The organism is Sphingomonas sp. (assembly GCF_004799495.1).
GTDB lineage: Bacteria > Pseudomonadota > Alphaproteobacteria > Sphingomonadales > Sphingomonadaceae > Sphingomonas.
The window spans coordinates 57,253-111,635 of sequence record NZ_SSMY01000014.1; the positions used below are offsets into that span (position 1 = coordinate 57,253).

59 protein-coding genes and 1 tRNA gene (2 of these 60 only partly in view) are annotated in these 54,383 nt (G+C 66.7%); 23 read left to right on the top strand and 37 right to left on the bottom strand.

The genetic code is table 11. The features are described from left to right. Both E7773_RS15105 and E7773_RS15110 read left to right on the top strand, forming a co-directional pair. Nucleotides 1-5: the 3' end of a hypothetical protein gene (locus E7773_RS15105; protein WP_293992942.1), read on the top strand. Its footprint begins 343 nt before the window's first position; 5 of the gene's 348 nt are visible here — the last part of the coding sequence; its start codon lies off the left edge, out of view; its stop codon occupies nt 3-5. A 108-nt stretch (nt 6-113) separates the two neighbouring features. Then, nucleotides 114-1,583: a TM0106 family RecB-like putative nuclease gene (locus E7773_RS15110; RefSeq protein ID WP_293992945.1), complete on the top strand. Its 1,470-nt coding sequence runs from the start codon at nt 114-116 to the stop codon at nt 1,581-1,583. Between the two features lie 68 nt (nt 1,584-1,651). Here E7773_RS15110 and E7773_RS15115 read toward each other — a convergent pair whose 3' ends face one another. The 5 genes from E7773_RS15115 to E7773_RS15135 form a co-directional block, all read right to left on the bottom strand. After that, nucleotides 1,652-1,834, bottom strand: coding sequence for a hypothetical protein (locus tag E7773_RS15115; protein WP_293992947.1), 183 nt, complete (start codon nt 1,832-1,834; stop codon nt 1,652-1,654). A gap of 84 nt (nt 1,835-1,918) precedes the next feature. Then, nucleotides 1,919-3,022: a serine hydrolase domain-containing protein gene (locus tag E7773_RS15120; RefSeq protein WP_293992950.1), complete on the bottom strand. Its 1,104-nt coding sequence runs from the start codon at nt 3,020-3,022 to the stop codon at nt 1,919-1,921. Between the two features lie 12 nt (nt 3,023-3,034). After that, complete coding sequence (locus E7773_RS15125) at nt 3,035-3,655, bottom strand: TetR/AcrR family transcriptional regulator (protein WP_293992953.1); 621 nt, start codon at nt 3,653-3,655, stop codon at nt 3,035-3,037. 51 nt (nt 3,656-3,706) lie between these two features. Continuing rightward, a complete protein-coding gene (locus E7773_RS15130; RefSeq protein WP_293992955.1) occupies nt 3,707-4,273 on the bottom strand; it encodes an SRPBCC domain-containing protein in 567 nt (188 codons plus the stop codon). Between the two features lie 24 nt (nt 4,274-4,297). After that, nucleotides 4,298-5,407 (bottom strand): hypothetical protein, encoded by a 1,110-nt coding sequence (locus E7773_RS15135; RefSeq protein WP_293992958.1) that lies wholly within the window; start codon nt 5,405-5,407, stop codon nt 4,298-4,300. 83 nt (nt 5,408-5,490) lie between these two features. Here E7773_RS15135 and E7773_RS15140 point away from each other — a divergent pair, with 83 nt between their 5' ends. The 5 genes from E7773_RS15140 to E7773_RS15160 all read left to right on the top strand — a co-directional run bounded on the left by E7773_RS15140 (nt 5,491) and on the right by E7773_RS15160 (nt 7,729). Further along, a complete protein-coding gene (locus E7773_RS15140) occupies nt 5,491-6,150 on the top strand; it encodes an SRPBCC domain-containing protein (RefSeq protein WP_293992960.1) in 660 nt (219 codons plus the stop codon). Next, nucleotides 6,150-6,485 carry a hypothetical protein gene (locus E7773_RS15145; RefSeq protein WP_293992963.1) on the top strand — a complete coding sequence of 112 codons (336 nt, stop codon included), beginning with the start codon at nt 6,150-6,152 and terminating at the stop codon, nt 6,483-6,485. Before E7773_RS15140 ends, E7773_RS15145 begins: the two co-directional genes overlap by 1 nt. An 88-nt stretch (nt 6,486-6,573) precedes the next feature. Beyond that, nucleotides 6,574-7,080 carry a hypothetical protein gene (locus tag E7773_RS15150; protein WP_293992965.1) on the top strand — a complete coding sequence of 169 codons (507 nt, stop codon included), beginning with the start codon at nt 6,574-6,576 and terminating at the stop codon, nt 7,078-7,080. Beyond that, a complete protein-coding gene (locus E7773_RS15155) occupies nt 7,073-7,504 on the top strand; it encodes a YciI family protein (RefSeq protein ID WP_293992967.1) in 432 nt (143 codons plus the stop codon). The genes E7773_RS15150 and E7773_RS15155 overlap by 8 nt, the downstream gene beginning before the upstream one ends. Before the next feature lie 33 nt (nt 7,505-7,537). Further along, nucleotides 7,538-7,729: a KOW motif-containing protein gene (locus tag E7773_RS15160; protein WP_293992969.1), complete on the top strand. Its 192-nt coding sequence runs from the start codon at nt 7,538-7,540 to the stop codon at nt 7,727-7,729. Between the two features lie 51 nt (nt 7,730-7,780). Here E7773_RS15160 and E7773_RS15165 read toward each other — a convergent pair whose 3' ends face one another. Next, entirely contained in the window at nt 7,781-9,520 is a 1,740-nt protein-coding gene (locus E7773_RS15165) for an ATP-binding protein (RefSeq protein ID WP_293992972.1), read from the bottom strand. A 101-nt stretch (nt 9,521-9,621) separates the two neighbouring features. Then, complete coding sequence (locus tag E7773_RS15170; protein ID WP_293992974.1) at nt 9,622-10,089, bottom strand: hypothetical protein; 468 nt, start codon at nt 10,087-10,089, stop codon at nt 9,622-9,624. 231 nt (nt 10,090-10,320) lie between these two features. Here E7773_RS15170 and E7773_RS15175 point away from each other — a divergent pair, with 231 nt between their 5' ends. Beyond that, entirely contained in the window at nt 10,321-11,592 is a 1,272-nt protein-coding gene (locus E7773_RS15175; RefSeq protein ID WP_293992976.1) for a hypothetical protein, read from the top strand. 85 nt (nt 11,593-11,677) lie between these two features. Here E7773_RS15175 and E7773_RS15180 read toward each other — a convergent pair whose 3' ends face one another. Genes E7773_RS15180 through E7773_RS15190 form a run of 3 tightly spaced genes read right to left on the bottom strand, consistent with a single transcriptional unit; the run spans nt 11,678 to nt 14,419 of the window. After that, nucleotides 11,678-12,724, bottom strand: a complete 1,047-nt coding sequence (locus E7773_RS15180; protein ID WP_293992979.1) for a CBASS cGAMP-activated phospholipase — start codon at nt 12,722-12,724, stop codon at nt 11,678-11,680. Next, nucleotides 12,693-13,178, bottom strand: a complete 486-nt coding sequence (locus E7773_RS15185; RefSeq protein WP_293992981.1) for a hypothetical protein — start codon at nt 13,176-13,178, stop codon at nt 12,693-12,695. Before E7773_RS15185 ends, E7773_RS15180 begins: the two co-directional genes overlap by 32 nt. Continuing rightward, complete coding sequence (locus tag E7773_RS15190; RefSeq protein ID WP_293992984.1) at nt 13,175-14,419, bottom strand: nucleotidyltransferase; 1,245 nt, start codon at nt 14,417-14,419, stop codon at nt 13,175-13,177. The genes E7773_RS15185 and E7773_RS15190 overlap by 4 nt, the downstream gene beginning before the upstream one ends. A 149-nt stretch (nt 14,420-14,568) precedes the next feature. Here E7773_RS15190 and E7773_RS15195 point away from each other — a divergent pair, with 149 nt between their 5' ends. Beyond that, the gene (locus tag E7773_RS15195; protein ID WP_293992987.1) at nt 14,569-15,585 is read left to right on the top strand and encodes a hypothetical protein; all 1,017 of its coding nucleotides are present in this window, start codon (nt 14,569-14,571) and stop codon (nt 15,583-15,585) included. 245 nt (nt 15,586-15,830) lie between these two features. On the opposite strand, the gene E7773_RS15200 is transcribed toward E7773_RS15195, so the two are convergent. Continuing rightward, nucleotides 15,831-15,905 (bottom strand) — tRNA-Thr (locus tag E7773_RS15200). Nucleotides 15,906-16,149: 244 nt separating this feature from the next. Here E7773_RS15200 and E7773_RS15205 point away from each other — a divergent pair. Continuing rightward, complete coding sequence (locus E7773_RS15205; RefSeq protein ID WP_293992990.1) at nt 16,150-17,172, top strand: glycosyltransferase family 2 protein; 1,023 nt, start codon at nt 16,150-16,152, stop codon at nt 17,170-17,172. Nucleotides 17,173-17,175: 3 nt separating this feature from the next. Here the strand turns inward: E7773_RS15205 and E7773_RS15210 are convergent, their stop codons facing one another. Beyond that, nucleotides 17,176-17,907: a class I SAM-dependent methyltransferase gene (locus E7773_RS15210; RefSeq protein ID WP_293992993.1), complete on the bottom strand. Its 732-nt coding sequence runs from the start codon at nt 17,905-17,907 to the stop codon at nt 17,176-17,178. Further along, nucleotides 17,907-18,335: a GtrA family protein gene (locus tag E7773_RS15215; protein ID WP_293992995.1), complete on the bottom strand. Its 429-nt coding sequence runs from the start codon at nt 18,333-18,335 to the stop codon at nt 17,907-17,909. Before E7773_RS15215 ends, E7773_RS15210 begins: the two co-directional genes overlap by 1 nt. Nucleotides 18,336-18,450: 115 nt before the next feature. Here E7773_RS15215 and E7773_RS15220 point away from each other — a divergent pair, with 115 nt between their 5' ends. Then, a complete protein-coding gene (locus E7773_RS15220) occupies nt 18,451-20,193 on the top strand; it encodes an AcrB/AcrD/AcrF family protein (protein ID WP_293993139.1) in 1,743 nt (580 codons plus the stop codon). A gap of 130 nt (nt 20,194-20,323) precedes the next feature. Here E7773_RS15220 and E7773_RS15225 read toward each other — a convergent pair whose 3' ends face one another. The 7 genes from E7773_RS15225 to E7773_RS15255 form a co-directional block, all read right to left on the bottom strand. Continuing rightward, on the bottom strand, nt 20,324-20,950 hold the full coding sequence (locus tag E7773_RS15225; RefSeq protein ID WP_293992998.1) for a MarC family protein: 627 nt from the start codon (nt 20,948-20,950) through the stop codon (nt 20,324-20,326). Further along, nucleotides 20,947-21,651: a hypothetical protein gene (locus E7773_RS15230; protein ID WP_293993000.1), complete on the bottom strand. Its 705-nt coding sequence runs from the start codon at nt 21,649-21,651 to the stop codon at nt 20,947-20,949. The genes E7773_RS15225 and E7773_RS15230 overlap by 4 nt, the downstream gene beginning before the upstream one ends. Then, nucleotides 21,648-22,544, bottom strand: a complete 897-nt coding sequence (gene folD / locus E7773_RS15235; protein WP_293993003.1) for a bifunctional methylenetetrahydrofolate dehydrogenase/methenyltetrahydrofolate cyclohydrolase FolD — start codon at nt 22,542-22,544, stop codon at nt 21,648-21,650. Before folD ends, E7773_RS15230 begins: the two co-directional genes overlap by 4 nt. Nucleotides 22,545-22,586: 42 nt before the next feature. Further along, nucleotides 22,587-22,892: a YggT family protein gene (locus E7773_RS15240; RefSeq protein WP_293993005.1), complete on the bottom strand. Its 306-nt coding sequence runs from the start codon at nt 22,890-22,892 to the stop codon at nt 22,587-22,589. A 44-nt stretch (nt 22,893-22,936) separates the two neighbouring features. Next, entirely contained in the window at nt 22,937-23,836 is a 900-nt protein-coding gene (gene argB / locus E7773_RS15245; RefSeq protein WP_293993008.1) for an acetylglutamate kinase, read from the bottom strand. A gap of 10 nt (nt 23,837-23,846) precedes the next feature. Then, the gene (locus E7773_RS15250) at nt 23,847-24,500 is read right to left on the bottom strand and encodes a queuosine precursor transporter (protein WP_293993010.1); all 654 of its coding nucleotides are present in this window, start codon (nt 24,498-24,500) and stop codon (nt 23,847-23,849) included. A gap of 156 nt (nt 24,501-24,656) precedes the next feature. Next, nucleotides 24,657-25,073, bottom strand: coding sequence for a hypothetical protein (locus E7773_RS15255; protein ID WP_293993013.1), 417 nt, complete (start codon nt 25,071-25,073; stop codon nt 24,657-24,659). A gap of 167 nt (nt 25,074-25,240) precedes the next feature. Between E7773_RS15255 and E7773_RS15260 the strand changes: the two genes are divergently transcribed. After that, entirely contained in the window at nt 25,241-26,533 is a 1,293-nt protein-coding gene (locus tag E7773_RS15260; protein ID WP_293993015.1) for a NupC/NupG family nucleoside CNT transporter, read from the top strand. On the opposite strand, the gene E7773_RS15265 is transcribed toward E7773_RS15260, so the two are convergent. The 7 genes from E7773_RS15265 to gluQRS all read right to left on the bottom strand — a co-directional run bounded on the left by E7773_RS15265 (nt 26,530) and on the right by gluQRS (nt 31,773). Next, complete coding sequence (locus E7773_RS15265) at nt 26,530-26,769, bottom strand: permease (protein WP_293993018.1); 240 nt, start codon at nt 26,767-26,769, stop codon at nt 26,530-26,532. The genes E7773_RS15260 and E7773_RS15265 overlap by 4 nt on opposite strands. Then, on the bottom strand, nt 26,766-27,635 hold the full coding sequence (locus E7773_RS15270) for a 3-hydroxybutyryl-CoA dehydrogenase (protein ID WP_293993021.1): 870 nt from the start codon (nt 27,633-27,635) through the stop codon (nt 26,766-26,768). The genes E7773_RS15265 and E7773_RS15270 overlap by 4 nt, the downstream gene beginning before the upstream one ends. Nucleotides 27,636-27,687: 52 nt before the next feature. Beyond that, nucleotides 27,688-28,677 (bottom strand): L-histidine N(alpha)-methyltransferase, encoded by a 990-nt coding sequence (gene egtD / locus E7773_RS15275; protein WP_293993024.1) that lies wholly within the window; start codon nt 28,675-28,677, stop codon nt 27,688-27,690. After that, the gene (egtB, locus tag E7773_RS15280; RefSeq protein WP_293993027.1) at nt 28,677-29,936 is read right to left on the bottom strand and encodes an ergothioneine biosynthesis protein EgtB; all 1,260 of its coding nucleotides are present in this window, start codon (nt 29,934-29,936) and stop codon (nt 28,677-28,679) included. The genes egtD and egtB overlap by 1 nt, the downstream gene beginning before the upstream one ends. Nucleotides 29,937-29,999: 63 nt before the next feature. Then, nucleotides 30,000-30,545: a cob(I)yrinic acid a,c-diamide adenosyltransferase gene (locus tag E7773_RS15285; protein ID WP_293993030.1), complete on the bottom strand. Its 546-nt coding sequence runs from the start codon at nt 30,543-30,545 to the stop codon at nt 30,000-30,002. Nucleotides 30,546-30,666: 121 nt separating this feature from the next. Beyond that, the gene (locus E7773_RS15290; protein ID WP_293993033.1) at nt 30,667-30,897 is read right to left on the bottom strand and encodes a twin transmembrane helix small protein; all 231 of its coding nucleotides are present in this window, start codon (nt 30,895-30,897) and stop codon (nt 30,667-30,669) included. A gap of 9 nt (nt 30,898-30,906) precedes the next feature. Further along, nucleotides 30,907-31,773 carry a tRNA glutamyl-Q(34) synthetase GluQRS gene (gluQRS, locus tag E7773_RS15295; protein ID WP_293993036.1) on the bottom strand — a complete coding sequence of 289 codons (867 nt, stop codon included), beginning with the start codon at nt 31,771-31,773 and terminating at the stop codon, nt 30,907-30,909. Between the two features lie 96 nt (nt 31,774-31,869). Between gluQRS and E7773_RS15300 the strand changes: the two genes are divergently transcribed. From E7773_RS15300 to E7773_RS15315, 4 genes are all read left to right on the top strand, one after another. Then, complete coding sequence (locus E7773_RS15300; RefSeq protein ID WP_293993038.1) at nt 31,870-32,436, top strand: HNH endonuclease; 567 nt, start codon at nt 31,870-31,872, stop codon at nt 32,434-32,436. 35 nt (nt 32,437-32,471) lie between these two features. Then, nucleotides 32,472-35,141: a phosphoenolpyruvate carboxylase gene (gene ppc / locus E7773_RS15305; protein WP_293993041.1), complete on the top strand. Its 2,670-nt coding sequence runs from the start codon at nt 32,472-32,474 to the stop codon at nt 35,139-35,141. Between the two features lie 351 nt (nt 35,142-35,492). Then, on the top strand, nt 35,493-35,753 hold the full coding sequence (locus tag E7773_RS15310; protein ID WP_293993044.1) for a BrnA antitoxin family protein: 261 nt from the start codon (nt 35,493-35,495) through the stop codon (nt 35,751-35,753). Between the two features lie 73 nt (nt 35,754-35,826). Then, nucleotides 35,827-36,780, top strand: coding sequence for a cell wall hydrolase (locus E7773_RS15315; RefSeq protein ID WP_293993046.1), 954 nt, complete (start codon nt 35,827-35,829; stop codon nt 36,778-36,780). Here the strand turns inward: E7773_RS15315 and E7773_RS15320 are convergent. Continuing rightward, a complete protein-coding gene (locus E7773_RS15320; protein ID WP_293993049.1) occupies nt 36,777-37,262 on the bottom strand; it encodes a methylated-DNA--[protein]-cysteine S-methyltransferase in 486 nt (161 codons plus the stop codon). The genes E7773_RS15315 and E7773_RS15320 overlap by 4 nt on opposite strands. Before the next feature lie 77 nt (nt 37,263-37,339). Further along, entirely contained in the window at nt 37,340-37,915 is a 576-nt protein-coding gene (locus E7773_RS15325) for a cytochrome b (protein WP_293993051.1), read from the bottom strand. 60 nt (nt 37,916-37,975) lie between these two features. Here E7773_RS15325 and E7773_RS15330 point away from each other — a divergent pair, with 60 nt between their 5' ends. Further along, a complete protein-coding gene (locus E7773_RS15330) occupies nt 37,976-39,463 on the top strand; it encodes a glycosyltransferase (protein WP_293993053.1) in 1,488 nt (495 codons plus the stop codon). A gap of 24 nt (nt 39,464-39,487) precedes the next feature. Here the strand turns inward: E7773_RS15330 and E7773_RS15335 are convergent, their stop codons facing one another. Genes E7773_RS15335 through E7773_RS15345 form a run of 3 tightly spaced genes read right to left on the bottom strand, consistent with a single transcriptional unit; the run spans nt 39,488 to nt 42,175 of the window. After that, nucleotides 39,488-39,880, bottom strand: a complete 393-nt coding sequence (locus tag E7773_RS15335; RefSeq protein WP_293993055.1) for an acyl-CoA thioesterase — start codon at nt 39,878-39,880, stop codon at nt 39,488-39,490. A 4-nt stretch (nt 39,881-39,884) separates the two neighbouring features. Next, nucleotides 39,885-40,115, bottom strand: a complete 231-nt coding sequence (locus E7773_RS15340) for a hypothetical protein (protein ID WP_293993057.1) — start codon at nt 40,113-40,115, stop codon at nt 39,885-39,887. Continuing rightward, nucleotides 40,115-42,175 carry a S9 family peptidase gene (locus E7773_RS15345; RefSeq protein ID WP_293993060.1) on the bottom strand — a complete coding sequence of 687 codons (2,061 nt, stop codon included), beginning with the start codon at nt 42,173-42,175 and terminating at the stop codon, nt 40,115-40,117. The genes E7773_RS15340 and E7773_RS15345 overlap by 1 nt, the downstream gene beginning before the upstream one ends. 125 nt (nt 42,176-42,300) lie before the next feature. Here E7773_RS15345 and E7773_RS15350 point away from each other — a divergent pair, with 125 nt between their 5' ends. Both E7773_RS15350 and E7773_RS15355 read left to right on the top strand, forming a co-directional pair. After that, the gene (locus E7773_RS15350; RefSeq protein ID WP_293993063.1) at nt 42,301-43,662 is read left to right on the top strand and encodes an MFS transporter; all 1,362 of its coding nucleotides are present in this window, start codon (nt 42,301-42,303) and stop codon (nt 43,660-43,662) included. Nucleotides 43,663-43,706: 44 nt separating this feature from the next. Continuing rightward, nucleotides 43,707-45,506 (top strand): aminopeptidase P family protein, encoded by a 1,800-nt coding sequence (locus tag E7773_RS15355; RefSeq protein ID WP_293993065.1) that lies wholly within the window; start codon nt 43,707-43,709, stop codon nt 45,504-45,506. Between the two features lie 140 nt (nt 45,507-45,646). Here the strand turns inward: E7773_RS15355 and E7773_RS15360 are convergent, their stop codons facing one another. Continuing rightward, on the bottom strand, nt 45,647-47,734 hold the full coding sequence (locus E7773_RS15360) for a bifunctional (p)ppGpp synthetase/guanosine-3',5'-bis(diphosphate) 3'-pyrophosphohydrolase (RefSeq protein WP_293993068.1): 2,088 nt from the start codon (nt 47,732-47,734) through the stop codon (nt 45,647-45,649). A gap of 80 nt (nt 47,735-47,814) precedes the next feature. Beyond that, nucleotides 47,815-48,135: a hypothetical protein gene (locus tag E7773_RS15365; RefSeq protein WP_293993071.1), complete on the bottom strand. Its 321-nt coding sequence runs from the start codon at nt 48,133-48,135 to the stop codon at nt 47,815-47,817. A gap of 151 nt (nt 48,136-48,286) precedes the next feature. Here E7773_RS15365 and E7773_RS15370 point away from each other — a divergent pair, with 151 nt between their 5' ends. Further along, nucleotides 48,287-48,781 (top strand): helix-turn-helix domain-containing protein, encoded by a 495-nt coding sequence (locus E7773_RS15370; RefSeq protein ID WP_293993073.1) that lies wholly within the window; start codon nt 48,287-48,289, stop codon nt 48,779-48,781. A gap of 86 nt (nt 48,782-48,867) precedes the next feature. Here E7773_RS15370 and E7773_RS15375 read toward each other — a convergent pair whose 3' ends face one another. The 3 genes from E7773_RS15375 to E7773_RS15385 are packed head-to-tail and all read right to left on the bottom strand — an operon-like array spanning nt 48,868 to nt 51,279. Continuing rightward, nucleotides 48,868-49,293 (bottom strand): thioesterase family protein, encoded by a 426-nt coding sequence (locus tag E7773_RS15375; protein ID WP_293993075.1) that lies wholly within the window; start codon nt 49,291-49,293, stop codon nt 48,868-48,870. After that, nucleotides 49,293-50,063 (bottom strand): sulfite exporter TauE/SafE family protein, encoded by a 771-nt coding sequence (locus tag E7773_RS15380; protein WP_293993077.1) that lies wholly within the window; start codon nt 50,061-50,063, stop codon nt 49,293-49,295. Before E7773_RS15380 ends, E7773_RS15375 begins: the two co-directional genes overlap by 1 nt. A 7-nt stretch (nt 50,064-50,070) precedes the next feature. Next, nucleotides 50,071-51,279 carry an LL-diaminopimelate aminotransferase gene (locus E7773_RS15385; RefSeq protein WP_293993079.1) on the bottom strand — a complete coding sequence of 403 codons (1,209 nt, stop codon included), beginning with the start codon at nt 51,277-51,279 and terminating at the stop codon, nt 50,071-50,073. Nucleotides 51,280-51,371: 92 nt separating this feature from the next. Here E7773_RS15385 and phaC point away from each other — a divergent pair, with 92 nt between their 5' ends. The 3 genes from phaC to E7773_RS15400 form a co-directional block, all read left to right on the top strand. Beyond that, nucleotides 51,372-52,952: a class I poly(R)-hydroxyalkanoic acid synthase gene (gene phaC, locus E7773_RS15390; RefSeq protein WP_293993081.1), complete on the top strand. Its 1,581-nt coding sequence runs from the start codon at nt 51,372-51,374 to the stop codon at nt 52,950-52,952. A 102-nt stretch (nt 52,953-53,054) separates the two neighbouring features. Further along, nucleotides 53,055-53,720: a phasin family protein gene (locus E7773_RS15395; RefSeq protein WP_293993083.1), complete on the top strand. Its 666-nt coding sequence runs from the start codon at nt 53,055-53,057 to the stop codon at nt 53,718-53,720. A 350-nt stretch (nt 53,721-54,070) separates the two neighbouring features. Beyond that, nucleotides 54,071-54,383: the 5' portion of a TonB-dependent receptor plug domain-containing protein gene (locus tag E7773_RS15400; RefSeq protein ID WP_293993085.1), read on the top strand. It continues 1,670 nt past the right edge of the window; 313 of the gene's 1,983 nt are visible here — the first part of the coding sequence; its start codon is at nt 54,071-54,073; the stop codon falls past the right edge of the window.

The following is a 54,383-nucleotide window of genomic DNA, read 5'->3' on the forward strand; positions in this document are numbered from 1 at the left end:
ACTAGCCGTTCGGCGACCGGTTCGACGCACCGGCGACATGTTCCTCCGCGACGCTGCAACCTCTTGCCCGCCTGCGCCCCTATGGCGGCGAAAGCTCAAGGGATGCGGGTGGAATGCAGATCACGGCCAGCCAGCTCTACGACCACGTTTCCTGTCCCCGCCGGGTCACGCTCGACGCCTTCGGGGATCAGGGTGAGCGCGACGCGGTCAGCCCTTTCGTGCGCATGCTGTGGGAACGGGGATCGGCGTTCGAGGGCGATGTCTTCTCGCGGCTGCCCGGCGGCACCGCGCTGCTCGGCGATCGCGAGGGCGACCGGCAAGCCGCGACGCTCGCGGCGATGGACGCGGGTGTCCCGATGATCCAGGGCGGTCGGATCGCGGTCGATGACCTGCTCGGCGATCCCGACCTGCTGATCAGGGTCGGCGACGCCTACATGCCCGCGGACGTCAAGTCCGGGAGGGGCGAGGACGGGGACGGCGACGGTGCCAAGCTCAAGCCCCATTATGCGGTCCAGGTCTCCCTCTACGTCGACATACTGGAGCGGATGGGCCGTTCCGCCGGGCGCTTCGCGGAGATCTGGGACGTTCGCGGCGAGCGGGTCAGATACGAGCTCGGCGAGGCGCGCGGGAGCCGCGACCCGCAGACCTGGTGGGACTTCTACAGCCGCCGTCTGGGCGAGGTCCGCGCGGCGCTGGCCGGCGACGTCGAGACGCGGGGCGCGCTGGCCGCGTCCTGCGGTCTCTGCCACTGGCACTCGGTGTGCCGCCGCGAACTCGAGGCGGCCGACGACCTGACCTTGATCCCGTCGCTGGGGCGGGCGCTGCGCGACAGGATGATGCCGGTGGTAAGTTCCGTCGGCGCGTTCGCGACCTGCGATCCAGACGCCCTGGTCCAAGGGAAGCGCACGGCGTTTCCGGGCCTGGGTCCCGAGCGGTTGCGGCTGTTCCAGGCGAGGGCCCGCCTGCTCTCAGACCCCGACGCCCGACCCTACCTGCGGGCGCCGGTCGAGCTGCCGGTCAGTCCGCTCGAGGTGTTCTTCGACATCGAGGCCGATCCGATGCGAGACCTGGTCTACCTCCATGGGTTCGTCGAGCGCCGCGACCATGATCCGGCTACGGACCGGTTCACCGGGATATTCGCCGAGGGGGCCACCGCCGAGGACGAACGCCGCGCCTTCGCCGAGGCCATGGCGTTCCTCGCGGCGCGACCCGAGGCCGTCGTCTACTACTACTCGAAATACGAGCGGACGATGTATCGCAAGCTGCAGTCCCGCTACCCCGATGTGTGCGGGCCCGATGAGGTGGAGGCGCTCTTCACGTATCCCAGGTCGGTCGATCTCTATTTCGACGTGGTCACGAAGGCCACGGAGTGGCCGACGCGCAACCACTCGATCAAGACGCTCGCCAAGTATCTCGGGTTCGCGTGGCGTGACACCGATCCGTCGGGGGCCGCGTCGATCGAGTGGTATCACCGCTGGGTCGAGACCGGCGACACCGCGGTGCGTCAGCGCATCGTGGACTACAACGAGGACGACTGCCGCGCGACCATCGTGCTCCTCGACGGCATCCGGGCACTCGCCTGATGCCACGCGTGGCGGCATTCCCAGGCCAGGCAGGTGCCTCGGTGCCAGCACGCCGAGCTACGGAACCGCTAGTCGCCGTTGCATACGTCGCATAGGGCCGCCTCTTCGGTCACGGTCCCTTCATTGACGCCGAACGCATTGCCGCAATGAAGGCAGACGTGCCGCGGCGGGCCCTCCGCATCGATGGTCGCCGCGGACCCGCGACGGCGCGCTGCATGCCAGGCGGCTCTCTCTTCTTCGGTGAAGCTCATCGTTCGCTCCGGATCTCGTCGAGGGCGAACGTGGCCCCGACGGGTTAAGAATGCCCTACGGACGGCCCGCCGAGGCGAATTCGTTCAACGGCCCTGCGGCACCTTCGACGCACCGACGGGAAGGGCGAGGAGTCGGGCTCCCACTTGTTCCCTTCCCTCGGTCCACAGGTCGACGTTCGTGGCGAACGCGGTGGCCGCCATCTCCCGGGGATGGATGAGCAGGAAGGAAGAGCCGCCGACGCTGCTGCCCCCGTGCCAGACCGCAGCCCCGCCGTCCGAGATGCGCCAGCCGAGGCCGTAACCGGTCGGCCTGCCGTCGCTGGTCCGCCCCTCGGTCCACATCAGCGCGACGGTTGCTGGACGCAGAAGCCGCCCCGCCATCAGCGCCTGGGCGAACCGGGCCAGGTCGCGGGGCGTCGAGCGGAGGGCTCCGGCCGCGACCCGATCGCTGAGGTCTACCGTTGGGCTGACCTTGAAGCCGGTTCCGTCCCGGCCGTAGGGCGTCGCGGCCCGCGAAGAGGGCTCGGTGAACCCGGTATCCGTCATCCGAGCGGGGCGCAGGATCTCGCGGCTGACATAGTCTTGGAACCGCATCCGCGCCGCGCCCTCCACGACGCACCCGAGGAGGACGTAGCCCCAGCTGCTGTAGAGGAATTTCGAGCCGGGCTCGAACTTCAGCGGATCGTTCGCGAATATCGATAGCGATGCGGCGATGGACGGGTATGGGGTCGAGCTGAGGAATTCCTCCCTGAACCGCTTGTAGTCGTAGTCGCGGATCCCGGCCTGGTGGCCGAGCAGCAGGCGGGCCGTGATCGGCTGGGCCTTGACCGGGAAGTCCGGGCAATAGCGCTGGATCGGCGCGTCGAGGTCGAGCCGTCCGCGCTCGTAGAGCTGCAGGACGGCGACGGCGGTGATCGGCTTCGTGATCGAGCCGAACCGGTAGATGGTCCGCGGCGTCGCGGTGGCCTTGTCGTCGATGTTCGCCAGGCCCGTGGCCGCGAGCCGCTCCTCGCCAGGCCGACTGATTGCGACCGAAAGGGAAGGAAGGGCGAACGTCATCCGTTCCGCATCGGCCTGGCGGGTGACTGCGCCATCGGTTCGCAAGGGGGTTGCGACCGATGGCGCCCCGGCGAGCGTCAACGCGACCACGCATGCAGGCAGTGCCGGCAGGTTGCGGCGAATTGTCACCGGGAACCTCCTCTAGCCCGACGCCACCTTTCCCCGGCTGTTCGCAAGTGACTCGATGTGCGCGCGTAGGTGCGCGACGTTCCGGTCAAAGAAGCCGATGTCACGATACGTGCGCGCCTGCATGACCGCCCCCTCCATCGTGGTGAGGACGAACTCCGCAAGCGCGCGACGGTCCAGGTCCGTCGGCAGGCGGTCGGCGGCGGCGTCGAGGCATTCCACGATGGCGGACGTCCACTGCGCGAGGTTCTCGGCGAGCAGCTGCCGGACCGCGAGGTCGGGCTCATGCAGCTCGAGGGCCAGGCTGCCGATCGGGCAACCGTATAGGCAGTCGGACTCGACCAGCATCGTCCGATAGGCGTTGAGGAGCGCGAAGATGCGGTCGATTGGATCCTCGATGCCGGCCCAGGCCGGGTCGAGCAGCATCTGCCTGATGCCGTCGCGATACATCTCCAGCACGCCCACCAAGACGTCCTGCTTGCCCGGGAAGAAGTGATAGAGGCTTCCGCTGTTCGCCTGCGAACGCGACAGGATGTCGGAAACCGAAGTGGAGCCGTATCCCTTCGATGCGAAAAGCTCCATCGCCGTCATGAGGATGCGGTGGCGGGTGTCCAGCGGGCTTCTGCCTTCAGGCATTGGGAATTCCTTGTCGAATGGTCTTATGTCGGGGAATGCGGCGGATGGCGCTCACTTGCCATAGGTCAGCTTCATCTGGTGCAGCAGCTGGGCGTTCGCGTCACGGAAGAAACCGATCAACTGGTCGCTGGTGGCGCCCCGCTGCCATCCCGAGGTCGAGACCACCACGCGAGTGCGGCCCTCGTCGAGCGGGATGAAGAGGACGGTGGTGACTGTCCGCTGGAAGACCGCCGCCGCCGAGAAGTTGCGGGGCGCCGCGACGTTGCGGAACGAGATCATCCGCTCCGGCACGAACGTGATGATCTGGTTGCGGATGTTGCCCGGATCGCCCAGCTTCGCCTTGGGATCGTAGCTGGCCTCCATGATGCCCCCGACGCGCAGGTCCATCGACGAGACGGGCGCATTCCATCGCGCAAACTCGACCGGATCGATGTAGGCGCGCCACAGCGTGGACGCCGGGGCGTCGATCGTTATCTCCTCCTGCAGAACCCGCGTCCCGTCGCGCGATGCGAAGGACGTGTCCTCGACGGTGGGATACTTGGCGACGGTCGCGCCATTCGCGGCGGTCGAGGTTATTCCCATTACTGCCATAAGCGCCAACATCGCTTTCGGGACCATCTCAATCCTCCTTCCATGGATCACTTATCGAGCTCCTACCGATGCCGGCCGGCCGGCGTCGGGTAGCGGTTTCGCTATTTTCGAAGGGGTGCTCAGGCCCCGTTCAATCAGCTGGCCTATCGTCAGGTCGCCGCGTCCGAACACGCTGTCGCGAAGTCGCTGACCATCGATCCGCTCAAGGGCGAGAAAGAGCGCCAGTCCCTCGTTCTGCGACCACCACTTGCTGCGTTTCGCGAAATTCGGGATGGCGACCTGTCGGGTGAATGCGCCGCCGCGAGGATCCACGATCCAGTGGAATGCCGCCCACTGAGCGGATCCCTCCATCGTGAGCCAGACGTCCTCGGCCTCCCGGTAGTAGGCGTCCCTACCTACGAAGTAATGCCGCGACCTGCTGCGCATCATGTCGATGGCCCGACGTATTAGCCTTCTGGCCGTTGCCGTTTCGCGAGCCTCGGCCGCGGAGAGCAACAACTTCGTTTCCGCTCGCACGGATGCGGAAAAGGCTTGGTTGCCCTCGAATCGTTCCTGCAGAGAATCGTCATTGAAGGATTCCGGAAGCCGGTTCCGGACCGCCAGTCTTTCGATGCGCCGGCCATAGGTGTCAGCCTGGGCGAGGTGGCTGCTCTCATGGATGAGGACGGCGACCATCATCGTTTCAAGCCCCAGGCCCGGATTCGTGACACCTGACCTGCGCCAGACGCTTGGGGTCGACATCGCGAAATACAGCGTCGCGCCGCTCGCGCGCGCGAAGGAGAGGGGCGCCACGGGCACTTTCGTGCCGTCGGGTAGGGGGACGGTATCTCCGTGGCGCCGCGTGTCGCCGACTTCAGTGGCTACGCCGGTTCCCAGGGCGTCGTCGACAATGACCGTGCAATTGGTGTCAAAGAAGACGCCCTTGACAGAACGCGAGGGTTTGAACTTCGTGATGTTGGCGGAGGCGTAGCGCCAGGCGTCGAGGCCCCGGGCGATCCACTGTCTGTCACTGGGCGCCAACTCGCACGCCGGAGCGACGTTGGCGTTCCCATCAGAAACCTGGCTCGCCTGCCCGCTTGCATTCAGCGCGCATGCGGCGAGGAGGGCGCCGCCGCTCCGCAGCCATCGGGTGTTTTTGGACCACGTTGTCCCGTCAGACATCTGCCGTCCCATCCGAAGGAAACATCTTGCTTGAATTTTCAATCAAGCTGTGTCTTGAATGAACGATCAAGTGGGAGAATGCAATGGCGAAAAGGTGGGGATTGGCGGTTTGCGCGACCGCGTTGGTGGCGGCGTCCGGCTCGGCGTCGGCACAGGAGCGCGAGCGGTCGTGGCGTGACTTCGCAGGAGTGACCAACACGTCCTTCGTCGAAGGTAACGGCGACAGGGCGATCCAGCTGTCGATCGACGTGCCTGCACCTCAGCGCGCTGTTTTCGATGCCTTCGCCACGTCCGAGGGTTTCGCCAGCTGGGCCGTCCCGGTCGCGAAGGTGGACCTGCGGATCGGCGGGATGATCGAGTCGAACTACAACCCGGCCGCCAGGATGGGCGAGCGGGACAACATCAAGAACGAGATCGTCGCCTACGTCCCTTCGCGGCTGATCGTGCTGCGCAACGTGCAGGCGCCCAGGACCTTCGTGCATCCCGAGCTGTTCCAGAAGACCGTGACGATCGTGGAGTTCGCGGCGATCGATCCGAGCCACACGCGCGTGACGATGACCAATTCGGGTTACGGTCCCGGCCCCGACTTCGACAAGATCTACAAGCTGTTCGAGTGGGGCGACGCCTACTCGCTGGCGGGACTGCGTCGCCGGTTCGAGCAGGGCCCCGTCGATTGGACCAAGGGTGAGCCCCAGCTCGACGCGGCGTCGGCGGCGAACCGATTCAAGGGAGGGGACAAGTGATGCGTTCGATTCTCATAGCGACGACCGTGGGCGTGGTGCTGCAGGTGGTCATGGTTGTGATCGGGCATAACGTGCCAGCTGCTAAGTCGATGTTCGGGCCGGGGGGCATGACGATTTCCCTTGTCGCCGGTGTGTGCTTCGCCTGGCTCGCCGGCGCTAACACCTGGTCCGGCGCGCTGCTGGGCGGCGCCGTCGCCGGCGGGGTGTGCGCCTTGATCGGCATCGGCGTCAGCTATCTTCTCGGCGACGTCCCTGCAACGCTGATCGCGCTGGGCTCACTCGGCTCGGCCGCTGCTGGCGCAGCGGGCGGAGCGGTGGTCAAGTTCTTCAGCTGATGGCCCGCGCCCGGTTGCGCCCGGCGGACGCCGGTTGGTCATGCGACGCTTGACCGGAGGAGCGATCAGATCCGCCGCTACGGCTGCGTTGCTGACCGCACTATCGCTGCAGTCCGCCCAGCCCGCCGCGGCGGGTGGTTTCGATCGACCCCCTCCGTCGCGCGACTGCGCGGGCGCCGAGTTCCGGCGGCTCGACTTCTGGCTCGGCCGTTGGGACGTTTTCGACGTCCGCAAGCGGCGGACGGCCGGTGAGAGCGTCATCGAGGCCGCATCGCAGGGTTGCGGCATCCGGGAACGCTACCGCGCGCCCGGGGACCCGAAGGGAGAATACATCGGCGAGAGCATCAGCGCCTACGACCCGGCAGCCGGGATCTGGCGGCAGCTCTACATCGACAACCGCGGCGAGACCCAGTTCTATACCGGCCGATGGCAAGGGGACCGGTTGGTCTTCGAGGCCGGCAAGGGCCAGCCGAGGTGGCGTATGACTTACCGGCGGAACGCGGACTCCTCGGTCGAGCAGGTCGGCGAGCATTCCGAGGACGCCGGTGCGACCTGGACCGTGACCTATGTGCTCAGATACCGACGACATGCGTAGCGTCGGCGCCCGGGCGTCCAGCAGGTGGGCCTGGGGACGCGCGCTGCGGATCCGGCTTTGCCGGATGGCCTGCATTGCCGGCCTCGTCTTCAGCGCACCGGCGTTGGCGCAGGACGATGCGCCACCCGGCATGAAGCGCTACTTCATGGTGTTCCTCATCGGAGCGCCGGGCCGGGGTCCGATGCCCGACGCACTTTTCGAGCAGCACATGGCCTATATCAGGCGCATGGTCGGCGAGCACGTCTACAAGCTGGCGGGACCGCTGACGGACCGTGACCGGATCGCGGGGATCATCATCCTGTCGGCGCCGTCGATCGAGGCTGCGCGGGGGATCGTCGCGGCCGACCCCTCTGTCCGCGCGGGAGTCTTCAGCGTCGAGGTCCATCCCGCGCTGCTACCTTCGCTGGAGGGCCTGACGCTCTAGCGTGACTAACCGACAACGGCTGTGGAGGTGCTTGTGGCTGCCGACGTGAACGAGATACGCAACGGTGACCGTTGCCGGGTGGTGGCGGGGACCCATGCCGGGAAGGCGGGGACCGTCGAGGACCTCAAGTCCAGCAAGACGGGCGCGAAGACGATCACCGTTCGCCAGGACGACGGGGTGCGCTTCAAGACGCTGGCCCGCAGCGTGACCCGCGAGCCTGCCTGAGCCCTGCCTGAAGGGAATGGGGGGCGCGGCCCGGAGGCCGCGCCCCTACGCTCACCCGTAGCGCTTGACGGCCTCGCGGATCAGCCCCGCCGTGAACAGGCCCCAGTGGGTCCTGAGCTCGCCGTATGCGTCGTCCGGATCGGCGTGCATGTTCTCCGCCTTGGCGTAGGCCATGAGCAGCAGGTCGACGCCGACGCTCAGCCGGTTGAGCAGGGTGGAGACCTCGGCGAGGTCCAGTTCCTCGGCGTCGACCTTCGCCATCGCCTTGAGCGGTGCGACCAGCTCCGACATGAACGGGTGGCGGTCGTTGACCGACACGATCGCCTTGCCGCTCAGGTGGCGGATGTCGAGCATGTCCTTGCCGGGCCACTGCCCGTTGAGGATGGTCACGGCGCGCTTGTCGAAGCTGTCCCGGACCCAGTTCGCCTTCTCGGCGGACGCGGGATCCTCGGGGTCGAGCCCCATGTCCGCGACGATCTCGACGAGCGCCTGGTTCACCTCCTCCTCGGTCTTGTCGAGGTTGGCGCGGCCGGCAGGCGCCGTCTGCTCGAAACCGTCGGCGATGTCGTGCGCCGAGACGTGCTCGTCGCCGGTCTTGACCTGCTCCTTCTGCTGGACCTCCTGCCAATAGGCGCGGATGTCCTTGCGCGCCCGCTTGATCGGCTTCTCGAGCGCCTTGCGCAGCTCCTCGCGCAGCTTGCTGACGGGCTCGGCCCCGCGCTTGACGTTTCGGACCTGGAAATACTCGTCGAGGGTCGCCGGGAAGTCGATCTCGACGCCGATGTAGCGGTCGATCTTCTCGCCGCCGCCCGGGTAGAGCTTCGGCACCAGGTCGTAGTAGATCTCGCGGCCGTTGCGCAGCATGCTCACCCTCGACTCGTTGTCGGGGATGTTGAGGTCGGCGAACGCCTCGCGTCCCTTCGTCGCGCGCCCGCCGAGGTTCGGCTTCTCGCGGAACTCCTTCGGGAGCAGCGTCACCGTCCACTTGACGATCTTCCCGTCGATCGGGAACTCGTCGTTGTCGATGACCTGCGCCTTGGGCACGTCCGGGAATTTCTGCGTCACCCGGGGATTGTCGAGCAGGAACAGCGGGTCGTGCAGCGTCACCTCCTGGCCGTCGAGCTCGATCCGCAGGCCCTTGTCGATGAACCGGCGGTAGGCGCGCGCCAGGAACTTGCGCAGCGCGACGACCTTCTCCGACACCGACGTCCCGAAGCGGCCGCCCTCCTGCAGGCGGTCGATGTCCCGCCAGATCACGAGCGTGCCGGAGGCGAACGGTTGACCCGTCGCCGGGTTCTTCATCAGCTCGACGAATTCCTCCGGCCAGGCGGCCGAGTCGGTGACATTGAGGTCGGTCTGCTCGCCGGACCTGACCTCTGCGAGGTCGAGGTGGGTGCTGAAGACGCGGTCGTCGCCCGCCACCTTCGTGTGCACCTCGACGCGCTGCGCCTGGCTGAGCGACGCCAGCTTCAGGCCCATGCCGAAGCGGCCGAGGCTCTGCCTGCTGTTGTATCGGCTCGAGTATCCGAGCGAGAGGACGCTTGCGAGCAGGTCTGGTGGAATCCCCGATCCGTCGTCCGCGACGCCGAGCTCCACGATCGATCCGTCGTCGTCGCGGATCGTCGCGATCCGGATGTGCTGGGCGCCGGCTTCGTAGGAATTGTCGACCAGCTCGCCGGCGGCGGCGCTGAGGTCGAAGCCGGAATCGCGCGAGCTTTCCAGCGCCTGCTCCGCCTGGGTGAGCGGGGCGTGCGGGAAGTCGTGCTTCACGCCCTTCTTGTCGTCGGCCATCTCTTCTTCTCCTTGTCTGGCTGGAGCGGTCTTCGATCCGTCCCGGCCGCGGTTGAACAGTGGGATTCCCGCCGCGCGCGCCGCGCGGGGCGGGACTGCGGTCAGACCCAGGCGGCCCGGGCGCGGCTGCGCGCCCGGCTGAGGCGGACCTTCGCGATGTCGTAGTCGACGCCCAACGCCGCCGCGACGTCGCCGGCGGTTCCGCCCTCCAGCGCGACGGCGAGGATCTCGCGGTCGGCCGGGGTGCTGCGGCGGTTGACGGTGTCGATCACCTCGCGACGCAGCACCTCGTAGCCGCCGGCGCCGGGCGCGCCGCCGGTCGAGCCGGTCTCGGCCATGACGTCGATCTCGGCGGCACGGTCGGCGAGCAGGTCGGAACGGCGCTGCAGCTTCTTGCGCGCGTCGCTGAGCGCATTGCGGGCGAGGTGGAAGGGGACACCGGTGCGTTGGGGCTTGGCGAGGAGCGCGTTCAGGGCCTCCTCGGTCTGTTCGGCACGCCAGGGCTGCAGGCGGCCACTCATGAGGCCGCCCTGCAGACGCAGGACCGCCTCGGTCACATCGTTATTCATTTCTCTTCCTCAACCTGGCTGTGGCCACCCCCAGGGCGGACACGGCTGTCTTCGGACCAGACACTTTTACTCGGACGCCGGGTGCACCGCAATGCGCTCGACATCCATGGGCGATAGGGGTGCGGGCGCGGAAAAGGTTGCAGGGCCCGCGACTAGGTGGAGCGGTCCCGGGCCGGCCGTCGGCGGCGCTGGCCCCTTGATCGGGAACGCGGGCGACAACACTGTCGCCAGATGTTCGAGCAGACGCGCTTCGAGGGAACGCTGTCGGGTCACGGCCACAGGCAGCCGATCGCGTTCACCGCCGAGGTGGACCGCGACGGCGTTCTGGCGGTGAGGTTGGGGCGGCTTCCCTCGACGGACGCGGCCCACGGGCTGCTGCACTTTCCCGAGCCCACCGAGCCGCTCGACCGTCTGACGCTCGAAGGTGAAGCGGCGGATGGGGCGACCTTCTTCTCCGACAGCTTCAGCATCCTGAGCGAGAGCCACACTTCGCTTCCGGGACAGGAGCTCGACTATCAGGGTCAGTGCGCGGTCGCCGACATCACGCGGGGCCCGGCCGAGCCATACGCCCGCAGCAGCAAGCTCTGGCACGTGCGCAGGCTGAGCACCGTCCACCGGATATCGCGCGAGACCGAACTCGGCACCGTCGTGATCGGCGGCATGGACGAAGCCGCCAATTCCCAGAGGCCGAGCGGCTTCATCCACCTCCTCCATCGGGATGGCGTCGTCGGCGACGAATGGATGGAGCGATCCGAGCGACTGCTGACGCATGTCTCGCGCATCCTTTCATTCGCCTGCGGCTCATATCTGACGCCCGTCGTCGAGCGCCTGTTCGATGGACCGCGCGAGCGCCTGCGGGTCGTCCGCCGGGTCGCCGCTCCGCCCCCCAACCTCGCTCCCTTCTCCTGGGTGCACATGGAGCCGATCTTCCGGCTGGCCTGCGACACGTTTCCCGGGCGCGTTGACGAGATCGCCCGGATCGACCCTGCGATCAGGTGGCTGACGATGCCGCGACCGACCTGGGAAACGGAGCTGGTGAACGCGATGACGGCAGTCGAGAACCTGCTCGAGGTTGAACTTCCCGGTCTCGCCAAGACGTTCCAGACCGAAAGGGCATTCAGGCGCACCGTTCGGCCAGTTCGCCAGCACTTGGAGGATGCCGGCGTCGACCCCGGCATGGTCGACAAGCTACCCGAGCTCAACCGTCGCAGCTTCCGCGAAAAGCTGACGGCGCTGCTGGCCGAACGCGCGATCGTGACCACTGACTTCCCGGACGGCTGGCTCGCCGACATGATCCGCACCCGCAACCACATCATCCACACCGGCGCGCTGCCAGTCGGGGTCGGCGACGGCGGCGGGATTCCGGGGCAGGTGATCTGGGCGCGCGAGATCGCCACGCGCCTGATCCTCGACTATCTCGGTTTCGAGGGCGGATACCACAGCTGGCTGAACCGCGACCGGATACTGGACTTCCCTTCATGCAGGCCGGTCGGGGACGCGTGATATTGCCCGTATTGGCATAGGACCTACTTGTCGCCCAAATTACTGGGCGGGTGTTTTCGGGCTCGGCTTGCGGGGATGTGGTAGGTCAGGCACGCGGCCCGTGAAACGCGGAATAGGGGTCGGCCAAGGTCCGCAAGAACACGTCGGCGATTTGGTCGCCGAACTTATCCACTAGACCATGCGCGATCACCGGCAATTCCGACATGGCCCGCGTGACATCGTCGAGGGCAATCGGGACGTCCATCAGCGGGCCGTCCACCCTGACCAGCCGATCCCGACCTATCAGCAGGCCGGCCTGGCCGAGAGCGTTCTGGCTCGCCAGGTGCATCGCCGAGGCGATCACGCCGCGCCAATGCCACAGGCCGCCCAACCTGACCTGCGGATCTGAGATGATCATCTCGGACTCCCCGCAGCCAAGGGATAGGATGTCGACCTGACCGGCATCCAGTTCGTTGCAGGTCAGCGCATCGACCAGGCCAATCATGACCGGGTTGTTCGCCCAAACGCCCCCGTCCGCGAACCGCCTGTCGCCGTTAGCATATACGGAGAAGAAAGTCGGCGCCGCCGACGTCGCCAGCGCGACGGTGACCAGTTCCTCGCGCCAATCCAGCTTGAAGTCCGGGTGATGCGGGGTCTTGAACACGTTCACCTCGGTGAAGCCGTCGAACGAGGGCACGCACAGCCGGCGCGTTGCGTCACCCATTGTCGCGTTGCCGAAGACCTGGCGCAGTTCGCGCTCCAGCGGTTCGCGGTCATACTTGTAGCTACGCAACGAGCTGATCCCGGCGATCAGTCGCCGCGCGGCCCGGAAGCGCTTGGGCGCGGGGAAGATCTCATCGCCGTGTTCGGCATACACGCTAGCGATCCTCGACGCCGGCAATCCGATCGCCAGGGCCAGCGCGATGATGCCGCCGGTCGACGTCCCAGCGATCAGGTCGAAATGTTCGCCGATCGGCACGCCGTTGCAATAACGCTGCTCGATGTCGGCGAGCAACGTCGCCGGAAGGATGCCGCGTATGCCACCGCCGTCGATCGATAGGATCCGGAAGCGCCGGTCGCGGGGCCATGGCAGCTTCTCCCGGCGGCGCTGCAGCGTCCCCTCAGACCGCCGCGATGATCTTGCGTTCGTCATCGCCAAGCTCCTCGTCGGTCGGGTGCCGGCCGCCGCCGAGCCATTTGCCGGTTACCAGCCAACCTTCGTAGAAATAAAGGTATCGGCTCGTCCATGGTACCGTCGTGGCCGCGATTAGGTCGCCCGGCGACCATTCTCCCGAATAGGGGTCGAAAAGGCAAAGGAACGGCAGACTGCGATCCTGCGGGTTGCCGTAGACGTGCGGCACCGGCCCCTCCTCGAATTCAGGATGGCGTTCGAGCTTGGGCGCGAGGACCTGAACGCGCGGCTGGACCTCGACGATCGTGAACATCTCGATGGCGTATGGCAGCTGGTAGCCGATGCGCACGCGGTATCGTCGCTGCACCGGCTCCAGCGTGCCCTCCCATTCCACCCGCCGGCCGTCCTGCGCGGTGACCGCGAAGGAAGGCCACCGGTCCGCCATCGCGGCAATCTGCTCGTCGATGCCGATCACGGGGTCAGGTCCCCGCCCCCCATGTTCGTGCTGGCGCGTGCGGGAGTCGCCGTGGCGGCCGCAGCGGTCGCCGCCGCGCCGGTCAGCACCCGGCCGGTCGTGCCGAAGCGCATCGAACCGTCCTCCATCGCCCGGCGCGTCGACTCCAACAGCCGCTCGACCGCGAAGCCGGCGGCGGTCTCGCCGAACAGGTCGTCGAGGATCGAGCGCGTCTCGGTGAGCGACGCGTTCTCGTTGCGCAGGCGAGCGAGCTGACGGACGAGGTAGCGCAGGTCCTGCGCGTATATGCTCTGAGCGGAGAGGGACTTGGGCCAGCGGTCGCTGAAGATATCCGGCGTGAAGGCGGGATTGCGGACGTCGATCACGCGTCCGAGCTTCCCCTCGCGTTCGAGGCGGTCGGCGATGTGCGTGGCGATCGAAGCGACTTCTTCGAGCAGCCCGGCCCCGGCTGGCGCGACCTCCAGTGCAAGCGCCGCCAGCACGATGGAAGGGGGCTTACGGCCCTCGCGGCGGCGGAAGCGGACATCGCGCGCGCGCTTGATCAGTTGAAGGGCGACGACACGGGCCGCCTTCTCCGACAGCGGCACGTGGTCCGGCACCGGGTCGGTCTGCGCCTTGGCGACGACCATGCCGTCCCGCCCGGCACGCGACTCGAAAATCGCCGCGAAGACGGGATCCACCGCGGTCTCCGCGTTGAAGTGCTCGGCGAAGCCCCAGGGGTTAACAGGCTTGTGGTAGCTCTCGCCCGATTCCGGTCGCGAGTGGAAGAGGTTGCCGGCCTTCTCGGGTTGGCCGGCGATGCGCACGATGGGCATCAGGTCGACACGCACGCCGTCGTCGTAGGTGATGGTGACGCAGCGGCTGTTGAGGGCCACGCGCCCGTGGTATCGGCTGCCCGGGTCGCCGTTGATCGCCTCGAACAGGAGCTGGAGCACCCACTTCGGATCGCTGAGGGGCGGGAGATCGAGCTCCATGACACCGTCCACGTCGTGCTGGTCCTTGGACACGCTCGACGCGATCGCGGTGCCGGTGGCGAAGCTGCCTCCCGGGTAGCACGCCACGACCAGACCCTCCAGGGGGCTGCCGAGTCGGTCGACGTGCTCGCATAGCGCGCGGTGATGGCGCTGCGCCTCGTCATGCTTGGTCGGCGAGAGCTGGACCCGGCGTGCCACGTCCATCAGCATCGCGTCCGCCGGCGTCGGCATGGGCAGCGGTCGTTCAAAGGGGGATTGATAGGTCATTGTCGTGTTCCTTGGTTGCCAGGGCGCTGGCAGAACACGGTTAATACCGCACGGTATCGATTTCGCAAGTGATACCGCCCGATACCGCTTGATACTCTCGTTTTTCGGCGCTATTGGAGCCGTTGGCTCCAACTGACCGAGGAAGACCTTTGGCGATCACCGACCATATCACCCTTCAGGGCAAGCAGGTTCCATACGAGATCGCGCGAATCGACGTCGACGACCTACTGCTGGACCCTAAGAATCCACGAATCGATTACCTGCTTGGTCACCGATTCGGGGACAACCCGAGCCAGACGGATGTGCTGGAGGCATTGTGGGAGAAGGATCAGGTCAAGGCGCTGGCGGACTCGATCTTCGCCAACGGCGGTGTGCGCGAACACGTAATCGTGCAGCGCCTTGCCGACGGCAAGATGGTTGTCCGCGAGGGCAATTGCCGCACCGCCAGCAGCAAGAAGCTGAAGTTGCAGAATCAGGGCGACAACCGCTTCGACCGCATCCCGGCCAAGATTTTCGACGCCAACCTGACCGAAGACGACGTCGCGGTGATGATGGCGAACGAGCATGTCGCTAAGAAGATCAGTTGGGATCCTTATTCGCAGGCGAAGAGCATCCACGAACTCCACAACGTCTCGGGTAAGACATACGACTGGCTGGTCGCGAATCTTCGCCTCAGCCGTTCGAAGGTGTCGGAGTTCCTGGCCGCCTATGACGCGATGACCGCCTTCCTGCAGGTGCACAGCGATCCTAGCTACATCACCCGGTTTTCGCTGTTTCACGAGATGGTGCGCAAGAAGGGCCTGAAGCAGAGGTTCGATGAGGACATTGACGATTTCCGATCGAAGTTCTTCGAGTGGGTCGCCAAGAAGCGGCTCCATGAGCCCGGTCACGTGCGTCGCCTCGAGAACATCCTCCTTGACCCCGATGCTGAGGCGGCGCTCAGCACCACAGGATTTGCGGCTGGCGAGGCCGTGCTCGCGTCGAAGGATCCGACCATCGGCAGCGACCTGTTCGCCAACATCAAGCGGGCGACCGAAGCGCTGAAGAATGCGCCCATGGCGGAGGTTCGCGAACTGCAGAGCGGCGATCCGCAGAAGACCATCCTGCTTCGCAACTTGTCCCGAGCGCTTGAGGACATCGCGACAATGGCAGGAGTAAAGCTGTAGGCCGCGGCAACAAGAGAACGGCGTCGGTATTGCTACGCCGGCACCACGGTATGATCTGGATCCGCAGGGCGGCGACGAACTTGCACTTCGCGCAACCCACCCGCCCGTCGGTGGATGCGATGTTATCGACGGTTTGCGGAAAGAACCGAGGTGTCCTTGGCGGCCCCGTGCGCCGGTGCCGTGATAGCCCGGTGATAGCCGGACCTGGGCCGAGGGCCCGCCTCGCGGGCTAAGTCATTGAAAAATGGTGCTGCCGGTGAGGATTGAACTCACGACCTCAGCCTTACCAAGGATGCGCTCTACCACTGAGCTACGGCAGCACTCACGTCCGGACCGCAGGTCCACAACGGAGGCGCGCCTATCGCCGCCGCTCCCCATATTGTCAAGGCGCGCCAAGGGGGTTTAGGCGTGCGTCATGCCAGCCAATGACGAACGGGCGGCGCGCCTGGCCGCACAGCTCCGCGCCAATTTGAAACGGCGCAAGGAACAGGCGCGTGGGGCCGCATCGGTGCCGATCACGAAACCCGATGACGCGGGCCGCGCGGACGACTAGAAGCCGCGGCCATGCACCGTCCCACGCTTTCGATCGTCGTCCCTTGCTATAACGAAGCACTGTCGCTGCCGCAGCTCCATGCGCGCGTCAGCGCCGCGGCCAAGGCCGAGGTCGGTGAGGATTACGAGCTCGTCCTGATCAACGACGGGTCGAAGGACGACAGCTGGCCGATCATGCAACGGCTGTCGGCGGGCGACCCGCGGCTGGTCGCGATCAACCTGTCGCGCAACCACGGCCACCAGCTGGCGCTGACCGCGGGGCTCGACCTGTGCAGCGGCGAACAGATCCTGATCATCGACGCCGACCTGCAGGATCCCCCCGAACTGCTCGGCGGGATGCGCGCGAGCATGGCATCGAACGAAGCGGATGTCGTCTATGCTGTGCGGCGGTCGCGCGAGGGCGAGACCTTCTTCAAGAAAGCGACCGCGGCGGCGTTCTACCGCCTGCTCGACCGCGTCACCGACACGCCGATCCCGCTCGACACCGGCGATTTCCGGCTGATGAGCCGGCGGGCGCTCGATGCATTCCTGTCGCTCCCCGAACAGGCGCGGTTCATTCGCGGGATGGTCGCGTGGATCGGCTTCCGCCAAGTGCCGTTCCCGTACGACCGCGCCGAGCGCTTCGCGGGCGAGACCAATTACCCGCTGTCGAAGATGCTGCGGCTGGCGTTCGACGCGATGACCGGGTTTTCGACCAAGCCGCTGACGATGGCGAGCCATTTCGGGCTGGCGTTGATCGGCCTCTCGTTCCTGCTGCTGCTGTACATCGCCTACGGTTTCTTTTCGGGGCACGCGGTGCCGGGCTGGACCAGTCTCGCGTTCATCGTGGTGCTGCTGGGCGCGGCGCAGATGTTCGTGCTCGGGATGATCGGCGAGTATCTCGGGCGGCTCTATGTCGAGAGCAAGCGGCGGCCGCTCTACCTCGTCAGCGATATCGCGGGGCCGGTACAAGGGACCGCAAAGCTCGGCTATCGCGCCGGCGATGGTCACAACGTGTCGGTTGCGCCGACCGCGCCGGACCAGCCCGCCGAATAAGGCTCAGGGCTTCGGCACCGCCAGCGTCAGGATCGACACGCCGGGCGTCATCGGGACGCGCCCGACCAAGTGGCGCTCGAGCCGGAAGATCGCTTCGAACGCCTTGTTGAGCGGTTTCGCCGGCGGCGAATCGTCGCTGTCGTCGCGCCCGGTCATCCGCCCTGCGACGCGCGCCGCGGCGGCGAGCGGGAACAGCAATGAGTTGAAGTAACCAAGCTTCTTCGGCGCGAGCCCCGCCGCGTCGATCGCGGCCTTCAAGCCGGCTTTCGAATAGCGACGATAATGGTGGTTCACGACATCGTGCGCCGACCACATCCATTGGTGCGCTGGCACCGCGATCAGGATTTTGCCGCCGGGCTTGAGGCATTCGCGCATCGCCGTCAGCGCGGCGACATCGTCCTCGATATGCTCGACCACGTCGAGCACCGCGATCATGTCGTACGCAGCCCGCGCGATCCCGGGCAGCGCGGGAAGCGGCGCGTCGCTGACCGGCTTGCCGAGCCGTTTCGAGGCGATGTCGCGCGCGGCGGGGTCGATCTCGATCGCATCGACCGTCCCGAATTCCTGCAGCATCGCCAGATTGTGCCCCGTGCCGCAGCCGATCTCCAGGATCCGCGCGTTCTTCGGCAGATCGGCATAACGCGCGACGTAATCGTGCAGCACATCGCGGCGCGCGGTGTACCACCAGTGCGTCGAATCATGCTCGGCCATGCGGTCGTAGACGATACGGTCCATTACGAGAAAACCAGCCAGCGGTTGAGGATGAAGGTGAAGACCGTCGCCACGGCAATCGCCGGAAGCAGCGGTATTAGCGGATGCAGGTGGAACCACGCGGTGCCGATCCAGGTGATCAGCGCGTTCAGCGCCATGCCCGATGCCTGGACGGCGACGAACTTGGCTTTTTGCGTCGCGCCCGGATCGCGCGTGCCGTGGCCGCGAAAGCTCCAGCGGCTGTGAAGGAAATAGCCCGCGGTCACCGCCACCGCGAACGCGAACGGCACCGCCCATACGGCGTGCGCGCCCTTGAACACGAACAGCGTCAGCGGGGCATAGACCGCGGTGTAGATCAGCGTCGACAGCCCGCCGGAAATGCCGAAGCGGACCAGCTGGCCGAGCAGTCCGCTGTCGCGCCACGAACCGAATTGTTTGAGGATTGCCGTCACGCGCTTGCCTAAAAACCGTGCGCCGCCCTAATGCGCGTTCGGGCGTGAGGGAAGCATTTTGACGAGTATCGAACAGCGCGGGGCGGACCTGCTCGACGAGATCGACCGCCACTGGATGCGCTACGCGCTATTCGCGTGGCTGCTCGTGCTGCTGTGGTCTGTCGGTTCCGACTGGGAGCGGATCCAGTCGCTCGCGCTCGGCGATACCGACGACAATATGCGGCTGATGCAGGTCCGCGCGCTGCTGGACGGGCAGGGCTGGTTCGACCTCCGCAACTATTATCTCAATCCGCCCGGTGGGTTCGACATCCACTGGAGCCGCATCGTCGACTTGCCGATCGCGGGGATCATCCTGCTGCTGCGTCCGTTCGTCGGCACGCCCGAGGCGGAGCGGATCGCGTGCGGGATCGCGCCGCTGCTGCCGCTCTCGATCGCGTTCCTCGGGCTCGGCGCGACCGCGCGGCGGCTGATCGGCAAGCATGCGTGGCCGCTCGCGATCGCACTGCTCGTGTTCGCGTGCGGATCGACGATGCTGATGTTCGCGCCCGAACGGATCGACCATCACGGCTGGCAACTCGCGATGCTGAGCCTGACGGTCGCCGGGCTGTCCGACCCCCGGCACGGGCGCGGCGGCGTGATCGTCGGGGCGGCGAGCGCGGTGAGTCTCTCGATCGGGCTCGAGATGATGCCCTATGCCGCGATGGCCGGCGCGATCATCACGCTGCAATGGATCTGGGACCGGGGCGAGGCGCGCCGGGTCGAGGGCTACGCGCTCGCGCTCGGCGGCGGGACCGCGCTCGGCTACGCCGCGTTCGCCTCCTACGCCAACACCGTCGCGCGGTGCGACGCGCTGACGCCCGTCTACCTGACCGTGATGATCGCCGCGGGCGCGCTGCTGTTCGCGCTGGCGCGGCTCAGCCCGGCGTCGCGCGTGGTGCGGCTCGGATTGGCGGTGGTCGCGGGGGCGGTGATCGTCGCCGGGTTCGCGCTCCTCTTCCCGCAATGTCTTGGGCGGCCCGAGCAAGTGTCGGACGAGCTCGCGCGCAACTGGCTCAACAACGTGCGCGAAGCGAAGCCGATCTACACGCACCCGTTCCGCGTCGCCTTCCCGATCGTGACGCTGCCGCTGATCGGGCTGCTCGGCGCCTTCGTCGCGACAAAGCGCGCGGTCGATGCCCGCTTGCCCAACATGGTGGGCTGGGCGGCGGTCGCCTTGTTCACGCTGTTCGCCTGCCTGATGCTGCTGTGGCAGACGCGCGCCGGACCCGCCGCGCAGCTGCTCGCGGTGCCGGGTGCTGCGGCGCTGATCTGGATCGCTGTTCCGCTGCTGCTCGGCAGCGGCAACATGCTGGTGCGCGTATTCGGGACCGCCGCCGTCGTGCTGTTCGCGAGCGGCGCGTTCAGCGCGCTGGCGGTGCAATATTTGCCGGTCGACAAGCCCGATGCGCGGAGCAAGGCGATCAACCTGGCCGGAGCGCGCTGCCCGGCATACGGCAATCTCGCGCCGCTCAACCAGTATCCGTCGGCGACGATCCTGAGCTTCGTCGACCTCGGCCCGCGGATCATCGTCGTCACACACCACAAGGCGGTGGCGGGGCCGTATCACCGCAACGGCGACGCGATCCTCGACGTCCAGCACGCGTTCGGTGGCAGCCCCGACCAATTCCGCGCGATCGCCGCGCGGCACGGCGCGACCCTGTTACTCGTGTGCCCCAACATGGCCGAATCGACGATCTATCGCGCGCGCAACCCGGGCGGGTTCTACGACCGGCTGGCGCGTGGCGAGAAATTCGCGTTCCTCCAACCGCTCCCGCTGCCGCGCAATTCGCCGCTGCGGCTGTTCCGCATCGCTCCCTGACCGGACGCGGAAGTTGACACTAGGTTGACACTATCGCGGCCGATGAGCGCGGCGCGCCGAGCGCTGTAAATACCAGCCGATCCAAAGAGCCGAGCCGGACGCTGTCAGGCGAAATCCTACATTGCAAGCGTCAGGTCAGGCCGAGGCTGATCCGAATCCCGTCGATCACGAACTGCACCGCGAGCGCGCCGAGCAGCACACCGAGGATGCGCGTGATCACCGCCTCGATCCGCGCGCCGAGCAGCTTCATCAGCGGCCCCGCGGCGAGCAGCGCGAGCAGGGTCAGCACCAAGATCGTCGCGAGTGCCGCGAGCACCACTGTCACGCGCTCGACCCCGTGGTTGCGGCTCATCATCAGCATGACGCTGGCGATCGACCCCGGCCCGGCGATCATCGGCATCGCCATCGGGAAGATCGACACGTCCTCGACCTCGGGCGTCGCGGCGACCTTCGCGGCGCGGTCCTCGCGACGTTCGGTGCGCTTCTCGAACACCATTTCGAGCGCGATCAGGAACAACATGATCCCGCCCGCGATGCGGAACGCCGAGAGACTGACGCCGAGCGCGTTGAGGATGCCCTCACCCACCGCGGCGAACACGAACAGGATGATCGAGGCGACGAACACCGCGCGGATTGCCATCGACCGGCGGTGCGCGGGCGACGCGCCGTGCGTCAGCCCGGCATAGATCGGCGCGCAGCCGGGCGGGTCGATCACGATGAAGAACGTGACGAGCGCGGAGAGGTAGAGCTCGATCATTTGTTGGGTGGCGATCCGGCGGTTTTATCTTCGATCACACGTCGGAATTTCCGACCGTCCCACAGTAGGGCCGCTACCGAGCGGCCGCCATCCGGCGATACGCGAAACTCGAAACGCAACGTTCCGTCCTCCGAAGAATCAACGCCGCCACCACCGTCGGGATAGCCTTCCCTCATTCCCATTCCGGGTGGGTTACTACAGATGGCTTTGATCACGGCGGGGCGCTGCCGAGGGCGCGAGACTTTCAACGCATCGCCGCCATCGACCGTCCACTTCCAATCACCATTGTTCTGACGCTGCCAAAGCGTGGTGAAATACCCAACGCTGCCATCGGCCCGCTTCCAGCCGCCGGTGTTGACCGCAAGGCTACCATCGCACGAGATATAGCTCGCCGTCGGCCACCAATCGATCGCTTTGGGCGGGTCGTTGCGACCTTTCAGCCATTCGTGCGCGTTGACCGGCTGCGGCGTGAACATCACCGCGTCGTCGGTCGACCATTTGCGGAACGCGGTCCATTGGCCGAGCGTCTTCGCGTCGGCGGCAAAGGCGTGTTCGGCGTCGAGGGCGGACTGTCCCTCCACCGTTCGTGCTGAGCCTATCGAAGCAGGTGGACTGGGCATATCGCCCGCCACACGCCCTTCGACAAGCTCAGGGCGAACGGTAAGGAGGAGAAAGGCCAGCGCGACAGCCGCCCGCTTCACAGCGCGTCCTTGTCATACGGCACCTTCGCCCGCCGGTGCGCGGAGATCAGCGTGTTTCGGAGCAAACACGCGATCGTCATCGGCCCGACCCCGCCGGGCACCGGGGTGATCGCGCCCGCGACCTGCATCGCGCCGGCGAAATCGACGTCGCCGACCAGCCGCCCGTTGCTGCCCTCGATCGCAGGTGCCTCGCGGTTGATGCCCACATCGATCACGGTCGCGCCGGGCTTGATCCAGTCGCCCTTGACCAGCTCCGCCATGCCGACCGCCGCCACGACGATGTCGGCGCGCTTGACCACGCTCGACAGATCCCTGGTCTTCGAATGCGCGACGGTGACGGTGCAGCTTTCCTTCAGGAGCAATTGCGCCATCGGCTTGCCGACGATGTTCGACCGCCCGATCACCACCGCGTCGAGTCCCGTCAGGTCACCGAGCTGGTCCTTCAGCAGCATCAGGCAGCCATAGGGCGTGCACGGCACGAACCCGTACAGCCCGGTCGCGAGCCGCCCGGCATTGACTGGGTGGAAACCATCGACGTCCTTGTCGGGGTCGATCCGCGTGGTGACGACGCGCTCGTCGATATGGTCGGGAAGCGGCAATTGGACGAGGATGCCGTCGACCCGGTCGTCGGCGTTGAGCGTGTCGATCAGCGCGAGCAGATCGTCCTGCGAGGTGTCGGCGGGAAGCTTGTGCTCGAAACTGCCCATCCCCGCAGCGATCGTCGCCCTGTGCTTGTTGCGGACATAGACCGCCGACGCCGGGTCCTCGCCGACCAGCACGACCGCGAGGCCGGGCGGGCGCCCCGCCGCTTCGTGGAAATGCGCGACCTGGGCCGCGATCCGCTCGCGCAAGCCGAGCGCGAAGCCTTTGCCGTCGATGATCTCAGCCGTCATGGCCCGGCCTGATAGAGCGACCCGGGCTTTGGCGCCAGTCGATCAGGACAGTCCCGAGCCCAGCACCGACCGCGCGATGGCGGGGATGATCCAGTTGTTGATCACCTGGATGATCAGCAGCACGATCAGCGGCGACAGGTCGAGCGCGCCGAGGTTCGGCATGATCCGCCGGATCGGGCGATACAGCGGGTCGGTGAGCCGGTTGAGCAGGCGATAGATGTCGCGCACCGTGTCGTTGTAGGTGTTGATGATGTTGAACCCGATCAGCCACGACATCACCGCCTGCGCGATGACGATCAGCGACACGATCAGCAGCAGCATCTGAATGAGGCCCAGCAGCTCTATCAACGCGCTCTCCATCGACTCAGTGTTTTAGGTATATAGTACAGTTGTTACGCTCTGACCAGAGTGCCCGCGCCGCGCCGGGTGAAGATTTCGAGCAGCATGCCGTGCGGCACGCGGCCGTCGAGGATGACCGCGGCCTCTACCCCCGCTTCGACCGCGTTCACGCACGTGTCGACCTTGGGGATCATCCCGCCCGAAATCGTGCCGTCGGCCTTCATCGCCTCGATGCTCGCGCGGTCGAGGTCGGTCTGGAGCTCGCCCGCCTTGTCGAGCACCCCCGCGACGTCGGTCAGCAGGAAGAAGCGCGTCGCGCCGAGCGCCCCCGCGATCGCCCCCGCCATCGTATCCGCGTTGATATTGTACGTCTCGCCGTCCGCGCCGAGCGCGACCGGGGCGACGACCGGGATGAACCCGTCGCGCGCCAGGTTGTTGAGGATCGACGGGTCGACGCTCACGGGTTCGCCGACGAAGCCGAGATCGACGTGGCGCTCGATCCCCGAATTGGGGTCGGGCTCGTGGCGCGCGACCTTTTCCGCCAGCACCAGGTTGGCGTCCTTGCCCGAAATGCCCACCGCGCGCCCGCCGAGCGCGGCGATCCAGCCGACGATTTCCTTGTTGATCTTGCCCGCCAGCACCATTTCCGCGACCTCGGCGGTGGCGGCGTCGGTGACGCGTAGCCCGCCGACGAATTGCGATTCGATACCGAGCTTCTTGAGCATCGACCCGATCTGCGGGCCCCCGCCGTGCACCACGACCGGATTGATCCCGACCGCCTTGAGCAACACCACGTCCTCGGCGAAGTCGCGCTGCGCCTCCGGGTCGCCCATCGCGTGCCCGCCGTACTTCACGACGAACGTGCGCCCCGCGTAGCGCTGCAGGTACGGCAGCGCCTCGACGAGCGTTTCGGCCTTGGCGAGCAAGGCGGGCGAGGGGGTGTGGTCGGTCATCCGCCGCGCGTTAGGCTCGCGATGGCGTGCCGTCCAGCCAGCGGCCCAGCGCGACGAACCCGGTGATCAGGAACGGCACCAGCACGATCGACAGCACGACCTTGGCCAGCATCTGCCCCTCCATCAGCCCCAGGATCGGGCGCTCGCCGTAGAACGAGATGGTGATGAACAATACGGTGTCGACGATCTGGCTGATCACGCTGGCGATCATGCCGCGCAGCCAGACGAGGCGGCCCTGGCCTTCCTGGCCCTTCAGCTTGGAGAAGATGAAGACGTTGAGCGTCTGCGACGTGCCGTAGGAGATGAACCCGGCGAGCATCATCCGCACGCTTTGCCCGACGACGATCGGGAAGGCCGGTACTGCCGGCGGGTACATGCCGGGATCGGCCGGCAGATGCAGCACGAGCTGGATCAACGCGGCAGAGACGAACAGCGGGACAAAGCCCAGCCGGACGAGCGAGGTTGCGGCCCGTTGCCCATGCAGTTCGGCGATCGCGCTCGACAGCACGACGAGGATCAGGAACCCGAAAATACCCGCCTCGACCGCGAGCGGCCCCAGCGCGACTTGCTTAACCCCCAGCACGCCCGCAATGCAGACCATGCCGCCATAGAGGATCGAATAGATGAAGAGCGAGCGCGGCATCGCGGGGGAGGGTGTGTCCATAGGGCGCGACGCTAACGCCATTTCCGCGCACGTCAAACAGTCCGCTATTGGCGCTTCCGACCACCGTCATGCCGGACTTGATCCGGCATTCCGCTTCTTCAACTTGAAGAAAGCGGGACCCCGGCTCGAGGCCGGGGTGACGATCGAGACTGCCGGCTACTTCATCCGCTTGTTGCAGGCGCTCCAATATTGCGGCCACTTCATGCCAGCGGCGACCTTGCCCGCCGCCTTGTCGGCGCGCCATTGCACGCCGCACTGCTTTTCGCGCGCGTACATCGCCTTTTGCGCGGCGCTGGGCTCGCCGCGGGGTTTGGTGGCCTTGGCGGGTTTCAAGGCAACCATCGTCGGGGCCGGCTTGACCGGCGCGACCGCCGCCGTCGCCGGCTTGGGCATGCTCGCGCGGCAAGCGGCGAGGAACTGGTTCCAAGTCTGCCCGGCGGGCAGCGTATTGGCCTTCTTCGCGGCCTGATACTTGGCGCCGCACACTTGCATCGCGTTTTCCGCGAAAGCGGGCGAAGCGGCGAACCCCACCGCCATGGCGGCGGCGATTGCAATCGACTTGAACTGGACCATCGACTCACTCCCTCAGGCGTCGCCGGGTCAGCCCGGCTCGCGGCCATGTGGCGAGCATGCCTCAGCCGCTGCGCGACCGCAATCCACAGCCGGGTCGCCGCCGGGGCTTGTCGCTCCGCGATTTTTTCCGCCATACTCGCGGCCAATTCCACGGGGGCAGTTTTTCCATGCAGCGTATCCTGATCGGCCTGGCCGGTATCGCCGTCATCCTGTTGATCGCGTTCGCGCTGTCGAACAACCGCCGCGCGATCCGCCCGCGCGTGGTGATCGCGGCGTTCCTGTTGCAGGCATTGATCGCGGTGCTCGTGCTGTATGTGCCGGCGGGCAAGACCGTACTGGCCTGGATGTCGGGCGGCGTCGCCAACCTCTTGGGATATGCGAAGGAAGGGACGAAATTCCTCCTCGGCGGTCTGACCGACCCGCCTTATGGCGACCACGTCTTCGCAATCGGCGCCTTGCCGGTCATCATCTTCTTCGCCGCGCTCGTCTCGATCCTCTATTACCTGAACATCATGCAGGCGATCGTGCGCTGGCTTGGTGGCGCGATCGAATGGGTGATCGGCGTGTCGAAGGTCGAGAGCCTGTGCGCGGCGGCGAACATCTTCGTCGGCCAGAGCGAATCGCCGCTGGTGATCCGACCCTATCTCGCGGGCCTCACCCAAGCGCAGCTGTTCACCGTGATGACCAGCGGGATGGCGGGCGTCGCGGGCACGATCCTGGCGGCGTACGCGTCGATGGGAATCAAGATCGACTATCTTCTCGCGGCGAGCTTCATGGCGGCGCCGGGCGGCATCCTGATGGCCAAGATCATCATGCCCGACACCAGGAGCCTGGCCGCCGAAGATGCGGTCGTCGACGGCAAGCCGAGTGCGGAGGCGATCGCGCTGCCCGACGGCAGCGTCCCCGGCGAACCGCTCCCCGACGCGACCCACGACGAGGAAAAGCCCGCCAACATCATCATGGCCGCCGCTCAAGGCGCGCAGACCGGCGTCAAGCTGGCGGTCGCGGTCGGCGCGATGGTGCTGGCGTTCGTCGCCTTGGTCGCGCTCGCCAACGGTATCCTCGGCGGAGTCGGCGGCTGGTTCGGCTATCCCGACCTCAGCTTCCAGGCGATCCTCGGCGCGATCTTCAAGCCGGTGATGTACCTGCTCAACGTGCCGTGGAACGAGGCCGGCGCGGCGGGCGGCTTCTTCGGCGAGAAGATCGTGCTCAACGAATTCGTCGCGTACATCGACCTCGGCAAGATGCAGGCGGGGCTGAGCCCGCACACCGTCGCGGTGGTGACGTTCGCGCTGTGCGGTTTCGCCAATTTTTCGTCGATCGCGATCCAGATGGCGGTGACCGGTAGCCTCGCCCCCAACCAGCGTCCGATAATCGCGAAGCTCGGCTTGCGCGCGCTCGCGGCGGGGAGTCTGGCGAATCTGATGTCGGCGGCGCTCGCCGGGATGCTGATCGCCTAACGCTTCAGCACAACGCGCATCAGCCCGATCCCGGCGATCAGCGCCCAGGCGCTTTCGACGATCGCGGCCGACAGGTTGAAGTCGTGCGCGAGGCTGACGAGGATCAGGCTCGCGGCGAGGAAATTACCCAGCAGTGCCGCCGGTTGCTTGGCGTCGACCCGCCCCGCCACGGTCAGCGCGTACGTGCCGAGGATCAGCGCAGTGCCGGCCAGCCCGATCGCGTCGTACAGCGTCACCGCGTCGGCACCGGCTCGGCGCTCGAATAATCGTAGAAGCCGCGGCCCGTCTTGCGGCCGTACCAGCCGGCCTCGACATATTTGATCAGGAGGGGCGCGGGCCGGAACTTGGGGTCGCCGGTCCCTTCGAACAGCACGCGTGTGATCTCGAGACACGTGTCGAGCCCGATGAAATCGGCGAGCGTCAGCGGCCCCATCGGGTGGTTGAGGCCGAGCTGGCAGGCGAGGTCGATGTCGCGGATCGTCGCCACACCCTCACCGAGCGCGAAGCACGCTTCGTTGAGCATCGGCATCAGCACGCGGTTGACGATGAACCCCGGCGCGTCGTTGGCGCGCACCACCTGCTTACCGAGCGCCGCGGCATAGGTCTCGATCTTCGCCACGGTGTCGTTGCTGGTGGCGAGCCCGCGGATGATCTCGATCAGCCCCATGACGGGCACCGGGTTGAAGAAATGCACCCCGATGAAGCGCGCCGGGTCGGGGGTAGCCTGCGCCAGCCGCGTGATCGGGATCGACGAGGTGTTCGACGCCAGGATCGCGGCGCTGCCCATCACCTTGCCCACTTCGGCGAAGATCGCGCGCTTGATCTCCTCGCGCTCGGTCGCGGCCTCGACGATCAGGTCGCATTTGCCCATCCCTGCCGGCCCGTCGATCGTCTCGATCCGGCCGAGCGCCTGGTCCATCGCGGCTTCGTCGAGCTTGCCCTTTTCGACCACGCGGGCGAGCTGGCGCGCGATCCCCGCCTTGCCCGCATCGGCGCGCTCCTTCGACACGTCGGCGAGCAGCACATGATACCCGGCCTGCGCCGTCACTTGCGCGATCCCCGCGCCCATCTGACCCGCCCCGATCACGCCGACGCTGTGCATTGCCTGCTCCCGTATAGTGCACGGCAGCCCATAACGGTTTTGGCGGTCGCGGCTAGGGCGCGGGGCGCGGCGCCTGCGCTTCGGCGAGGTAGAGCGCGAATTGGTCCTCTGGGTCGGTCCATTCGGCGATCGGGGTCCAGCCGCCGGCGCGGAGCAGGATGCGCGCGTCGCGCGGGCCGTATTTGTGGCTGTTCTCGGTGTGGATCGTCTCGCCCGCCGCGATCGAGAACGGGCGGCCCTCGATTGTGAAGGTCACGTCTTCGCGTGCCTCGAGGTGCATTTCGATCCGCGCGCGGTCGTCGTTCCAGATCGCACGGTGGCGAAACGCCTCGACCGGAATCGTGCCATCGAGCTCGCGGTTGATCCGCTCGAGCAGGTTGAGATTGAACGCCGCGGTGATGCCCGCCGCGTCGTCATAAGCGCGTTCGAGGACAGCGACGTCCTTGATCCGGTCCATCCCGATCAACAGCATTGCGCCCCCATTGCTTTCGGCGCCGAGCGACGCGCGCATCGCGCGGAGCAGGTCGGCGGACGACAGCGGGATCATGTTGCCGATGGTCGATCCCGGGAAGAAACCTAGCTTGGGCGCGGCGGCGATCCCGGCGGGAAGCTTGATCGGCTGGAGGAAATCGCCCTCGACTGGCACGACGGGCAGGCCGGGGAAGCGCGCGGCGAGCGCCTTCGACGATTCGCGCAGAAAGTCGCCCGAAATATCGATCGGCACATAGGCCGACGGCGCCACTGCCTCGAGCACGATCGGCGTCTTGGTTGACGATCCCGACCCGAACTCGACGACCGCGCGGCCGGGCCCGACGAGCGCTGCGATTTCGCCCGCCTTTTCCTTCAGCAGCGCGGTTTCGGTCCGCGTCGGATAATATTCGGGCAGCTCGGTGATCGCCTCGAACAGTTCGGACCCGCGCCGGTCGTAAAACCACCGCGCCGGGATCGCGCGCGGACGGCGGGTCAGCCCGTCGATCACATCGGCGCGAAACGCCGGGTCGGCGAAGCTGCGCGTGCCGTCCTCGATTTCCTGCTTGAGCATCAGATATCTTTCGCCAGCCGCACGCCGGTGAACTGCCAGCGCTGATGCGGGTAGAAGAAGTTGCGGTAACAGGCGCGAACGTGCCCGCGTGGGGTCGCGCACGACCCGCCACGCAGCACGAACTGCCCGCTCATGAACTTGCCGTTATATTCGCCGACGGCGCCCTCCGCGGGCTTGAAGCCGGGATAGGGGCGGTACGCGCTGCCGGTCCATTCCCATACGTCGCCGAAGAACGCGGGGCCGCCCGCGGAAGGGCGGGGCTCGACCGGCCCGGCGGTGTCGAGCTGGTTGCCGCTATCGGGGTCGTGACCAGCCGCCGCCGCTTCCCATTCGGCCTCGGTCGGGAGGCGCGCGCCGGCCCAGCTGGCATAGGCATCGGCCTCGAAGAAACTGACGTGGGTGACGGGTGCGGCGGGATCGATCGCGCGACGGCCGTCGAGCCCGAAGCGAGTCCACACGCCGTCGCGCCGTTCCCAGTAGAGCGGCGCGTCGATGCCGTCCGCTTTCACCCACGCCCAGCCGTCCGACAGCCAGTGGCGCGGATCGGCATAGCCGCCGTCGGCGATGAAGCTGACCCATTCGCCGTTGGTCACGGTACGGTCGGCGATGGCGTGGCTGGTAAGCAGCGTTCTGTGGCGCGGGCCTTCGCAATCGAACGCGAAATTGGGGCTGTCGTGCCCGATCTCGACCAGCCCGCCGTCATGCTCGATCCAGCCGATCGGCCCCGGCATCGCGACCGGCACCTTGCGCGCGCCGGGCCATACCGCCGGCTCGGTCGGGTTTTCGGACATCAGGTGGAGGAGGTCGGTGAGCAGCAATTCCTGATGCTGCTCCTCGTGATGACACCCGAGCCGGACCAGTTCGCGCGCCGCCTCGGGCAAATCGGGCAGTGCCTCGGCCAGCGTGGCATCGACATGCGCGCGGTACGCCAGCACCTCGGCCAGCCCCGGCCGCGTGATCATCCCGCGTCGGTCGCGCGCGTGGCGGCGGCCTTCGGCCTCATAATAGGAATTGAACAGGAAGGGAAAACGCTCGTCGTGGAGCGCGTAATCGCGGACGAAATCGCGCAGCACGAACGTCTCGAAGAACCAGGTGGTGTGCGCCAGATGCCATTTCGCGGGCGAGGCGTCGGGCATCGACTGGACGCTCGCATCGGCGTCGGACAGCGGCGCGACCAGATCGACGCTCAGCGCGCGCACCGCGGCGAGGCGCTCGGCCAGCGCTTCGGGTGTCGGCGACGGGCCCAACCTCGTTCGCATTATGTTCCATCTGTAACGCCGAAAATGCGCCCCCGCAATGATCGAATCAGATCAGCGCCCAAGTTACCGGGACGCGCCGGGAACCCAGAGAACGTCGCCCCCCGCCGATTGGTTCATCGCGCGCGCGGCGACGAACAGCCAGTCGCTCAGCCGGTTGAGATAGCGCAGCGCCTCGGGCGCGACCGTCCCGGCCGCGACCGCGCTGCGCTCCGCGCGGCGGGCAACCGCGCGGGCGAGGTGGAGATGCGCGGCGATCGGCGCGCCGCCGGGCAGGATGAAGCTGGTCAGCGGGGCGAGCGCGCCGTTCATCGCGTCGATCTCCTGCTCCAGCCGTGCGACCTGCGCGGGCGTGATGCGGAGTGCGCCGTCGATCCCGTCGGGCGTCGCGATATCCGCGCCCAGGTCGAACAAATCGTTCTGGATCCGCGCCAGCGCCGCGTGCGTCTCGTCCTCCGCCAGCGTCGCCGCGAGGCCGATCGCGCTGTTCGCCTCGTCGACATCGCCGATCGCCGCCATCAGCGGATCGGCCTTCGACACGCGCGACCCGTCGACGAGACCGGTCGAGCCGTCGTCGCCGGTGCGGGTGTAGATTTTGTTGAGTTTTACCATGTCAATTTTCGCGCTGCCGGCCCGCTCCCCCTCCCGACCGTCCAATCAGGATATTCTATGGGCGGTCGGGAGGGGGAGCGGGCTGGTGCCGTCCGTGCGCGCAAGCGCATCAAAAGTTTCCTCAGCCGCCGTTTTCACCGGCGGCGAACAGGATCACCACGACGACCAGGATCGCCGCGGCCTGAAAGAAGATGCGGAACTGCATCGCCTTGTTGGACTTGATCGCGAACTCGCTCGGGCCCGGGCCGTGCACCTCAGTGGACGAGTTCTTGAGGAACATCACCACGCCATAGACGAGCGCGGCGACGGTCGCGATCATCGCGGCGAGCAGGAGGATGGCGAGAAAGGTCATGGGTCTTATTTAGGTGCTCGCATAGCCGTTGGGAAGCGTGCCGGCGCGCAGGGCGTTGGCCAAGGTTCGGCCGTCGGGATAGTCGCGGCGCAGGTCGGCGAGCGTCGGGGCGTCGTGGCGCTTGGCGAGGCGGTCGCCCTTGGCATCGGTCAGCAGCGCATGGTGGCGATAGACCGGCGTCGGCAGGCCGAGCAGCGCCTGGAGCAAGCGGTGGACATGCGTCGCGGCGAACAGGTCGCGGCCGCGCACGACGTGGGTCACGCCTTGCGCCGCATCGTCGACGGTCACCGCGAGGTGATAGCTCGCGGGCGCGTCCTTGCGCCACAGCACGACGTCGCCGGCGGCCTCAGGCATCGCGATCTGCTCGCCCGCGATCTCATCGTGCCACGCCAGCCCCGGATGCCGCGTGGCCGCCGCCACCATGTCGAGCCGCAATGCGAACGGCTCGCCCGTCGCCAGCTTCGCCGCGATCTCGGCCGCCGATCGATGTCGGCACGCGGCGGGATGCGGCGGTGGCGTGTCGTCGTCGTGTGGTGCGCTCCCCGCCGCGGCGATCTCCGCCGCGATGTCGGCGCGGGTGCAGAAGCAGCGATAGGTGAGGCCTTCGGCATGCAGCCGTTCAAGCGCATCGGCATAGAGCGGCACGCGTGCCGATTGGAACACCATCGGCCCGTCCCAGCTCAGGCCGAGCCACGCCATGTCGCCGATAATCCCCTGAACATGCTCCACCCGCGAGCGCGTCCCGTCGATGTCCTCGATCCGCAGCAGGAACCGCCCGCCCGCTTCCCGCGCCCGGTCGTGTGCCTGCACCGCCGACCAGGCGTGGCCCAGATGCAACGCTCCGGTCGGGCTCGGCGCGAAACGGCTGACGATCAAGTCACTGACTCTTGACCGCGAGTCGTCGCGTGTGCTGTCATCATGGCGTCATCCTAGTCGGGTTGATGCCCGTCGGGAAAGTTGTGGGGGAAGCGCGTGTTCCATCCCGACCTGATGCGGCATCCGGACAGTTGCCCGGCGCTGGTGCTGAACGCCGATTACACGCCGCTCAGTTACTACCCGCTGTCCGTCTGGCCGTGGCAGACCGCCGTCAAGGCGGTCTTTTTGAATCGCGTCGACATCGTCTCGCATTACGAGCGCGAAGTGCGCAGCCCGACGCACGCGCTCAAGCTGCCCAGCGTCATCGCGCTCAAACAGTTCGTCCGCCCGAGCCAGTTCCCCGCCTTCACCCGGTTCAACCTGTTCCTGCGCGACAAGTTCAGTTGCCAATATTGCGGGACGCACAAGGACCTGACCTTCGACCATGTCATCCCGCGGGCGTACGGCGGGCGCACGACGTGGGAAAATGTCGCGACCGCCTGCGCGCCGTGCAACTTGCGCAAGGGTGGCCGCACCCCGCGCGAGGCGAAGATGCCGCTCCACGTCGAGCCGATCCGCCCGACGAGCTGGCAATTGCAGGACCACGGCAAGAGCTTCCCGCCCAATTACCTCCACGATACGTGGCGCGATTGGCTGTATTGGGACGTCGAACTCGAAGCTTGATTGACCCCGCGCACGCCGCCGTGCAGCACTTTCGCATGGCCGAACTCCCCGCGATTACAAACAACGCCGACATCCGCTTCCTCGGCAAGCTGCTCGGCGACGTGATCCGCGCCTATGGCGGCGACGAACTGTTCCGGCGGACAGAATATATCCGCTCGGCGTCGGTCGATCGGCATCGCGGGGTCGGGGGTGAGGTCGATCTCGGGCTTGATCGGCTGACGCTCGACGAGACGCTCGATTTCGTGCGCGGGTTCATGCTGTTCTCGATGCTCGCCAATCTGGCGGAGGACCGACAGGGGGTCGCCGCCGAGCCGGGGACCGATGTCGCCGCCGCGATCGAGCGTTTGGCGGGCGAGGGGATCGGCAAGGACCGGGTCGCCGCGTTGCTCGACGCCGCGCTGATCGCGCCGGTGCTCACCGCGCACCCGACCGAGGTACGGCGCAAGTCGATGATCGACCACCGCAATCGCATCGCCGAGCTGATGGCGCTGCGCGACGGCGGCACCACGACGACCCCCGACGGTGACGACGTCGAACAGGCGATTACGCGCCAGATCGCGCTCTTGTGGCAAACCCGCGTGCTGCGCCGCGAGCGGCTCTACGTCACCGACGAGGTCGAGACCGCGCTGTCGTACCTGCGCGACGTGTTCCTGTCCGTGCTGCCCGGCCTCTACCAGCGCTGGGACCGCGCGCTGGGCGCACGGACACCGCGTTTCTTGCGGCCCGGCAGCTGGATCGGCGGCGACCGCGACGGCAACCCCAATGTGGTCGCGGCATCGCTGACCACGGCGCTCGCGCGGTCGTGTGAGGCAGTGCTCGGCTACTATCTCGACGCGGTCCATTCGCTCGGCGCCGAGCTGTCGATCTCGACCGAGCATGCCGAGGTTAACGACGAGCTGCTCGCGCTCGCCGCGCGGAGCGGCGACACCGCGCCGAGCCGCGACGACGAGCCATATCGCCGCGCATTGTCGGGCATCTACGCGCGCCTTGCCGCCACGCACCTCGCGCTTACCGGCAAGCCGGCGCCGCGCCCGGGATCCCTCGCCGGCGAGCCATATGACGATCCGCTGGCGCTGCGCCGCGATCTTGTCACCATTGCTTACGCGCTCGCCGACCAAGGCGACGGACCGCTCGCCTCGGGCGGGGCGCTCGGACGGCTGATCCGCGCGGTCGATACGTTCGGTTTCCACCTTGCGACGCTCGACCTGCGCCAGAACAGCGCGGTGCACGAAGCGACGGTCGCGGAGATGCTCAAGGTGGCGGGGGTCGAGGCGGACTACGCCGCGCTCGACGAGCCCGCTCGAGTCGATCTGCTTCGCCGCGAACTCGCCAATGCGCGCCCGCTGGTCAGTCCCTATGCGAAGTATTCGGATGAGACCGCGAGCGAGCTCGCGATCCTGCGCGCCGCCGCCGATGCACACGCCAAATACGGCGCGGCGTCGATCCGCCAGTACATCGTGTCCATGGCGAAGTCGGTCAGCGACTTGCTTGAGGTGCATCTGCTGTTGAAGGAAGTCGGGCTCTATTCGCCTGGCGACCCTCCAACGGCGGCGATCATGGCGGTACCGTTGTTCGAAACGGTCGGTGACCTCGAAGCCGCGCCGCAAATCATGACCGACTGGTTCGCGCTCCCCGAAGTCGCCGCGATCGTCAGTGTGCGCGGCGTGCAGGAAGTGATGATCGGCTATTCGGATTCGAACAAGGATGGCGGCTATCTGACCTCGACCTGGCAGTTGAGCCGCGCATCGGCGGCGCTGACGCCGGTGTTCGAAAAGGCGGGCGTCGGGATGCAATTGTTCCATGGCCGCGGCGGCGCGGTCGGGCGCGGCGGCGGGTCGGCCTTCGCGGCGATCCGCGCGCAGCCGCCGGGCACGGTGCAGGGCCGCATCCGCATCACCGAACAGGGCGAGGTGATCGCCGCGAAATACGGCACGCGCGAAAGTGCGACGACCAATCTCGAGGCGATCACCGCGGCGACCTTGCTCTCCAGCCTGGAGCCGCCCGCTTTGTCCAATGCCGACGCCAAAAGGTTCGGCGCGGCGATGGATGAACTGTCGGCGCGCGCGTTCGCGGCGTATCGCGGACTGGTGTACGAGACCGAGGGCTTCCGCACCTTCTTCCGCCAGATGACCCCGATCGCCGAGATCGCGAACCTGAAGATCGGCAGCCGTCCCGCCAGCCGCAAGAAATCGGACGCGATTGAGGATTTGCGCGCGATCCCCTGGGTGTTCAGCTGGGCGCAGGCGCGCGTGATGCTCCCAGGCTGGTACGGGGTCGGGCAGGCGCTCGCCGGGTTCGCCGACAAGGCGTTGCTGCGTGAAATGGCCGAAGCCTGGCCGTTTTTCGCCGCGACGCTCGACAATATGGAACAGGTGATGGCGAAGTCCGACATGCAGATCGCCGAACGCTACGCCGCGCTGGTCGAGGATCGCGTGTTGGCTGGCGCGATCTTCCCGCGCATCCGCGACGGATGGAAAGAGGCGCGGGACGGGTTGCTCGGCGTTACTGGTCAGTCGCGGCTGCTCGAAAAGAACCCCAAGCTCGACGCCTCGATCCGGCTGCGCCTCCCCTATATCGAACCGCTCAACCGCCTGCAGATCGAGCTGATGAAGCGCCACCGCGCCGGCGAGGACGACCCGCGCGTGGCGGAGGGCATCTTGCTGTCGATCAACGCGATCGCGACGGCGCTCAGGAATTCGGGGTAATTCCGTATATACGCTATTGACGATCTCAAATTTTTACGTATATACGAAATTTCTCTCAGTTCCCCCGGGGAGATCGCAGGTATCGATGCCGATAGTCGGCTAGCCGGGGGGATGTTCTTCGTTGAAATCGAGTTTGATGCGGCCAAACGAGCAGAGGTTGCCGCTGAACGTGGATTAGATTTAGCAACTGCGGGAGAGCTGTTCGACGGCTTCCATCTGACGAGGCGCGACGACAAACATAGCGAGCCGAAGAGCGGTTTCATTCGATCGGGATGGCGGGCGACGATATCGTGATCGTGACCTGGACTCCTCGCGGGAACCGGCGTCGCATCGTGACGATGTGGAAAGCAAATGACAGAGAAAGACGGAAATATCAGCAAGCGCGCGACCGACCCGGATGACGTGAAGCCCGAACTGGACGATGCCTGGTTCGAGGAGGCGGATGCCTTCGTCGGCGCCAAGCTCGTCCGGCGCGGCCGGCCGAAATCGGACAATCCGAAGCAGCCCGTGTCGCTGCGGCTCGACCGCGACGTCGTCGACTGGTTCAAGCGCGGCGGCGATGGTTGGCAGACGCGGATCAACGACGAGTTGCGCAAGGTGGCTGGCATCTGAATTAACCCGTCCCTAACCTCGCGCGCGTACTCCCGCACGCGTGGAACGGGGCGGGATCTTCCTGGCGACGCGCATGACGCTCGGCCTTCTGGCCGCGCTGGCGGTGTCGGCGTGCGCGGAGAGCGACGGATCGAGCGTCACGTTGCCGATCCCCAAATTGCCGCCCAGGGTCATGCTTGAAAAGCTCGATCTCAACGTGCCGACGGACATCAATGCAGCCGACCTCAACGCCAGCGCTACCCCGGCGCTTGCCGTCGCGCCCGCGTTCAACGTGCTCGCGGGCACGCAAAGCCCCGACGACGCCGCGCGCGCGCTCGATTGCCTGACCAAGGCGGTCTATTACGAAGCCGGCAACCAGTCCGACGACGGCCAGCGCGCGGTTGCGCAAGTCGTGCTCAACCGCGTGCGCGACCGCGCCTTCCCGTCGAGCGTGTGCGGCGTGGTCTATCAGGGATCGCAGCGCAGCACCGGGTGCCAGTTCACCTTCACCTGCGACGGGTCGCTCGCGCGCCGCCCGAGCGAAGCGGGATGGATTCGCGCGCGCGCGGTCGCGAGTTCGGCGCTGGCCGGATCGGTCTACGCGCCGGTCGGATCGGCGACCTTCTATCACGCCAATTACGTGTCGCCGTGGTGGGCCAATTCGATGGACAAGGTCGCGACGGTCGGCGCGCACATCTTCTACCGGTGGCGCGGGGGCATGGAGAATGCGCTGGCATTCCGGCAGCGCTATTCTGGGTCCGAGCCGAGCCTGACCGGGCGCATCCCCGTGCCGGGCGACAGTATCGCTTCCGCTGGCGCCACTGCCGGGGTGGAAACGGTCGGATCGGTGATGATCCATCGCGGGCTGGTCGCGCCGGCCACGGTCAGCGTGAATGGGGCGCCGACCAAAGTGGCGGCGGTTGCCACGTCCGCACCGACGATGGGCAAGCTGATCCGCGTGGGTGGCGGTCGCGGCGTGCGTGTCTATCGCGGCACTCGGGGGCCGGCGTCGACCGAAGATCTGTCGGGGCAGGCGGTCGTCGACTAAGCCGCGCGTCGCTCGAGATCGAGCAAATACCGCTTCCCTTCCAGTCCGCCTGCGAACCCCGTCAGCGATCCGTCGCTGCCGATCACGCGGTGACACGGCGCGATGATCGAAATCGGGTTCTTGCCGTTCGCCGCGCCGACCGCGCGGCACGCGGTAGGCCGTCCGACCTGCGCTGCGATCTCCGCATAGGTCCGCGTTTCGCCAACCGGGATCGTCAGCAACGCCGCCCACACGCTCTTCTGGAACGGGGTTCCGTGGAAATCGAGCGGCACGGTGAAGGCCGATCGCTTGCCGGCAAAATATTCGCTTAGCTGCCGTGCGGTTTCGGCGAGCACCGGATGGTCGGGCTGCTCGGTCATCGCGCCGAGCCGCACGCGGTCCTCGCGGTCGTTTTCCCACAGGATCGCCGCGAGGCCGCGGTCGCTCGCGACCAGCTTGAGCGTGCCGACCGGCGAGGGAATGTGCGTGAAGGCATAGGTCATCGGTTTGTCCTTGGTGGCTTGCACCAAGGCTTTAGGCGCGCCGCCGACGGCAGACTTCCCGTGCTTTGCGGCCAAAGTCAGCGGCCCAACCCCATCCGCTGCAACTCGCGCTGACCACTCAACTGATGTTTGAGCGCGCCCGCCAGGTGCAGTGCGAACAGCGCGTAGACGAGGTATGCGATCAATTCGTGCGCCGCGCCGAACGTGTCGTGGACCCATTTCTTGCTGTCGGGTGGCAAGTCCATGATGAAGCCGAGCCGCGGAATCTCGAACAGCCCGAACCACGTGATCGGGTGCGCGGCGGCGTCCTTGAACGCACAATCCATCACGTACCCCGTGATCGGCATCGCGAAGAGGACGAAATACAGCCCCCAATGGACGATATGGGCGAGATTGCGCTCCCACGGCCGGTAACTCAGCGGGAACGCCGGGGGGCGATGGCTCAGCCGCCACAGCAGCCGCAGCACCGCGAGGCCCAGGATCGTCAGCCCGATCGCCTTGTGCTTGTCGATCATCGGGCGGACATATTCGCCGAGCGCGGGATGCGTGTCGCCGTACGGCCAGATCCATGCCAGCGCGATGTTGGTTAGAACGCCCAGCGCCACGATCCAGTGCAGGAAGATCGCGGTCCGCGTATATCGTTCATTCCCCATCCAGCACCACTCCTGCAAACGCTTCAGGCTAGTCCGCACCCGAAACGAACGCTAGGGAATATGACGCCCCCTCCCCAGGTCTTGTTCCCGATGCTCCAGCGTACGCCGGCGGATGCGCTGGCCCAGACCTTCGCGATCCTGTCGCCGCGGCTCAACCCGCGCCGTGTCGGCGGGCCGAGCCGGGCGATCAGCGGGCTGGTGTATCTCGCGTTCGTCGCATTGGTCGCGATGGCGTTCCTGCGCCAGGGCATCCTCGTCTGGTCGGTCGGGGTCGCGTACATCCTGTACGATACCGCGCTCCTCATCTTCACCGCGATCGAGATCTGGCCGCTGCGGCATGGTGCGCGCGTGCCGGTCGTCGAGGGCGCTCAGCCGAGCCTCGCCGTCATCGTCGCCGCACGCAACGAGGCGGCGGTGATCGACGTGACGATCGACCGGCTCGCGGCGCAGGACGGCGCGCCTGATTTGATCCTGATCGCGGACGATGGATCGGACGATGCAACCGCGGCGACGCTCGCACGCTATGGGCTGGATCAGCCCGAGGTCGGTGCGATCAGCGATCCTGCGTGCGATTTGCCCAGCCTGCGCTGGTTGCGCCTCCCGCACGGCGGCAAGGCGCGCGCGCTCAACGCCGCGATCGTGCATGTCGACGAGGAGATCGTCATCACGGTCGACGCCGACACCTTGCTCGAGCCCGGCGCGATCGCCGCGATGCGCGCCGCCTTCGCCGCCGAGCCGCAGCTCGTCGCGGCGACCGGTGTGATCCGCCCGATGTGCGGGCCGAGCCTCACGGCGCGGCTGTTCGAGTGGTTCCAGACCTACGAATACGTCCGCAATTTCCTGTCGCGCCATGCGTGGGAGCAACTTAACGGGCTGCTGCTCGTGTCGGGCGCGTTCGCCGCGTTCCGGACCAAGGCGGTGGTGGAGGTCGGCGGGTTCGACTCCGATTGCCTGGTCGAGGATTACGAACTGATCCACCGCCTCCACCGCTTCGCGCACGATAGCGGACGCGATTGGCGCGTGCGCGTGATCGGCGGCGCGCTGGCGAGTACCGACGCGCCCGCGACGCTCCCCGCCTTCCTGCGCCAGCGCCGCCGCTGGTTCGGCGGCTTCCTCCAGACGCAACACTGGAACCGCGACATGGTCGGGAATGGCCGGTTCGGAAAACTCGGCACAGCGATGCTACCCGTGAAAGCCGCCGACACCGTCCAGCCGATCTTCGGGCTCGCCGCGTTCGCCATCCTGCTCGTCGTGCTGTTCAGCGGGCGGTTCCACATCGTGCTGCCGATCCTGATCATCATGGGGGTCAAGATTGCGATCGACCTCAGCTTCCACCTCGCCTCGCTCAAACTCTATTCGCGCTGGACCGGGCAGACCAAGGGGCTGCGGCTCGGCCCCGCGCTCGCCGCCGCGCTGCTCGAGCCGTTCAGCTTCCAGCTTTTCCGCCACTGGGGCGCTATCCTGGGGTGGAAGGCGTTCCTGACTGGCCGCGAGACCTGGGCGCGCCAGAGCCGCACCGCGATCGCTGAGGTGAAAAGGGAATCCTGATTCCCCTCCCTCTTAGGAAGGGGGCTAGGTCAGGAACGGCGCCGCCAGTTCCGGCCGCACCCGCATCAATCGCCCGGTCGCGCGGTCGATCAGCGCCCAGGTGGTTTTGGCCTGCACCTTGACCGTGCCGTCCGCGCCCGTGAACCGCACGTGCCGGTCGAAGCGCGCGCCCTGCGGCGGGTCGCTGACCCAGGTTTCGGCGACGACCGTCTCGCCCGCCGCCACGTTGCCGCGATAATCGATCTCGTGCCGCGTCACGACCCAGATCATCGCGTCGCGCTGTTCGGGCGTCGCGATGCTGTTCCAGTGCGCCACCGCGATGTCCTGGATCCACTTCACCCACACTGCATTGTTGACGTGGCCGAGCTCGTCGATGTCGGCATCGGTCGCGGTGATGGGGTAGGAGAGGCCGGCCATAGCGCTACTCGTAAAAGGCGGCGCCCCGGTTGGGCGGCTGAAAGGATTGAAAGAAGGAAACCCTGAAGACATCCTCGACCTCGGCGCTTCGGCCGAATTCCAGCAAGGCTGAGTTCAATGCTTTTCGTCGCGCGACCGCCACATCGCGCGCGAAAAATGTGCGCGTCGTATTATATCTCATGTTGTCGAACCGTTGGGCCGCTTGACCAGCGATGGAGAAGCGGAAGAACGGCATTACGCTTCTACGCCTAATTGCCACAGCACGAAGGCATGCTCCTCGGCGCTTTCGTAGAGGCTGTCGAAGCGCCCCGACTTGCCGCCATGGCCCGCGCCCGTGTTGGTCTTGAGCAGCAGCACGTTGTCGTCGGTCTTGGTCGCGCGGAGCTTGGCGGCCCATTTGGCCGGTTCCCAATAGGTCACGCGCGGGTCGTTGAGGCCGCCCGAGATGAACAGCGGCGGATAGGCTTGCGCCTTGACGTTGTCGTAGGGCGAATAGGAGCGGATCAGATCGAACGCGGCCTTGTCCTCGATCGGGTTGCCCCATTCGGGCCACTCGCCGGGGGTCAGCGGCAAGGACTCATCGAGCATCGTGTTGAGCACGTCGACGAACGGCACGTCGGCGATCACCGCACCCCATAATTCGGGATCGGAATTGACCACCGCGCCCATCAGCTCGCCGCCCGCCGAGCGGCCCGCGATCGCGATCTTGCCCGCGGCGGTCCAGCCGTCCGCGATAAGCGCCTTCGCCACATCGACGAAATCGTTGAAGGTGTTGGCGCGCTTTTCGAGCTTGCCATCGTGATACCATTGCTGGCCGAGATCGTCGCCACCGCGGATGTGCGCGATGGCATAGGCGAAGCCGCGGTCGAGCAGCGACAGCCGCCCGGTCGAGAAACCCGGCGGGATCGCATAGCCGTAGGCGCCATAAGCGTAGAGAAAGAGCGGGCGTGAGCCGTCGCGTGGGAAGTCCTTGGGATAAACGATCGACACCGGCACCTCGGTGCCGTCGCGCGCTTTGATCTTCAGCCGCTCGGTCGCGTATTTGCCCGCGTCGTAGCCGCTCGGAATTTCCTGCACCTTGAGCGTCGTCATTTCGCCGGTCGCCACGTCGTAGTCGTACACGGTCCCCGGCGTGACCATCGATTCGTAACCCAGCCGGATCACCGGCATGTCATATTCGGGATTGTCGCCGAGGCCGGCGGCATAACTCGCCTCGGGGAAGACGATCCGCTGCGGCGCGATGCCGGGATCGTAGCGGTGGATCGCGATCTGATCCAAGCCGTCCTCGCGCCCCTCGACCACGAAATAGTCACGGTAGCACTCGATCCCGGTCATGTAGAAATGCGGGCTCGGCGCGATCAGTTCGGACCAGTTGCTCGGGTCCGAGAGCGGCGCGGTGCAGAGTCGCCACATCGGATCGGTGTCGTTGGTGTGGATATAGAGCGTATCGCCGTGGGTCTCGACATCGTATTCGCGGCCGGTCTTGCGCGGCGCGACGCAGAGCATCGGCGCGGTGGGGTCGCTCGCGGGAAGCAGATAGGCTTCGCTGGTATTGTGGTCGCCCGTCGCGACGACGATCCACTGGCGGTCGCTGGTTTCCGACACGCCGACGCGGAAGCCTTCGTCGGCCTCGTGGTACAGTTCAACATCGTCCTTCGGATCGGTCCCGAGCCGGTGCAGCCGCGCATTGTCGGTGCGCCATTGCTCGTTGGCGAGGCCATAGAGGAACGCGCCGTCGTCGGCGGTCCAGACGATCTCCGACAGCATGCCGGGGATCGTATCGGGGAGGTGCTCGCCGGTCGCGAGGTCCTTGACGCGGATCGTGAACCGCTCCGCCCCGCTGTCGTCGATCGCATAGGCCAGCAGCTTGCCGTTGTTCGACACCGAAAAGGCGCCGAGCCGGAAATATTCCTTGCCCTCGGCCAGCGCCGGCTCGTCGAGGATGAGTTGGTCCTCGCCACCGGCGACGGGCTTGCGCCACCATTTGCGGTACTGCCCCCCGGTCTCGAACGCGGTCCAATAGAGCCAGTCGCCGTCCTTCTGCGGGACCGAGGAATCGTCCTCCTTGATCCGCGCCTTCATCTCTTCGTACAGCCGATCGGTCAGCGGCTTGTGCGGCGCCATCACCGCTTCGAAATAGGCGTTCTCCGCCTCGAGATAGGCGAGCACGTCCTTGTCGGTGACGGTCGGGTAGTTCGGGTCCTTCAGCCATGCCCAAGGGTCTGAAATCGTCGTACCGTGCGCGGTGAAGGAATGATCACGCGTCGTGGCGATTGGGGGCTTGGGATTGGTCATGCGCGGTTCCCTAGCCTCCTCGTCATCCCCGCGAAAGCGGGGACCCATCTCGTGAACGTGAGGCTGGGTGCAGCCGCAGGAGATGGGTTCCCGCTTTCGCGGGAATGACGGTAGAGGGATGGCCGATGCCGACCCGCCCATCGCACCCGCGCCTCACGCTCCTCGCGACGATCCTCGCCTCGACGCTGGCGTTCATCGATGGGTCGGTGGTCAACGTCGCGCTGCCGGCGATCGGTCGCGACCTGCACGCGAGCGCGGCGGACCTGCAGTGGACGATCAACGCGTATTTGCTCCCGCTGTCGGCGTTGCTGTTGCTGGGCGGGGCGGCGGGGGATCATTTCGGGCGGCGGCGGATGCTGATCGGCGGGATCGCTTTGTTCGCCGCGGCGTCCTTTGCGTGCGCGCTGGCACCGGGCCTCGGCGTGCTCCTCGCCGCGCGCGTCGTCCAGGGCGTGGGCGCGGCGATGCTGATGCCCAACAGCCTGTCGATCCTGAGCCACGCCTTTTCGGGCGAGGAAAAAGGCCGCGCGGTCGGCACCTGGGCAGCGGTCGGCGCGATCGCGTCGGCATTCGGGCCGCCGCTCGGCGGGTGGCTGGTGGACAGCGTCGGGTGGCGCGCGATCTTCTTCATCAGCCTGCCGGTCGCCGCGGCGGCGATCGGCCTCGCGCTCACGGGCGTCGCGGAAAGCGGCGAGGGCCAGCAGCCGCTCGACTGGCCCGGCGCGGCGCTGGCGACGGTGGCGCTGGGTGCGCTGACCTGGGCACTGACGCTATGGTCGAGCCAGCGCGTCATGACCGAGGCGGCGTGGATCGCGCTCGGCGTAGGGCTCGCCACGCTGGCGCTTTTCGTGATTGTCGAGCATCGCCGCTGTGACCGTGCGATGATGCCGCTCGCCTTGTTCGGGACCAAGGCGTTCGTCGGACTCACCTCCTATACCTTCCTGCTTTACGGCGCGCTCGGCGGGCTGATCGTGCTGCTGCCGTTTGTGCTGATCACCGGCGGGGGCTATTCGCCGGTGCAGGCGGGGCTCGCGCTGTTGCCGTTTTCGATCGGGATCGGCCTCGGGTCGCGCGCGATGGGCATACTGACCGAGCGGATCGGGCCGCGCTGGCCGCTCACGATCGGGCCGCTGGTGGTCGCCGCCGGGTTCGCGCTGATGCTCCGGGTCGAGCCGCAAGCGAGTTACTGGACGAGCGTGCTCCCCGGGATCGCGGCGATCGCGCTCGGCATGGCGATGGCGGTCGCGCCGCTGACCACCGCGGTGCTGTCGTCGGTCGACGACGAGCACACCGGCACCGCCTCGGGCTTCAACAGCGCGATCGCGCGGACCGGCGGGCTGATCGCGACGGCGTCGTGCGGCGCGGTGATCGCGGCGAGCGGCGCGGCGTTGCTCGGGGCGTTCCATATGGCGGCGGTCGTCGGCGCCGGCCTTGCGATCGGCGCGGGCGCGTCGGCCTTCGCCAGCTTCGACGCCAAGCCCGGCTGATCGCCCACTTGTCGCGCGCGCCGCGTTTCTGGCAAGGGAGCATCATGTCCACCTACGCCGACCGCCTTTCCGCCCTTCGCGACCAGCTCAAGCGCGATCGCCTCGACGGGTTCGTCGTCCCGCTGACCGACGAGCATATGTCCGAATATGTCGGCGCCTATGCGCAGCGCCTCGCCTGGCTGACCGGGTTCCAGGGATCGGCGGGGACCGCGGTGGTGCTGCCCGCCGAAGCCGCGATGTTCGTCGACGGGCGCTATACGCTGCAGGTGCGCGAGCAGGTCGATGGCGGCGATTACCAGTTCGTCGAGGTGCCCGCGACGAGCGTCGCCGACTGGCTCGGCGCGCACGTTTCGCAGGGCGGACGGATTGGCTACGACCCGTGGCTGCATACGTCGGAATGGGTGAAAGCCGCCGAAAAGGCGCTGGCGGCGAAGGGTGCCGCGCTGGTCGCGGTCGACACCAACCCGGTCGACGCGATCTGGCCCGACCGCCCGGCACCGTCCGACGCGCGGCTGGTGGTCCAGCCCGACGACCTCGCGGGCAAATCATCGGCGCAGAAGCGCGCCGACATCGCCGACTGGCTGGCCGAGCAGAAGGCCGATGCGGTGGTGCTCTCCGCGCTCGATTCGATCGCCTGGGCGCTCAACGTGCGCGGCGCCGACGTCGAGCGCACCCCGGTCGCGCTGGCCTATGCGATCGCCAATGCCGACGGCACCCTCGACCTGTTCGTCGCGCCGGAGAAGATGAGCGACGAAGTCGCGAAGCACCTCGGCAATGCGGTGACGGTGCACGATCGCAAGGATTTCGCGCCGGCGCTCGGCAAATATGCCGGCAAGCGCGTCGCCGCCGATCCCGAGCGCGCGGTCGCGGCGATCATCGACGGGCTGAAGGCAGGCGGCGCGACCGTGCTCGCGCTGCGCGACCCGGTGGTGCTCGCGAAGGCGATCAAGAACCCGGCCGAGGCCGCCGGTCACCGCGCGGCGAGCGTGCGCGACGGCGCGGCGCTGACGCGCTTCCTCAAATGGTGCGAGGAAACGCTCCCCAACGGCACCGAAACCGAGCTGACCGCCGCCGCCAAGCTGCAGGAATTGCGCGAGGCGACCGGGCTGCTCAAGGATTTGAGCTTCGACACGATTTCCGCCACGGGGCCGCACGGCGCGATCCCGCACTACCGCGTGACCGAGGAATCGAGCCTGCCGATCGGCCCGGGCCAGCTCTATCTGGTCGATTCGGGCGGGCAGTACGCCGACGGCACCACCGACGTGACGCGCGTCGTGCCCGTGGGCGAGCCGACGCCGGAGATGGTCGATCGCTTCACGCGCGTGCTTCAGGGGCATATCGCGCTCGCCACTGCGGTGTTTCCCGAAGGCACCAACGGCGGCCAACTCGACGCTTTCGCGCGGCGGCCGCTGTGGGAAGCGGGGCTCGATTTCGCGCATGGCACCGGGCACGGCGTCGGCGCTTATCTCGCGGTGCACGAGGGGCCGCAGCGGATCGCCAAGCCCAACTACCCCGGTGGCGGCCCGGCCGAACCGCTCAAGCCCGGCATGATCATCTCGAACGAGCCGGGCTACTATAAGGCCGGCGATTACGGCATCCGGATCGAGAATCTCGTGCTGGTCGAACGCCGCGACATCCCCGGCGCTGAGCAACCGATGATGGGGTTCGAAACGCTGACCTACGCGCCGATCGAGCGGCGGCTGATCGAACCGGCATTGCTGACCGTGGCCGAACGCGCCTGGCTCGACGCGTATCACGGGCGGGTGCTCGACGTGCTCGGGCCCGAACTCGACGCCGACGAGCGCAAGTGGCTCCTCGCCAAGTGCGCGACGATCGGGGGGTGACCTAGTCCTCCCCGTTCACGGGGAGGTGGCAGCCGCAGGCTGACGGAAGGGGTGGGCGGCGAGCAGCGTCGCTTGCGGCGATCTCCCTCCACCACGCCGCTGCGCGTCGCGGTCCCCTCCCTGTAAAACGGGGAGGATTTTTAAGGCCTAACTACCGCGTTGACCGCATCCGCCGCGCGTAGCGCCGCCATCAGCTTCTCAAGATGCGCGGCGTCGCGGACTTCCAGGTCGATCTGATTGGTGTGGAAGCCGGTATCGGTCGAATCGAAGCGGATGTTGATGATGTTGGCGCGGTGCTGGCCGATGATCGTCGACACGGTGCCGAGCGCGCCGGGCTCGTTCTTCAGCGTGATCTCAATCTGCGCCATCCCACCTTCGGCCTTGTTGCCCCAGGCGAGATCGACCCAATCGGCGTCGTCCGATTTGGCCAGCACCGGGCAATCGATGCGGTGGACCGCGATTTCCTGGTCGGGGCGGCGCAGACCGACGATGCGGTCGCCGGGCACCGGGTGACAGCACGAATCGAGCATATAAGCGACGCCCGGGGTCAGCCCGGTGATCGATACCGCCGATTGCTGCGGCAGCGCGCGGCCGGCGTCGGTCCCCGCCGATCCCGGCATCAGCGCCTCCATCAGCTGCGCGTCGGTGATCCGGTGCCGCGCCACCGCTTCGAGCAGCGCGTCCTCGTCGGTCAGCTTGAGCTTCTTGAGCGCGGTCTTGACCGCATCGACGCTGAGCGGTGCGGGCAGGCGCTGGACGATCTCGTCGTAGAGCTTGCGCCCCAGCGATAGCGTTTCCTTGCGCTCGGTGAGTCTGAGCGAGCGGCGGATCGCGGCGCGCGCCTTCCCGGTGATCGCGAAGTTGAGCCAGTTGGGCTGCGGCGTCTGCGCCTTCGAGCGCAGGATCTGCACCTGGTCGCCATTGTCGATCGCGGTGCGTAAGGGAACGTGCCGGCCGTTGATCTTCGCTCCCACCGCCTGGTCGCCGAGATCGGTGTGGACGGCATAGGCGAAGTCGATCGGCGTCGCGCCCTTGGGCAATTGGTGCAGCTCGCCCTTGGGTGTGAAGGCGAAGATGCGGTCCTGGTACATCGCCATGCGCGTGTGTTCGAGCAGTTCCTCGGGGCTGTCGGCGGTCTCGAGGATCTCGACCAGGTCGCTGATCCAGCTGTGCTGTGTGTCGGCGCGGACCTTGCCGGTCTTGTACGCCCAGTGCGCGGCGAGCCCGTATTCGGCCTCGGCGTGCATTTCCTCGGTGCGGATCTGGATTTCGACGCGCGTGTCGCCGGCGTGCATCACCGAGGTGTGGAGCGAACGATAGCCGTTGCGCTTGGGGGTCGAGATGTAATCCTTGAAACGGCCCGGCACGCTCGGCCAGCGGCGGTGGATGATGCCGAGCGCGCGGTAGCAATCCTCCTCGGTCGGCACCGTCACGCGGAACGCCATGATGTCGGACAGCTGCTCGAAGCTGATGTGCCGCTCCTGCATCTTCTTCCAGATGCTGTACGGGTGCTTCTCGCGCCCCGATATGTCGGCGTCGACCCCGGCGCGCGACAGGAGCAGCTTGAGGCCGGAGCCGATCTTGGCGATGCGGTCGCCGCCGCCTTCCTTCAACTGCTCGAGGCGCTTCGTAATGGAGGCAAACGCTTCGGGCTCGAGCTGCGCGAAGGCGAGGCTCTGCATCTCCTTCATGAACTCGTACATGCCGATCCGCTCGGCGAGCGGCGCGTAGATGTCCATCGTCTCGCGCGCGATGCGCTTGCGCTTCTCCGGGTTCTCGATGTGGTGCAGCGTGCGCATGTTGTGCAGCCGGTCGGCGAGCTTGACCAACAGCACGCGGATGTCGTCGGACATCGCGAGTAGGAACTTGCGCAAATTCTCGGCGGCGCGCTCGGTGTCCGATTGCGCCTCGATCTTCGAAAGCTTGGTGACGCCGTCGACCATCCGCGCGACATTGTCGCCGAACAGTTTCTCGATCTGCTCGGGGGTGGCGACGGTATCCTCGATCGTGTCGTGGAGGATCGCGGTCGCGATCGTCTCGTCGTCGAGGTGGAGGTCGGTCAGGATACCCGCGACCTCGATCGGATGGCTGAAATAGGGGTCGCCCGAGGCGCGCTTCTGGCTGCCATGCGCCTGGAGCGAAAAGACGTAGGCGCGGTTGAGCAATGCCTCGTCGGCGTCGGGATCGTACCCGAGCACGCGATCGACGAGTTCATATTGGCGCAGCATCTATGGCTAAGATGCCCGGATGACGCTGCTTTGCAACAAAAATGCTGGCCGCGGGCGAACCCGCGGCCAGAGAGGGGAGCTCAGTTCGCCTTGGCGTTGCACTTGGCGAGGGCGTCGGCGTCGAGCGCCTGGCCGCCGGCCGAGAACGACGAAAGCTTGCCGACGCGCTGCGCGACGAGCTGGCACAGGATGAGGTCGCGTTCGGCCGCCTTCGACGCGGTGAACGCGCCGTCGCGGAACTTCCATAGCGTGTCGCGGGTGATGATGCTGGTCTTGGCCGGCGCCTCGACCGGGGTGGCGGCGTAATAGCCGGCCGACCCCAGGGGCTGCGCGAGCGCGACGGTCGAGCCGAGCACGGTGGTAACGGCTAGCGCGCCGATGAATGCGAGTGTGCGGGACATGTTTTCCTCCTTCGTCCGGTGCAACGCACAATAGGTTGCGAATCACTACCTAGTGTATTAGGTAGCAGGTTGCAACTAAAAACTTACATGGCATTTTCATGACGCAAAAAATACGATACGCTGCTGGCAAAAGAGAGGAATTCCGATGGGCATGAGCGGCCATCTGCGCGAGCCGCTGCGCGACCTGGTCGAGTGCAGCTTGCCGGCGGCGCTCGAGGCGATGGGCGAGCGCTGGTCGTTCATGATCCTGCGCGCGGCGTTCAACGGCCTGCACCATTTCGAGGAATATCAGTCGGAGCTCGGCATCGCGCGCAACATCCTGGCCAACCGGCTGGCGCGGCTGGTCGAGCACGGCATCCTGACACGCGAGGCGCTGCCCGAGGATCGCCGCAAGATTCAGTACCAGCTGACCGACAAGGGGTTTGCGCTGCTCCCGACGATGGTCGCGCTCAGGCAATGGGGCGAGCGGTGGGAGACGGGCACGCCCGCGACCCCGGTGCTGGTCGATGCGCGCGACATGCGCCGGATCCAGCCAGTCCAGGTGCTGTCGCATGACGGCCGCCCACTCGGGAAGGGCGACTTACATTGGGCGCTGCCCGAGGATGTGGTCGGCGAGAACGAGCCGTTGCAGCAGGCCGCGGAGTAGGCCATAGCGTCCTCCTAGCGAAAGCTGGGATCTCAGGCGACGGCGCGATACCGCACGAGACCCCAGCTTCCGCTGGGGTGATGGTTTTAGGTAGGCAGTTTTCCGATGAACTGCCGCACCGCACCGGCGATCGGCGCGGGCTCGCCGGTCGGCAGGTGGACGTTGACGATCACCATGTCGACCGCACAGTGCAGCTCGCCGGTCGCTTCGTTCACCATCTCGTAGCGCTGCGTCATGCTGGTCGTGCCGACGCGGTCGATGCGGACCCAGATACGGATCGTGTCGCCCCATACGAAGGGCTTGAGATAGTCGACCTCCGCGCGGCGGACGTGGAATTCGGTGTCGGTCCACACCGGGCCGAGCGCGTCGGCGATCCCGGTCCATTCCCAGAACTCGGCCGCGGCGACGTCGGTATATTCGAGGTAGCGCGAGTTGAAGACGACCTTCTGCCCGTCGATCTCAGCATAGCGGACCTTGAACGCGGTCGAGAAAGCGAAGCCCTCGCGTTGCATCAGAACAGCAATTTCGCGCCGACGAGCAGCAACACAGTCGCGAGGATCGGCGTGAGGAAGCGGTCCGACACGCGGCTCGCGATAAGGCTGCCCACAATGATTCCCGGGATCGACCCGGTGAGCAGCGAGACCAGAATTTCGCCATTGACCGATCCGAGCAGCCAATGACCCATCCCCGCGAGCAAGGTCAGCGGCACCGCGTGCGCGATGTCGGACCCGACCAGCCGGTTGATCGGCAGCGTGGGGTAAAGGATCAGCAGCGCGGTCATCCCGAGCGCCCCCGCGCCGACCGAGGTCAGCGACACCAGCGTGCCGAGGATCGCGCCGAGCAGCACGGTGAAGATCAGCGGGTGCTCGCTTCCGACCGCGCCAACGCGTGGCGTCAGGTACGCGACGATCCGTGCGCGAAAGATCGTCGCGACCGCCGACAGGATCAGGACGATGCCGAGGATCAGCGAGATCGTGTGCCCAGTCCTGGCCGCGCCCGCGTGCCCGATCGCCAGCAGCGTGAGGATCGTCGCCGGCACGCTCCCCGCGGCCAACCGGCCGACGACGCGCCAGTCGACCGTCCCGCGCCAGCCGTGGACGGTGGTGCCGACGGTCTTGGTCGCCGAGGCGTAGAGCAGATCGGTCCCGACCGCGGTGGTCGGCGCGACGCCGAACACCAGCACGAGCAGCGGCGTCATCAGCGACCCGCCGCCGACCCCGGTCAGCCCCACGACGAGGCCCACCAGCACACCGGCTAGCGAATAATGCCAATCTATCGGCAAGATGGGATCAGCCCGCCGAGGCGCCGGGGGTGTTGACCCCCATCGATTGCAGATAGCGCTTCACGTTGCGCGCCGCCTGGCGCAGCCGCTGCTCGTTTTCGACCAATGCGATGCGCACGAAACCTTCCCCGTTCTCGCCATAGCCCACCCCTGGCGCAACCGCGACCTGAGCGTGAGTCAGCAATTGTTTGGAGAACTCAAGGCTGCCTAGGTGCGCGAGGCTCGGCGGGAGCGGCGCCCAGGCGAACATCGAGGCGCGGGGGGAGGGAATGTCCCACCCGGCGCGGCCGAAGCTTTCGACCAGCACGTCGCGGCGCTTGTGGTAGAGCTGGCGGTTCTTCTCGACGATGTCCTGCGGTCCGTTGAGCGCCGCGCACGCCGCCGCCTGGATCGGGGTGAAGGCGCCATAGTCGAGGTACGATTTCACCCGCGTCATCGCCGCGATCAGCTGCTTGTTGCCGACCGCGAAGCCGATCCGCCAGCCGGCCATCGAATAGGTCTTCGACAGGCTGGTGAACTCGACCGCGATGTCCTTCGCGCCCTTGACCTGCAGGATCGAAACGGTCGGGTTACCGTCGTAGTAGAGTTCCGAATAAGCGAGGTCGGAGATGATCCAGACCTGGTTTTCCTTCGCCCAAGCCACCAGCCGCTCGTAGAAAGCGAGGTCGACCGTCTCGGCGGTCGGGTTCGACGGATAGTTGACCACCAGCACGCTCGGGCGCGGGACAGTAAAGGCGATCGCGCGTTCGAGCGCGTCGAAATAGGCTTCGTCGGGCGTGGTCGGCACCGCGCGGATCGTCGCGCCGGCGATGATGAAGCCAAACGTGTGGATCGGGTAGCTCGGGTTGGGCGCGAGCACGACGTCGCCCGGCGCGGTGATCGCGGTGGCGAGGCTGGCGAGCCCCTCCTTCGAACCCATCGTCACGACGACTTCGCTTTCGGGATCGACCTCGACCCCGAAACGGCGGCCGTAATAATTGGCCTGCGCGCGGCGCAGGCCGGGAATGCCCTTCGACTGCGAGTACCCGTGCGCGTTGGGCTTCTGCGCCACCTCGACCAGTTTCTCGATGACGTGCGGCGGCGGCGGCAGGTCGGGATTGCCCATGCCGAGATCGATGATGTCCTCGCCCCCCGCGCGCGCCGCCGCGCGCATGCCGTTGACCTCGGCGATGATATACGGCGGCAAGCGTTTGATACGGTAGAAGTCGTCGGTCATGTCAACAAGTGTGCCGCGCGGCCGCGTAGAGGGAAAGCGCAAATCGGGCGGAACGGGTGCAAATCGCGCGCTTCCGCGTTAGAGCGGAAGCCATGGTCGACGATCCAACTCCGCCCGAACCCGATACCACCCCAGGCGCCGGCGTCCGCGCCGTGCTCGATGCCTGGGGGCAGGTGCTTGCCCCGGTCGCGGCGGCGGGGCGGGGCGCGGTCGATCCCAAGGACCGGCGCTTTTCGGGCGCCGAATGGGAGCACCCGGTGTTCGACCTGATGCGCCAGGGCTATTCGGTGATGGCCGACGCGATGATGAAGTCGGTCGACCAGGCGCCGGGGCTCGACGACGCGGGGCGCGACCGCGCGCGGTTCGCGATGCGCACGTTGGTCGAGGCGATGAGCCCGGCCAATTCGCCCTTCACCAACCCCAAGGCGCTCAACAAGGCGCTCGACACAGGCGGCGCGAGCTTGGCCGAGGGGTTCGCCAAGATGCTTCGCGATTTCCAGCGCGGGCAGCTGACGCACACCGACCCCCAGGCGTTCGAGGTCGGGCGCAACATCGCGACCACGCCGGGCAAGGTCGTCCACGAAACCCCGCTCTATCAGCTGATCCAGTACGCGCCGACCACCGATCGGGTCGCGAACACGCCGCTCGTCATCTTCCCGCCGTGGATCAACCGCTTCTACATCCTCGATCTCTCGCCCGAGAAAAGCTTCATCCGCTGGGCGGTCGACCAGGGGCTGACCGTGTTCATGGTCAGCTGGAAGTCGGCCGACGCGTCGATGAGGGACGTGGTGTGGGACGATTACATCGCCGCGCAGATCGACGCGATCGACACGATCCGCGACGCGCTCGACGTCAAGTCGGTGCACGCGATCGGTTATTGCGTCGCGGGCACCACGCTCGCAGCCACCCTCGCGGTGCTGGCGGCGAAGGGAGAGGCGAAGAAGGTCAAGTCGGCGACCTTCTTCACAGCCCAAATCGACTTCTCGGAAACCGGCGAGCTCGGCAATTTCATCGACGACGCATATTTGCAGCTGATCGAGACGCTGTCGGGACAGGGGTATCTTGACGGGCGCTATCTCGCCGCGACGTTCAACATGCTGCGCGGCAAGGATCTGATCTGGTCGCCGGTGGTCAACCATTATCTGCTGGGCGACAAGCACCCGTCGTTCGACCTGCTCCACTGGAACGGCGACGTCACCAACCTGCCCGCCAAGTGGCACAAGGCGTATCTGACCGACCTGTACCGCGACAACAAGCTCGCGCAGCCGGGCGGGGTGAGCGCGCTGGGGGTGGCAATCGACCTGTCGAAGGTCGAGACGCCGAGCTACATCCAGGCGGGGCGCGAGGACCATATCGCGCCGGCCGAAAGCGTGTGGAAGATCACGCATCACTTCGCCGGGCCGCTGAAGTTCGTGCTCGCCGGGTCGGGGCACATCGCCGGCGTGGTCAACCCGCCCGCCGCGGGAAAATACCAGTACTGGACGGGCGACAGCGAGGCGGGATCGCTGGCCGATTTCGTCGCCGGCGCGACCGAGCACAAGGGCAGCTGGTGGCCCGACTGGATCGAATGGATTCGCGAGTTCAGTACGAAGCAGGTGGCCGCCCGCGTGCCAGGCGAGGGCAAGCTTGCCGCGATCGAGGAAGCGCCGGGACGTTACGTCAAAACGCGCTGACCCACCTTCTGCGACAGTTATGTTGCAGCGCACAAAAATGCTTGACTATCCTGCGCAAATGCCTATTTGTGCAGTGCAGCAATGACGTTGCGGAGGCAAAGAATGTCGACCAAGGCTCCTGTTTCGAAGACTTCGGCGCGCAAGCCCGTAGCCAAGAAGCCCGCCGTGGCGAAAGCCGCTTCCTCCGTCGTCGCCGCGCCTGCCGCCGAGCAGCCGGTGTGGCCGGTCGTCGAGACCCCCGCCGTCGACAAGACAGTGACCGCCGTAACCGACAAAATCTCCGCCGTTGCCGCCGAAGCGGCCCCGGCCACAACCAAGGAAGTGACCAAGATGGAAGCTACGATCAAGGACGCCACCGCGAAGGGCGAAGCCCTGTTCGCCGACATGAACACCCGCGCCAAGGCCGCCATGGAAAAGGGCACCAAGGCGTTCGCCGAGCTCAACGAGTTCAATAAGGGCAACGTCGAAGCGCTCGTCGAATCGGGCAAGATCGCGGCCAAGGGCTTCGAGACGCTGGGCCAGGGCTATGCCGAATATGCGCGCCGTCAGTTCGAAGGCACGACCGCCGCGTTCAAGAGCTTCGCCGGCGTCAAGTCGCCGACCGAGTTCCTGAAGCTGCACGCCGACTTCGTCCGCGGCCAGTTCGATTCGATGGTCGCCGAGACCTCGAAGAACACCGAAGCCTTCATCAAGCTGGCTGGCGACGTCGCCAAGCCGATCTCGAACCGCGTCGCAGTTGCCGCCGAGAAGCTGAAGGTCGCCGCGTAAGCCAACGCCTCGGCCGCAAGGCTGAACGAAAAAATGGGCGGCCGCCGGGCAACTGGCGGCCGCTTTTTCGTGCTCGATGCTGGGCGCCCCTTGGCCGTTGACGACGACTCGGCGTGTGCTATCAAAATAATACAGCTTGACGGGGACAAGCTATTGACTACAGGCGTAATCGTATTGATTACGTACGTAGTTATAGCGTTGGGGAGGGTAGAGTGATGTCCCGTCATGTTCGTTTGCGGTACCGTGCCGTGTTGTCGACCGGCGTCGCGCTGATCCTTCCTTCGCCGGCCGCCGCGCAGACAACGCCGCCCCCGTCCTCCGATCCCGCCGTAGCCCCCGCGCCACAGCCGGTGTCAGCCGCGACCGCCAAACGCGTCTACCTGCCCGCCGACTTCGCCCGGTTCGCGCCGCAGACCGCGTACGACATGCTGACGCAGGTGCCGGGGTTCACGATCCGCAGCGCCGACCAGGAGCGTGGGCTCGGCCAAGCGTCGGAGAACGTGCTGATCAACGGCGAGCGGATCGCCAACAAATCGGGCGGCGCGATCGACGAATTGCGCAAGGTTCCCGCGGGCAATGTCGAGCGGATCGAGATCGTCGACGCGTCGAGCCTGGGGATCGCCGGGCTGGTCGGCCAGGTCGCGAACGTCATCGTCAAGGCAG

Excerpts from the sequence above, each read along its gene's own strand:
- E7773_RS15110 (WP_293992945.1), top strand. The coding sequence starts at position 114 with ATGCAGATCACGGCCAGCCAGCTCTACGACCACGTTTCCTGTCCCCGC.
- E7773_RS15115 (WP_293992947.1), bottom strand. The coding sequence starts at position 1,834 with ATGAGCTTCACCGAAGAAGAGAGAGCCGCCTGGCATGCAGCGCGCCGT.
- E7773_RS15125 (WP_293992953.1), bottom strand. The coding sequence starts at position 3,655 with ATGCCTGAAGGCAGAAGCCCGCTGGACACCCGCCACCGCATCCTCATG.
- E7773_RS15130 (WP_293992955.1), bottom strand. The coding sequence starts at position 4,273 with ATGGTCCCGAAAGCGATGTTGGCGCTTATGGCAGTAATGGGAATAACC.
- E7773_RS15135 (WP_293992958.1), bottom strand. The coding sequence starts at position 5,407 with ATGTCTGACGGGACAACGTGGTCCAAAAACACCCGATGGCTGCGGAGC.
- E7773_RS15140 (WP_293992960.1), top strand. The coding sequence starts at position 5,491 with ATGGCGAAAAGGTGGGGATTGGCGGTTTGCGCGACCGCGTTGGTGGCG.
- E7773_RS15145 (WP_293992963.1), top strand. The coding sequence starts at position 6,150 with ATGCGTTCGATTCTCATAGCGACGACCGTGGGCGTGGTGCTGCAGGTG.
- E7773_RS15155 (WP_293992967.1), top strand. The coding sequence starts at position 7,073 with ATGCGTAGCGTCGGCGCCCGGGCGTCCAGCAGGTGGGCCTGGGGACGC.
- E7773_RS15165 (WP_293992972.1), bottom strand. The coding sequence starts at position 9,520 with ATGGCCGACGACAAGAAGGGCGTGAAGCACGACTTCCCGCACGCCCCG.
- E7773_RS15170 (WP_293992974.1), bottom strand. The coding sequence starts at position 10,089 with ATGAATAACGATGTGACCGAGGCGGTCCTGCGTCTGCAGGGCGGCCTC.
- E7773_RS15175 (WP_293992976.1), top strand. The coding sequence starts at position 10,321 with ATGTTCGAGCAGACGCGCTTCGAGGGAACGCTGTCGGGTCACGGCCAC.
- E7773_RS15180 (WP_293992979.1), bottom strand. The coding sequence starts at position 12,724 with ATGACGAACGCAAGATCATCGCGGCGGTCTGAGGGGACGCTGCAGCGC.
- E7773_RS15190 (WP_293992984.1), bottom strand. The coding sequence starts at position 14,419 with ATGACCTATCAATCCCCCTTTGAACGACCGCTGCCCATGCCGACGCCG.
- E7773_RS15205 (WP_293992990.1), top strand. The coding sequence starts at position 16,150 with ATGCACCGTCCCACGCTTTCGATCGTCGTCCCTTGCTATAACGAAGCA.
- E7773_RS15210 (WP_293992993.1), bottom strand. The coding sequence starts at position 17,907 with ATGGACCGTATCGTCTACGACCGCATGGCCGAGCATGATTCGACGCAC.
- E7773_RS15220 (WP_293993139.1), top strand. The coding sequence starts at position 18,451 with ATGCGCTACGCGCTATTCGCGTGGCTGCTCGTGCTGCTGTGGTCTGTC.
- E7773_RS15225 (WP_293992998.1), bottom strand. The coding sequence starts at position 20,950 with ATGATCGAGCTCTACCTCTCCGCGCTCGTCACGTTCTTCATCGTGATC.
- folD (WP_293993003.1), bottom strand. The coding sequence starts at position 22,544 with ATGACGGCTGAGATCATCGACGGCAAAGGCTTCGCGCTCGGCTTGCGC.
- argB (WP_293993008.1), bottom strand. The coding sequence starts at position 23,836 with ATGACCGACCACACCCCCTCGCCCGCCTTGCTCGCCAAGGCCGAAACG.
- E7773_RS15250 (WP_293993010.1), bottom strand. The coding sequence starts at position 24,500 with ATGGACACACCCTCCCCCGCGATGCCGCGCTCGCTCTTCATCTATTCG.
- E7773_RS15255 (WP_293993013.1), bottom strand. The coding sequence starts at position 25,073 with ATGGTCCAGTTCAAGTCGATTGCAATCGCCGCCGCCATGGCGGTGGGG.
- E7773_RS15260 (WP_293993015.1), top strand. The coding sequence starts at position 25,241 with ATGCAGCGTATCCTGATCGGCCTGGCCGGTATCGCCGTCATCCTGTTG.
- E7773_RS15270 (WP_293993021.1), bottom strand. The coding sequence starts at position 27,635 with ATGCACAGCGTCGGCGTGATCGGGGCGGGTCAGATGGGCGCGGGGATC.
- egtD (WP_293993024.1), bottom strand. The coding sequence starts at position 28,677 with ATGCTCAAGCAGGAAATCGAGGACGGCACGCGCAGCTTCGCCGACCCG.
- egtB (WP_293993027.1), bottom strand. The coding sequence starts at position 29,936 with ATGCGAACGAGGTTGGGCCCGTCGCCGACACCCGAAGCGCTGGCCGAG.
- E7773_RS15285 (WP_293993030.1), bottom strand. The coding sequence starts at position 30,545 with ATGGTAAAACTCAACAAAATCTACACCCGCACCGGCGACGACGGCTCG.
- E7773_RS15290 (WP_293993033.1), bottom strand. The coding sequence starts at position 30,897 with ATGACCTTTCTCGCCATCCTCCTGCTCGCCGCGATGATCGCGACCGTC.
- ppc (WP_293993041.1), top strand. The coding sequence starts at position 32,472 with ATGGCCGAACTCCCCGCGATTACAAACAACGCCGACATCCGCTTCCTC.
- E7773_RS15310 (WP_293993044.1), top strand. The coding sequence starts at position 35,493 with ATGACAGAGAAAGACGGAAATATCAGCAAGCGCGCGACCGACCCGGAT.
- E7773_RS15315 (WP_293993046.1), top strand. The coding sequence starts at position 35,827 with ATGACGCTCGGCCTTCTGGCCGCGCTGGCGGTGTCGGCGTGCGCGGAG.
- E7773_RS15320 (WP_293993049.1), bottom strand. The coding sequence starts at position 37,262 with ATGACCTATGCCTTCACGCACATTCCCTCGCCGGTCGGCACGCTCAAG.
- E7773_RS15325 (WP_293993051.1), bottom strand. The coding sequence starts at position 37,915 with ATGGGGAATGAACGATATACGCGGACCGCGATCTTCCTGCACTGGATC.
- E7773_RS15330 (WP_293993053.1), top strand. The coding sequence starts at position 37,976 with ATGACGCCCCCTCCCCAGGTCTTGTTCCCGATGCTCCAGCGTACGCCG.
- E7773_RS15335 (WP_293993055.1), bottom strand. The coding sequence starts at position 39,880 with ATGGCCGGCCTCTCCTACCCCATCACCGCGACCGATGCCGACATCGAC.
- E7773_RS15340 (WP_293993057.1), bottom strand. The coding sequence starts at position 40,115 with ATGCCGTTCTTCCGCTTCTCCATCGCTGGTCAAGCGGCCCAACGGTTC.
- E7773_RS15345 (WP_293993060.1), bottom strand. The coding sequence starts at position 42,175 with ATGACCAATCCCAAGCCCCCAATCGCCACGACGCGTGATCATTCCTTC.
- E7773_RS15350 (WP_293993063.1), top strand. The coding sequence starts at position 42,301 with ATGCCGACCCGCCCATCGCACCCGCGCCTCACGCTCCTCGCGACGATC.
- E7773_RS15355 (WP_293993065.1), top strand. The coding sequence starts at position 43,707 with ATGTCCACCTACGCCGACCGCCTTTCCGCCCTTCGCGACCAGCTCAAG.
- E7773_RS15360 (WP_293993068.1), bottom strand. The coding sequence starts at position 47,734 with ATGCTGCGCCAATATGAACTCGTCGATCGCGTGCTCGGGTACGATCCC.
- E7773_RS15365 (WP_293993071.1), bottom strand. The coding sequence starts at position 48,135 with ATGTCCCGCACACTCGCATTCATCGGCGCGCTAGCCGTTACCACCGTG.
- E7773_RS15370 (WP_293993073.1), top strand. The coding sequence starts at position 48,287 with ATGAGCGGCCATCTGCGCGAGCCGCTGCGCGACCTGGTCGAGTGCAGC.
- E7773_RS15375 (WP_293993075.1), bottom strand. The coding sequence starts at position 49,293 with ATGCAACGCGAGGGCTTCGCTTTCTCGACCGCGTTCAAGGTCCGCTAT.
- E7773_RS15385 (WP_293993079.1), bottom strand. The coding sequence starts at position 51,279 with ATGACCGACGACTTCTACCGTATCAAACGCTTGCCGCCGTATATCATC.
- phaC (WP_293993081.1), top strand. The coding sequence starts at position 51,372 with ATGGTCGACGATCCAACTCCGCCCGAACCCGATACCACCCCAGGCGCC.
- E7773_RS15395 (WP_293993083.1), top strand. The coding sequence starts at position 53,055 with ATGTCGACCAAGGCTCCTGTTTCGAAGACTTCGGCGCGCAAGCCCGTA.